Source organism: Microcoleus sp. CAWBG640, from assembly GCF_020883015.1.
In the GTDB taxonomy this organism is placed as follows: Bacteria; Cyanobacteriota; Cyanobacteriia; order Cyanobacteriales; family Microcoleaceae; genus Microcoleus; species Microcoleus anatoxicus.
This window is the reverse complement of record NZ_JAHRFC010000012.1, coordinates 81,054-125,329: the sequence shown is the minus strand read 5'-3', so window position 1 is coordinate 125,329 and position 44,276 is coordinate 81,054. Positions and strand designations below refer to the sequence as shown.

48 protein-coding genes are annotated in these 44,276 nt (G+C 43.9%); 26 read left to right on the top strand and 22 right to left on the bottom strand.

Annotation, left to right across the window (positions count from 1 at the left end; genetic code table 11):
- Positions 1–538: 538 nt before the first annotated feature.
- Together AAFP11_RS09205 and AAFP11_RS09200 are read right to left on the bottom strand one after the other, a co-directional pair.
- Positions 539–847 (bottom strand): hypothetical protein, encoded by a 309-nt coding sequence (locus tag AAFP11_RS09205; RefSeq protein WP_341736770.1) that lies wholly within the window; start codon positions 845–847, stop codon positions 539–541.
- A gap of 51 nt (positions 848–898) precedes the next feature.
- Positions 899–1,723, bottom strand: a complete 825-nt coding sequence (locus tag AAFP11_RS09200; RefSeq protein ID WP_341736769.1) for a DUF2993 domain-containing protein — start codon at positions 1,721–1,723, stop codon at positions 899–901.
- A 755-nt stretch (positions 1,724–2,478) separates the two neighbouring features.
- Here AAFP11_RS09200 and AAFP11_RS09195 point away from each other — a divergent pair.
- Together AAFP11_RS09195 and AAFP11_RS09190 are read left to right on the top strand one after the other, a co-directional pair.
- The gene (locus AAFP11_RS09195; protein WP_341736768.1) at positions 2,479–3,273 is read left to right on the top strand and encodes a pseudouridine synthase; all 795 of its coding nucleotides are present in this window, start codon (positions 2,479–2,481) and stop codon (positions 3,271–3,273) included.
- The gene (locus tag AAFP11_RS09190) at positions 3,270–4,145 is read left to right on the top strand and encodes a RodZ domain-containing protein (RefSeq protein WP_341736767.1); all 876 of its coding nucleotides are present in this window, start codon (positions 3,270–3,272) and stop codon (positions 4,143–4,145) included. Before AAFP11_RS09195 ends, AAFP11_RS09190 begins: the two co-directional genes overlap by 4 nt.
- A gap of 221 nt (positions 4,146–4,366) precedes the next feature.
- On the opposite strand, the gene malQ is transcribed toward AAFP11_RS09190, so the two are convergent.
- The 4 genes from malQ to AAFP11_RS09170 form a co-directional block, all read right to left on the bottom strand.
- The gene (malQ, locus tag AAFP11_RS09185; protein WP_341736766.1) at positions 4,367–5,875 is read right to left on the bottom strand and encodes a 4-alpha-glucanotransferase; all 1,509 of its coding nucleotides are present in this window, start codon (positions 5,873–5,875) and stop codon (positions 4,367–4,369) included.
- 330 nt (positions 5,876–6,205) lie between these two features.
- Positions 6,206–6,331 carry a photosystem II protein Y gene (locus AAFP11_RS09180; protein ID WP_341733143.1) on the bottom strand — a complete coding sequence of 42 codons (126 nt, stop codon included), beginning with the start codon at positions 6,329–6,331 and terminating at the stop codon, positions 6,206–6,208.
- A gap of 578 nt (positions 6,332–6,909) precedes the next feature.
- Positions 6,910–7,668, bottom strand: a complete 759-nt coding sequence (locus AAFP11_RS09175; protein WP_340517561.1) for a MinD/ParA family protein — start codon at positions 7,666–7,668, stop codon at positions 6,910–6,912.
- A gap of 112 nt (positions 7,669–7,780) precedes the next feature.
- Entirely contained in the window at positions 7,781–9,640 is a 1,860-nt protein-coding gene (locus tag AAFP11_RS09170) for a CHASE2 domain-containing protein (protein WP_341736765.1), read from the bottom strand.
- Positions 9,641–9,973: 333 nt separating this feature from the next.
- Here AAFP11_RS09170 and AAFP11_RS09165 point away from each other — a divergent pair, with 333 nt between their 5' ends.
- The 5 genes from AAFP11_RS09165 to AAFP11_RS09145 all read left to right on the top strand — a co-directional run bounded on the left by AAFP11_RS09165 (position 9,974) and on the right by AAFP11_RS09145 (position 14,034).
- The gene (locus AAFP11_RS09165) at positions 9,974–10,711 is read left to right on the top strand and encodes a DUF928 domain-containing protein (RefSeq protein WP_341736764.1); all 738 of its coding nucleotides are present in this window, start codon (positions 9,974–9,976) and stop codon (positions 10,709–10,711) included.
- A gap of 112 nt (positions 10,712–10,823) precedes the next feature.
- Complete coding sequence (locus tag AAFP11_RS09160; RefSeq protein ID WP_341736763.1) at positions 10,824–11,573, top strand: DUF928 domain-containing protein; 750 nt, start codon at positions 10,824–10,826, stop codon at positions 11,571–11,573.
- A 37-nt stretch (positions 11,574–11,610) separates the two neighbouring features.
- Entirely contained in the window at positions 11,611–12,405 is a 795-nt protein-coding gene (locus tag AAFP11_RS09155) for an HAD family hydrolase (protein ID WP_341736762.1), read from the top strand.
- Between the two features lie 126 nt (positions 12,406–12,531).
- The gene (locus tag AAFP11_RS09150) at positions 12,532–13,749 is read left to right on the top strand and encodes a DNA double-strand break repair nuclease NurA (RefSeq protein WP_341736761.1); all 1,218 of its coding nucleotides are present in this window, start codon (positions 12,532–12,534) and stop codon (positions 13,747–13,749) included.
- A 66-nt stretch (positions 13,750–13,815) separates the two neighbouring features.
- Positions 13,816–14,034, top strand: a complete 219-nt coding sequence (locus AAFP11_RS09145; RefSeq protein WP_341736760.1) for a hypothetical protein — start codon at positions 13,816–13,818, stop codon at positions 14,032–14,034.
- Positions 14,035–14,144: 110 nt separating this feature from the next.
- Here the strand turns inward: AAFP11_RS09145 and AAFP11_RS09140 are convergent, their stop codons facing one another.
- Positions 14,145–16,184, bottom strand: coding sequence for an ABC transporter ATP-binding protein (locus tag AAFP11_RS09140; protein ID WP_341736759.1), 2,040 nt, complete (start codon positions 16,182–16,184; stop codon positions 14,145–14,147).
- Positions 16,185–16,426: 242 nt separating this feature from the next.
- On the opposite strand from AAFP11_RS09140, the gene AAFP11_RS09135 reads away from it, so the two are divergent.
- The gene (locus AAFP11_RS09135) at positions 16,427–18,520 is read left to right on the top strand and encodes a von Willebrand factor type A domain-containing protein (protein ID WP_341736758.1); all 2,094 of its coding nucleotides are present in this window, start codon (positions 16,427–16,429) and stop codon (positions 18,518–18,520) included.
- 2 nt (positions 18,521–18,522) lie between these two features.
- Here AAFP11_RS09135 and AAFP11_RS09130 read toward each other — a convergent pair whose 3' ends face one another.
- The 5 genes from AAFP11_RS09130 to AAFP11_RS09110 all read right to left on the bottom strand — a co-directional run bounded on the left by AAFP11_RS09130 (position 18,523) and on the right by AAFP11_RS09110 (position 23,820).
- On the bottom strand, positions 18,523–19,323 hold the full coding sequence (locus tag AAFP11_RS09130; protein ID WP_340517576.1) for a class I SAM-dependent methyltransferase: 801 nt from the start codon (positions 19,321–19,323) through the stop codon (positions 18,523–18,525).
- Positions 19,324–19,541: 218 nt separating this feature from the next.
- On the bottom strand, positions 19,542–21,164 hold the full coding sequence (locus AAFP11_RS09125; RefSeq protein ID WP_341736757.1) for a 2-isopropylmalate synthase: 1,623 nt from the start codon (positions 21,162–21,164) through the stop codon (positions 19,542–19,544).
- Between the two features lie 137 nt (positions 21,165–21,301).
- Positions 21,302–21,823, bottom strand: coding sequence for an NYN domain-containing protein (locus AAFP11_RS09120; protein ID WP_006633075.1), 522 nt, complete (start codon positions 21,821–21,823; stop codon positions 21,302–21,304).
- A 367-nt stretch (positions 21,824–22,190) separates the two neighbouring features.
- Complete coding sequence (locus AAFP11_RS09115) at positions 22,191–22,841, bottom strand: response regulator transcription factor (RefSeq protein ID WP_340517580.1); 651 nt, start codon at positions 22,839–22,841, stop codon at positions 22,191–22,193.
- Between the two features lie 547 nt (positions 22,842–23,388).
- Positions 23,389–23,820, bottom strand: a complete 432-nt coding sequence (locus AAFP11_RS09110) for a ferredoxin (protein WP_341736756.1) — start codon at positions 23,818–23,820, stop codon at positions 23,389–23,391.
- Positions 23,821–24,092: 272 nt separating this feature from the next.
- Between AAFP11_RS09110 and groES the strand changes: the two genes are divergently transcribed.
- From groES to AAFP11_RS09095, 3 genes are all read left to right on the top strand, one after another.
- Positions 24,093–24,404, top strand: coding sequence for a co-chaperone GroES (groES, locus tag AAFP11_RS09105; RefSeq protein WP_096828723.1), 312 nt, complete (start codon positions 24,093–24,095; stop codon positions 24,402–24,404).
- A gap of 133 nt (positions 24,405–24,537) precedes the next feature.
- Positions 24,538–26,178, top strand: a complete 1,641-nt coding sequence (groL, locus tag AAFP11_RS09100) for a chaperonin GroEL (RefSeq protein WP_341736755.1) — start codon at positions 24,538–24,540, stop codon at positions 26,176–26,178.
- Between the two features lie 107 nt (positions 26,179–26,285).
- Complete coding sequence (locus AAFP11_RS09095; RefSeq protein ID WP_341736754.1) at positions 26,286–26,816, top strand: hypothetical protein; 531 nt, start codon at positions 26,286–26,288, stop codon at positions 26,814–26,816.
- Between the two features lie 36 nt (positions 26,817–26,852).
- On the opposite strand, the gene AAFP11_RS09090 is transcribed toward AAFP11_RS09095, so the two are convergent.
- The gene (locus AAFP11_RS09090; protein WP_341736753.1) at positions 26,853–27,329 is read right to left on the bottom strand and encodes a GNAT family N-acetyltransferase; all 477 of its coding nucleotides are present in this window, start codon (positions 27,327–27,329) and stop codon (positions 26,853–26,855) included.
- A 302-nt stretch (positions 27,330–27,631) separates the two neighbouring features.
- Here AAFP11_RS09090 and AAFP11_RS09085 point away from each other — a divergent pair, with 302 nt between their 5' ends.
- From AAFP11_RS09085 to AAFP11_RS09070, 4 genes are all read left to right on the top strand, one after another.
- A complete protein-coding gene (locus tag AAFP11_RS09085) occupies positions 27,632–27,892 on the top strand; it encodes a hypothetical protein (RefSeq protein ID WP_341736752.1) in 261 nt (86 codons plus the stop codon).
- Positions 27,893–27,961: 69 nt separating this feature from the next.
- The gene (locus AAFP11_RS09080) at positions 27,962–29,662 is read left to right on the top strand and encodes a DUF262 domain-containing HNH endonuclease family protein (RefSeq protein WP_341736751.1); all 1,701 of its coding nucleotides are present in this window, start codon (positions 27,962–27,964) and stop codon (positions 29,660–29,662) included.
- Between the two features lie 67 nt (positions 29,663–29,729).
- Positions 29,730–29,990 carry a glutathione S-transferase family protein gene (locus AAFP11_RS09075; protein WP_341736750.1) on the top strand — a complete coding sequence of 87 codons (261 nt, stop codon included), beginning with the start codon at positions 29,730–29,732 and terminating at the stop codon, positions 29,988–29,990.
- The gene (locus tag AAFP11_RS09070) at positions 29,990–30,418 is read left to right on the top strand and encodes a hypothetical protein (RefSeq protein ID WP_341736749.1); all 429 of its coding nucleotides are present in this window, start codon (positions 29,990–29,992) and stop codon (positions 30,416–30,418) included. The genes AAFP11_RS09075 and AAFP11_RS09070 overlap by 1 nt, the downstream gene beginning before the upstream one ends.
- Positions 30,419–30,519: 101 nt before the next feature.
- Here AAFP11_RS09070 and AAFP11_RS09065 read toward each other — a convergent pair whose 3' ends face one another.
- Positions 30,520–31,407 (bottom strand): ABC transporter permease, encoded by an 888-nt coding sequence (locus tag AAFP11_RS09065; protein ID WP_341736748.1) that lies wholly within the window; start codon positions 31,405–31,407, stop codon positions 30,520–30,522.
- A 127-nt stretch (positions 31,408–31,534) separates the two neighbouring features.
- On the opposite strand from AAFP11_RS09065, the gene AAFP11_RS09060 reads away from it, so the two are divergent.
- From AAFP11_RS09060 to AAFP11_RS09035, 6 genes are all read left to right on the top strand, one after another.
- On the top strand, positions 31,535–31,894 hold the full coding sequence (locus AAFP11_RS09060) for a hypothetical protein (protein WP_341736747.1): 360 nt from the start codon (positions 31,535–31,537) through the stop codon (positions 31,892–31,894).
- A complete protein-coding gene (locus AAFP11_RS09055; protein ID WP_341736746.1) occupies positions 31,857–32,114 on the top strand; it encodes a hypothetical protein in 258 nt (85 codons plus the stop codon). The genes AAFP11_RS09060 and AAFP11_RS09055 overlap by 38 nt, the downstream gene beginning before the upstream one ends.
- 94 nt (positions 32,115–32,208) lie before the next feature.
- Positions 32,209–32,361: a hypothetical protein gene (locus tag AAFP11_RS09050; RefSeq protein WP_341736745.1), complete on the top strand. Its 153-nt coding sequence runs from the start codon at positions 32,209–32,211 to the stop codon at positions 32,359–32,361.
- Positions 32,351–32,551, top strand: a complete 201-nt coding sequence (locus AAFP11_RS09045) for a hypothetical protein (RefSeq protein WP_106148181.1) — start codon at positions 32,351–32,353, stop codon at positions 32,549–32,551. The genes AAFP11_RS09050 and AAFP11_RS09045 overlap by 11 nt, the downstream gene beginning before the upstream one ends.
- The gene (locus tag AAFP11_RS09040) at positions 32,542–32,952 is read left to right on the top strand and encodes a type II toxin-antitoxin system VapC family toxin (protein ID WP_341736744.1); all 411 of its coding nucleotides are present in this window, start codon (positions 32,542–32,544) and stop codon (positions 32,950–32,952) included. Before AAFP11_RS09045 ends, AAFP11_RS09040 begins: the two co-directional genes overlap by 10 nt.
- On the top strand, positions 32,949–33,101 hold the full coding sequence (locus tag AAFP11_RS09035) for a hypothetical protein (RefSeq protein WP_341736743.1): 153 nt from the start codon (positions 32,949–32,951) through the stop codon (positions 33,099–33,101). The genes AAFP11_RS09040 and AAFP11_RS09035 overlap by 4 nt, the downstream gene beginning before the upstream one ends.
- On the opposite strand, the gene AAFP11_RS09030 is transcribed toward AAFP11_RS09035, so the two are convergent.
- The 4 genes from AAFP11_RS09030 to AAFP11_RS09015 are packed head-to-tail and all read right to left on the bottom strand — an operon-like array spanning position 33,098 to position 36,042.
- Positions 33,098–34,414, bottom strand: coding sequence for a ThiF family adenylyltransferase (locus AAFP11_RS09030; protein WP_341736742.1), 1,317 nt, complete (start codon positions 34,412–34,414; stop codon positions 33,098–33,100). The genes AAFP11_RS09035 and AAFP11_RS09030 overlap by 4 nt on opposite strands.
- 2 nt (positions 34,415–34,416) lie before the next feature.
- On the bottom strand, positions 34,417–34,608 hold the full coding sequence (locus AAFP11_RS09025) for a hypothetical protein (protein WP_341736741.1): 192 nt from the start codon (positions 34,606–34,608) through the stop codon (positions 34,417–34,419).
- Positions 34,609–34,639: 31 nt separating this feature from the next.
- Complete coding sequence (locus AAFP11_RS09020) at positions 34,640–35,086, bottom strand: hypothetical protein (RefSeq protein WP_341736740.1); 447 nt, start codon at positions 35,084–35,086, stop codon at positions 34,640–34,642.
- Positions 35,087–35,094: 8 nt separating this feature from the next.
- Positions 35,095–36,042, bottom strand: a complete 948-nt coding sequence (locus AAFP11_RS09015; protein WP_341736739.1) for a hypothetical protein — start codon at positions 36,040–36,042, stop codon at positions 35,095–35,097.
- Between the two features lie 279 nt (positions 36,043–36,321).
- Between AAFP11_RS09015 and AAFP11_RS09010 the strand changes: the two genes are divergently transcribed.
- Together AAFP11_RS09010 and AAFP11_RS09005 are read left to right on the top strand one after the other, a co-directional pair.
- On the top strand, positions 36,322–37,158 hold the full coding sequence (locus AAFP11_RS09010; RefSeq protein WP_341736738.1) for an NB-ARC domain-containing protein: 837 nt from the start codon (positions 36,322–36,324) through the stop codon (positions 37,156–37,158).
- Entirely contained in the window at positions 37,124–37,798 is a 675-nt protein-coding gene (locus AAFP11_RS09005; RefSeq protein WP_341736737.1) for a hypothetical protein, read from the top strand. Before AAFP11_RS09010 ends, AAFP11_RS09005 begins: the two co-directional genes overlap by 35 nt.
- Before the next feature lie 107 nt (positions 37,799–37,905).
- Here the strand turns inward: AAFP11_RS09005 and radA are convergent, their stop codons facing one another.
- Entirely contained in the window at positions 37,906–39,456 is a 1,551-nt protein-coding gene (gene radA, locus AAFP11_RS09000; protein ID WP_341736736.1) for a DNA repair protein RadA, read from the bottom strand.
- A gap of 165 nt (positions 39,457–39,621) precedes the next feature.
- Between radA and AAFP11_RS08995 the strand changes: the two genes are divergently transcribed.
- The 3 genes from AAFP11_RS08995 to AAFP11_RS08985 all read left to right on the top strand — a co-directional run bounded on the left by AAFP11_RS08995 (position 39,622) and on the right by AAFP11_RS08985 (position 41,857).
- On the top strand, positions 39,622–40,353 hold the full coding sequence (locus AAFP11_RS08995; protein WP_340525754.1) for a response regulator transcription factor: 732 nt from the start codon (positions 39,622–39,624) through the stop codon (positions 40,351–40,353).
- 165 nt (positions 40,354–40,518) lie between these two features.
- Complete coding sequence (locus AAFP11_RS08990; protein ID WP_341736735.1) at positions 40,519–41,166, top strand: cofactor assembly of complex C subunit B; 648 nt, start codon at positions 40,519–40,521, stop codon at positions 41,164–41,166.
- A 61-nt stretch (positions 41,167–41,227) separates the two neighbouring features.
- Positions 41,228–41,857, top strand: a complete 630-nt coding sequence (locus AAFP11_RS08985) for a hypothetical protein (protein ID WP_341736734.1) — start codon at positions 41,228–41,230, stop codon at positions 41,855–41,857.
- A 139-nt stretch (positions 41,858–41,996) separates the two neighbouring features.
- On the opposite strand, the gene AAFP11_RS08980 is transcribed toward AAFP11_RS08985, so the two are convergent.
- The 3 genes from AAFP11_RS08980 to crtA all read right to left on the bottom strand — a co-directional run bounded on the left by AAFP11_RS08980 (position 41,997) and on the right by crtA (position 44,270).
- On the bottom strand, positions 41,997–42,674 hold the full coding sequence (locus tag AAFP11_RS08980) for an HpsJ family protein (protein WP_341736733.1): 678 nt from the start codon (positions 42,672–42,674) through the stop codon (positions 41,997–41,999).
- 97 nt (positions 42,675–42,771) lie between these two features.
- Positions 42,772–43,440, bottom strand: coding sequence for a cyanoexosortase A system-associated protein (locus tag AAFP11_RS08975; protein WP_341736732.1), 669 nt, complete (start codon positions 43,438–43,440; stop codon positions 42,772–42,774).
- On the bottom strand, positions 43,440–44,270 hold the full coding sequence (crtA, locus tag AAFP11_RS08970; RefSeq protein ID WP_341736775.1) for a cyanoexosortase A: 831 nt from the start codon (positions 44,268–44,270) through the stop codon (positions 43,440–43,442). The genes AAFP11_RS08975 and crtA overlap by 1 nt, the downstream gene beginning before the upstream one ends.
- Positions 44,271–44,276 lie beyond the last annotated feature (6 nt).

Below are 44,276 nucleotides of genomic sequence, written 5' to 3'. Positions count from 1 at the left end.
AGCTACTGCTTTTACTCTCTATCTCTAATTTTTTGACGAGGTTAATAGTGCTTTAAGCTTTCAAACTATTCTTTTTTCTAGGTTCGGTTTTTACCTTCCGGTTGTGGTTCAGTGAACCGCTTCCCTTTTGGCGCTTTTCAAGAATAGCCTAATAACCAGGGTGATGCGAGTAGAGGGAACCGAATCTTTTTGTAGTAATTTTTCTACTTTCTTATTTATCGCAAGTATGGTATAATCCGCAGATTTTGTTTGTATAGCCGTCAATACTCCTCCCATAAAGAAATCCCCAGAAGGGTGATAATCTGTTCCCATCCCAAGACAGAAGCTCTAATTTCTATATTTGTTATGGCAATGACCCGTGTTAGGACACAAAGGGTAAGACATCCTCGATCGCCAGAACGTAAGGAATCGAACTGATCGAGCTGTTTACGAATTCGACTACGCGAGCGGATAAGCGGATAAAGAGAGAGTGTCCAAAAACTGACAAGAACTGCAAAAGCTTGTGGCGCGGGTATCCCACCCGATCGCCCAATTAAATTTAAATATCTAACACATCAATATAATGGTGGCGATTATCATTGTATTTAATTGAGCCAGTCCGATCGCCCAAACGAGGAGAACTCGCACCACAAATCTGTATCGGTGGGTGGGAAGAACAGTGTTTCAACTTAGATTGACTCACCAGGAGACTTCTGAGGCGATCAGGATGACGCCGATTACGGTGAGGTGGCTGATCTGTGGCTGGGAGGAAGAGCGAATTATCGATCGCACTCGCCCTCAATACATTGTTGTCTGTAACATTGGATTTGTCTGGAAAAGGGATGACTGTGAAGTGTTTCTGAGTCATCAGCTAGCTGAGCAATAATTCTAGGGCTTGCGTTTAAAGCCATTTAACTAACTAAGGCAAAACTCTAATTCCACCCCGACAAACTATTTCCCCGGTATTCAAAATTAACTCCTCAATTTCGACTTCTGGCCCAAAATCAATTTTAAAACTATCTACAATATGCTTAGTGGATGATTGTGAAAATTCGATTTCTGGATTCTCTAACATCAATTCGTGACCCCTCAACATCCGCAAACCAGTCCGCAATACAAAGGGGATTTGCGTACCTTCAGGGCGCAAAATAACAGCAGAAAGCGTCAACAAACCTGCATTAATTACTATTTGCGAATTTTGTAATATCAGAGGCTGTTCCCGATCGCCTAGCGGCAGTATTGGCAGTAAAAAATCGCTCAAAGCATTAGCAAGCAAAGGTGCTTTCAGCGACGCATTTAAATCGGCTTGAATTAGCCGTAAAACGCCGAATACGGGAAAGGATTCTAAAAGGCGGAGTGGTTGACCTTTGATAACTTGACCGAGGTTAACGCGGATGCCAGCACCCTCTATGGCGATGGAAGTTAGATGCAGTCCCTGATAGATAGCACCGCGAGCTGTTGCCGTTACTTTGGGGATCGCACCACTGAAGATTTGTCGATCGCTCCCCTCTATTTTCACGCTCAACTCTGACACCTGCTGAACTTGCGATCGCAGCCACAACTGCACCGCCGGAGACAGCACTGCACTCGCGATTCGGCTGCCTTGACTCCTTGATGGTATCCCCGAACCCTGCTGCTTACCGAAATTAGCACCTCCCAGTTCCCCAGTAGGGTCAGATCCATTGTCAAATTCCCAAGAATTGCGATCGACTGTCATAAAAGATTTCAGAATTGGAACTTTCATATTCAAACACAAAAATTACACCATCCGGGCTGCTTGAGGTGCGGGGATTCTCGCTGACTCCCCATCGCCGAAAGTAGGGAAAATTGTCCCCGCTAGCTCCCTGGTTGCCAGCGTTGTCATGTATGGAAGCTCAGACTACCGCAAATTTAACTATAAACCTAGTATTTGTTTTAGTGTTAGTTTATAATTGTCTCGTCTAACCCCGCACCTTTGTAACCAGCAGTCGAGCGAAGGTGCAGGAATGGCGATCGAGAGTGAAAACCTAGAGTTTTCATACAATCTTCAGGGTTATTGCATCGGGACAATCTGCGGATGTGCCAACCTTTGTACGGTTTCGCCAACAGTATAATTTGTTCAAAATCAGGAAATGAAGTTTACAAAATTTCCGATTTGCGATGTCAGATTTACAACGTCAGATAGCGCCTAACACATACCACAGACACCGATTGCCTAATTGGTCGGGGCTAAATGTATCGAAAGCATCCAAAATAAAACTCTTCCTGTAACGTAACATTTGTACATAGTTTGTCTAAATCGTGTCAAGATTTAGCTGGACTGCCATCCAAGCAACAACTTTACGAAGCTGTCGGCCTAGGAGTCCGTAAACCCCCAATAAATTTAGGGGTATTGGAAGAGAAAGATTCACCAACTTTTAAATCCAAAGTCACACCAGTGTTGATGAGACACCGTTAATCAATTCAACCTGTCGTATTTCCTCCCCCAACTCAAGAGTTGGGCGTTTCCAAACTCCCGTCATGTCAGATGAAAGGCTACAAAAAATCCTCGCCCAGTGGGGCATCGCCTCTCGCCGTCAAGCTGAACAAATGATGATCGCTGGACGAGTGCGAGTCAATGGTCAGGTCGTGAATTTAGGACAAAAAGCTAATCCAGATATCGATCTGATCGAAGTCGATGGAGTGCCGGTCAAGGCGACAGAACGACCAGCGTCAGTCTATCTGTTACTTCACAAACCCCCTGGGGTAGTTTCGACTTGCAGCGACCCCAGGGCGCGATCGAAAGTTCTGGACTTGCTGCCTCCCAAACTACGTTCCGGTCAAGGCATTCACCCGGTAGGACGCTTAGATGCAGATTCTACGGGCGCACTGCTACTCACTAATGATGGTAAGCTGACATTTTGTTTGACTCATCCGCGTCATTCGATATCCAAAACTTATCAGGTTTGGGTGCAGGGGCATCCTCCCGAACCGGTACTGCAAGCGTGGCGTCAGGGGATCGTGTTGGCCGGCAGAAAGACTATGCCAGCTCAAGTTGAAGTCCTAGAGCGCACTCGCAACCAAACCATGTTGTCCGTTATTTTATCAGAAGGGAGAAATCGACAAATTCGGCGAACCGCCGAGCAGTTAGGATATCCCGTGCTGGGCCTACACCGCACAGCCATTGGCTCGATTCAATTGCAGCCACCTTCGGAGCCAATATTGCCAGTAGGCTGCTGCCGACCTCTTACAAATTCTGAAATTATTTTTTTATGGAGTCTAGTCAACCTAACCTCAACCAATGTGCCAGTCAACATCAGGAAGCACAGCCTATGACAAAGAATTTATTTTTTTTACTTTTCAAAACCCCTAAAAAAAAGCTGCCTTCCCAAGAGGCAGAACGCGCCCAAAAGCTAGCAGAAATTGGCGCAAAACTCCGCCAGTTCCGGGAAAAAGAGTCGATTTGCTTGGACAAAGTAGCTGTGGTGACGATGATTCGGCGGGATCTGCTACAGGCGATCGAGGATGGTCAACTAGATCGACTTCCCGAACCAGTCTACACTCAAGGTTTGATCAAGCGGTACGCCGAGGTCATGGGTTTGGACGGGGCTGAGTTTGCCGACTTTTTCCCGATCGAACCAGCACCTCGATCGGTACCCAAGTTATCCTGGCAAGAATGGCCTCAGTTGCGGCCGATGCACTTGTACCTGTTTTACACATTTCTAATTATCTTTTCGGTCAATAGCTTGTCTCAATTGATGGGTGGTTCCTTCCCAGGAAGAAACGAGCTGGTCAAAGAACAACTCGCACTTCAAGAACAACAAGCCCGTTTAGCAGTCGAGTCCGATCGCCTCGCCAAAAAGCAGAAAGTGGATACTTACACAACTCTACAAGCGGGAACAAAAGAGGGAAATTTAAATAAATCTAGCGATAAACCAGTAATGGTTAGCGTCACTTTCAAGGAAGAATCGTGGTTGCAAATTGAAATCGATGGCAAAACCGAGTTTGAGGGAACTTTGCCTTCTGGGACTCAGCGCACTTGGCAAGCTAAAGACAAATTAGTGGTGGTAGCGGGCAACGCCGGCGGGGTACTAATTGCCTTTAATAACGGACAAGCAGAGCAACTCGGAGACCCTGGAGTTGTCAAACAAGTTGTTTTCAAAGCTGACGAACTCAAACCTTCAGAAAAAGCCAAAAAGGAAGGGTAATTGGTAATTGGTAATGGGTAATAGTTAGTTGTTACTTGTTAGTAGTTAAGAGTTTTGGGAGCATCCCGATTTTGCATAGGCGAAGCATGACCGCAGACAATTTATTAGTGATAACCAGAGATTTACAGCGGTCATGCTTCGCCCCTACGAATATACTTGCCAAATAGAGATGCACCCAGAGTTTTTCTACTAACAAATAACAACTAATAAGTTACCCATTTTTAATTTCTCTTAGGGGAACGCCCACAGATGTAAGTCATGGTTTTGAGCCGATCGCGCACTTCCCAATTCAAAGCTTCTGCCCGATATCGCCAGCCCCAATTTCCCTCTGCTTTCCCTGGAAAATTCATCCTGGCATCTGCACCCAAACCCAACAAATCTTGAAACGGAACAACTGCCAAATTAGCAATCGAACCCCAAGCCATGCGGATTAAAGACCAATGAATCCCTTGGGGATCGAGGCAGCCCAAATAACGATAAACCTCTTCTCTTTCGTGGTGTTGCAGTTGATTGAACCATCCGACAGTCGTATCGTTGTCGTGAGTCCCAGTGTAGACTACACAGTTACGTTCGTAGTTAAAAGGCAAAAAAGGTTCATTGGGACCTGAGTTAAAAGCAAACTGCAAAATCTTCATTCCCGGAAACTCAAATCGATCGCGCAAAGCTTCCACTTCAGGAGTAATTAACCCTAAATCCTCAGCGATAATTGGCAGGTTGCCAAACTTCTCGTTAATTACCTCAAACAAAGCTGTTCCCGGCGCTTGAATCCACTCTCCCTCGATCGCATTTTTTTTGCCGCGCTTAACAGCCCAGTATGCCTCAAATCCTCTAAAGTGGTCTATTCGAGTCACGTCTACATAATCAAAAATCGCTTCAAAACGCTGCACCCACCACTGGAAATTATTTGCTTGCAACTCCTCCCAATTGTAGACAGGGTTGCCCCACAATTGACCTGTACTGCTGAAGTAATCAGGGGGAACTCCCGCCATTAAAGCTGGTTCTCCCGTGGGTTCATCCAAGCAGAATGTTTCGGGATGAGACCATACATCTGCGCTATCGTGAGCTACATAAATTGGAATGTCACCAATAATTTTAATGTCCCGCAGGTTAGCATAACGTTTCAACTCCGTCCACTGGCGAAAAAACTCAAACTGGACGTATTTGTAGTAATAAATCTCAGAATTTAGCTGCTGCCGCCACTTGTCTAGCGCATCGGGTTTTCGATGAGCAATATCTGATTCCCAATTGTTCCAGCTAACACCACCAAAGGATTCTTTGAGAGCCATAAACAAGGCATAATCTTCCAGCCATATCGCTTTGCTTTCACAAAAAGCCGAAAATTCTCTTTGCTGCACCGGCGATGCTTTCGCCTTAAAATTTTCGGAGGCTTTTTTGAGCAATGGCAATTTCAGAGCCACTGCGCGCTCGAACTCTACATAGTCGAGGGGAAATTCCGGCCAATTAGCCAAGTCTTCATCTGTTACCAATTGCTCGTCTCGCAATATTTCCGGGCTGATCAGCATCGGATTTCCTGCCATTGCTGAATAGCATGAATAAGGAGAATTGCCGTATCCTGTGGGGCCCAGTGGCAATATTTGCCAGTATTGCTGGTCGCTTTCTACTAAAAAGTCAATAAAGCGATAGGCTTCTATTCCCATGTCGCCTACGCCGAATCGACTGGGAAAGGATGTGGGGTGGACTAGAATACCGCTAGATCTGGGAAAAAGCATAATCTATCTCAAGATATAGGAGTTCAACGTTGACAATTTTACCGATCTTCCCTACAGGTTAAACTTCGGAGTTTTTCGGTTTTTTTTCAGTGCAATTACTTTTGTGATTGTCTCATATTTTGGTTAGAGTGTGTTTGACCAATAGTTTGATTTTCTTTAAGCGATCGCAGCCGATAGATTCATTTTCCGAGTTCATCAATGCTCTCTTGGTTTTTGAGAAATGATTCTAACTTTTCCCAAGGATTTTACAGTAAATAAACATGAATTAGCCGACTGTTTTTGTATCTTAAGAAACAGTCGGCTCGGAAAGTAGCTGTAAATAAGCTAAGTTTAAGTTTGCTTGTTCAACAATTTCTGAACTTGTGTCAGAGCAATAGCGCCGATGTTGTATACGGCCCAGCCGCCAGCCAACAAAACGGGCATCAATACTATTAGTATCCGCAGGTCAAAATCCATTGTTTCTCCTCCTAAAGTTTTTTCACAAATTCTGTTGACTCTCCCCAGTTAAGCTCACGCCGGGATTCTTAAGACTGGGCAGCCTTAATATCCCTATTGCTGGGGTTTCCGGGCGCAATCCTGTTGCCAAACATGGCGGTCTGCTATCCTAGTGTGGCCACTAGCTCCTCGGTCGTAACTTTCCCCCTGTCGGGGGGTAGGTTTTAATGTCTTGTACTGACAAGTCCTTGGAGACCTCTGCGTAAAAGCAAGTCTTGAACAGGCCGGATACCTATTCCACAATCATGATGACAGAGGTGTATTTGACTAGGCAAAAACACTGGGTTAACATGATTCGGCACGATCGGTAAATCAAGGCAGGATTTATCCTGCAACTACCTTCGATCCCTCGACTCAAGTCAAGCAGGTTTTCCGGCTATTCTTTATAATCTATTTTTATCTTATTGTGTCACCATTCTTCAGACTAAACAAGCTAATCTTTGCCACCGAAAGTTCGATCGCCCCCGCCATCTGGTCATCTCGCCCGGTGGGCGTGAGTTGAAATGGTCGATCGCCTCGCACAGCAGCACATCCCAGGATCAGGCCATAATTTGTCTAGCGATCCCTTCCACCACCGCAGTTAGGGGATCGTTGGGGTAATGCAAAGCAAAAACTCCCTTACTCGCCAGCAGCATCATTTTGTCACTGTGGGGCAGAACTCCTGCCACTGGGATCTTGTATATCGTCTCTACTTGCTGCTTCAAATCATCAAAGTCCAGGGATTCCGGGGCTTTATTGATAGTCATCAAGATCTTTGGCACTTCTAATTGTCGGGCCACATCTACCGTCACAGCCGTTCCTTGAAAGTCTTGCTGATCGGGACGCAGGATCAGCAGCAGAATATCGGAAATTGTAATACTGAGCAGAGTTTCTTCGTTGAGGCCAGGGTGAGTGTCGATAAATAGGTAATCTAAGTCCAGAACCTCGATCAGCTCTTCAAAACCATCCGTCAGCAATCCTACGTCGTAGCCTTCACGCAAAACTCGTGCGATTTCCCCTGCTTTAATGCTCGAAGGGATCAGGTAGAGTTCGCCCTTATTGGCTAATGGTGGCAATAGGGAAGTTACTTTGCAGGCTGTATCGGCGATCGGACATCGACCCCATAGGTAATCATTCAGACAGCGATCCATATTGTTTTCAGTGAAACCGAACAATACATGAATCCCAGGGGATTGAATATCGGTGTCTACAATAGCCACCCGATTTCCTTTGCTAGCGATGATAGATGCCAGGTTTGCTGTCGTGTTCGATTTGCCAGTTCCACCCCGGTAGGAGTGGACAGAGATGGTTTTGGACATGGTTTAGTTTGGAGTGTGAGATGAGGACGCAAATTACTACTTTCACATCCTCCGCTACCATTCGACCCTTTGACAAGCTATGGCAAAAGGAAGATGGAAGATGCCAGAAGCTCTAATAGTCCTGATTGGTTGGATTTTTGAGCCTGTTTTTTGCGGATTTGCGCTGTCGCATTTGTCGGGCTTTGGCTTGCAAATCGCTCAACTCCCCATCAGCTTGAGTTTCGATCGCCCCGTCAAGCAGTGTTTGCTCAACAGTCACAGGGGTTTGGGATGGCTGAGCTGACAAATCGCTCAACTCCTCATCGGTTTGAGTTTCGATCGCTCCGTCAAGCCCTTTTTCCTCAACAGTCACAGGGGTTTGGGATTCCTGTTCAGCTTCACTCCGTGCCCCGCGCTGCTTGTGTTTTTGAGATTTTTGCTTTAAGTGAGCTAAGTAATCCTGGGGCTGGCTTTCAGCGTTTTGAGGTGTCGTCGAAACAGCAGTTATTTTGGGTATTTCTGCGGGTGGAGAAGCAGAAGGAGCAGAGAGTTCTTTTTTGCTCGCTCTAAGTAGATCTTTTTTTTGCTGCAATTCTTTAAAGAACTGAGATTGCGTAATTTCTGCTACTTGCTCATCTTTTTGGGCTTGGTCTATTTCAATTTTGAAAACTTGTTTTACGCGATCGGTAATTGCTTTCCCGTAACCGGATTTATTAAATCTGTCGGCTAATACAATACTGCCACCAGTGACAACTAAAGCTAAGGCCGGTGTTGCCATCGGCACCCACCCTCCTAACCAAAAAATCCCAAAGCTGGTGATGCAACATACTCCCAGCATTCCCACAAAGGTGAGTATCAAGCGCGTAGGGTGAGTTATCCGCCAAGCCAAGGTTCCTCCCACAATGGACCATCCCGAAATCCAGAGAATTTCTAGCCATTCGGGCCAAAACCAAAATAAAGGTCGATCGTCTAAAACCGCACTCAAAATTTGGCTAACGACTTGTGCGTGAGTAACTATCCCCGGCATGAATTGGTTTTTGTCTTTTCCCGCACTGTAAGGAGTATAAAAAAAGTCTTTAACAGTTTCTGTGGTGTAACCGATGAGAACTATTTTATCCTTAACCAAGTTCGGGTTGATTTTACCTTCCAAGACATCTGTTAATTTGACTTGGTTTGCTACTTTACTTCTCGACCTATAGTTAATTAGTATTTGATATCCTCTGAGATCGACATTTGTATATTCTCCGTCATTGGGTTCCAATTTTTTAAACTGCTTTTGACCAAGCCATAGAGATTGGTCTTTCGCGAGTTTGGGGTAAATTTTTTGCGCTTGCAGGTAGCGCAATACTAGCTGGAGATTAAAGGAAAATAAAACTTGGGAATTGTCGTTACAAAGGTGTTTTTCGGTAGGATAGTTAGTCTCTATAGCCGGGGGTTTCATAAATAATAAAGCCCTGCGCACTATGCCACCGGAATCTACTCCGAAATCTGCAAATCCAATCCGGTCTTTTGGTATTCCGGGGGGAGGCGGAGTACCGGGACTATCCCCAGTACCATCGGTGACTAAACAAACTCCGATCGTGCGATCGCTTCTGCGCAAAAATTTAGTTAACTCGTCCCGCCCCGCTCCTTGGGGTACATCTCGCAGGACATCTAAACCGATGACTCGTGGCTGTAGTTTGTCTAGTTTTTGTAAGATTTCGGTTATTTTGCGATCGGATATGGGCCACTGTTTAAGCCTCTGAATGTCTGATTCGGTAATTCCGACAATTAACAAGCGCGAGTCTGGACTTTCGTCAGGACGCCACCTCACCATTTGGTCATAAGCCGCTAACTCTACTGATTCGAGTATTCCAAGCTGTCTAGCCCCAATTAAGGACAAGGTTACGGCTGCGCTAGCTATTAGTACAGACCTCGCAAATGTTACCGAAGGTTTATAAAACTTACTCAATGGGGTTGTTACCGATCGAATTTGGTTAAATATATTACTCATGGTCCCTGGATAAAGGTTTGAGTCGTTTGTGGAGCAGCAGTTTGTAGGCGCTGGCCTTAACCCTCGACTGTCTCTATCTTAGAACAGTCCGAAGATTCCGCAACTTTGTCAAAAATTTTTACCGTTTTTAGCTTTCAGTCTCCGTAATAATCCTTACGACTTGGACAACTTGATGTTTGGGCTGTTGAGAATACACTTGCCGATCGCATTAATTAATGCTATTGATATGTCAAGGTTAAAAATGTGTATCTACAGCGAGTCTAGTTGCTCGAAAAAATTTCTCGCAAACAGACAATTTCTATGTTTGCAATATTATACTCAAAGGTACAAAAAATGAAACGTTTTTTACATCTTGCTACGGTTTCGGTGGCTTTATCTGCGATCGCAGCCACTATCCCCACGATACCTACACCAGTGCGAGCCCAATCTCAACCAATTCTTCTGAGCCAGAGTCTTAACTTCCAGCCTCCCGACGTCACAGCCCCCGCCAACCGACAAGGGGGGACACATCGTGGTAATGGTGAATGTCCGGCTGGCTTATCCATTACTCCTTTAGTACCCATTAGTAATATTGGTTTAACACTCACAGATTCGCCTACATTTTTTGTGTATGTCCCTCAAACTGATGCCCAAATAGAATTCACATTGCTCACAGAAAAGGAAGACGAATTAGTCTACGAAAAAAGCTTCAAAGTTGACAAGCCAGGGATTGTAGGGGTCAATGTTCCACCCGGAGCAAAAGACAAGTCTGTGCAAGTAGGTAAGCGTTATGTCTGGTCATTTTCCATGATTTGTGATAATCAAGATCGATCGGCGGATTTAGTAGTAAAAGGCTGGGTAGAACGAGTAGAAAAAGAAGCCAATGTCCAGAACAGTTTAAAAAAAACCGACCCGATGACAAGAGTGAACTTTTACGCCCAAAATGGGATTTGGTATGAGACTGTCACAACTCTAGCCGAACTGCGCCGTCAGAAACCAGCAGATTCAGTTTTGACCGCAGAGTGGAATAAATTGTTGCACTCCCAAGGACTTGATTCCGTAGCCACTCAACCTCTGGTTGAATCTCTTTAATTTTTGCTCGATTGTGTCAAGATTGAGATGGTTGTAGTGTTAATCAGAAGTTTCAACTCCTGGTTAACCCTACAAAAATGCCATACCACACTTCTACAATTTAGTCAAAGCAATGAAAGGTTTTCTGCATCTTACTACTGTTTATACTAAGTATCTGGCTCTAGGGGCGATCTCAGCTATTATTTCTAGTCTACCAGCACCATTGCTAGCTGAGTCTACCCCAATGCAACTGAGCCAGAATATTAATTTCCAGCCCCCAGATGTGGAAGCTCCCAACAATCGCCAAGGTGGAACCCATCGAGGGGATGCGTGTCAAAAAGAATTATCGATTATTCCCTTAATCCCAGACAGCAATTTTGGTTTAACCCTAGCAGCCTCGCCAACATTTTTGGCTTACGTTTCTGGGCCTGGTACTGAAGTGGAGTTTACTTTGCAAACAGAAGATGAAAAAGCAACGGAAATTTACAAAACTACCTTCAAAGTTGACAAGCCAGGGATTGTTGAGGTAACTATTCCGACTACTGATAATCCTCAGAAAACTCTTCAGGTAGGTCAGCGATATCAGTGGTCCTTTGCGGTGATTTGCAACTCACAAGATAGAGCCGGAGATTATTTTGTCAACGGTTCTGTACAGCGGATTGAACCTCAGCCAAGCCTCAAAACCGATTTAGCGACTCCCGACCTGATCGCTAGACTGAGCGTTTACGCTAAGAATGGGATTTGGTACGAAACAGTAGCTAATCTCGCCCAATTACGCCGTCAGGCTCCTGATGATGCCAAGCTGACAGCAGAGTGGAGTCAATTATTGCAGTCTCAAAAACTAGATGCAGTGATGAGTCAACCCCTAGTTCAATCTTTCTAATAATCACTCCTGACAACACACAACTGACAGCTTACTAATGAATAATCAGTTTCCCACAATTCTAGCTCTGGATTTTGACGGCGTGATTTGCGACGGATTAATCGAATATTTTCAAACAGCTTGGCGCACCTACTGTCAAATCTGGAAGCCCGCTCAAACAGCCCCAGATCCCGATTTAGCTTCCAGTTTTTATAGAGTGCGTCCAGCCATTGAAACTGGTTGGGAAATGCCCCTGCTGATTCGCGCACTGCTGACAGGAATTACGGAACAGCAAATATTGCTAGATTGGCCAAACATTGTACCACAATTGATGTCAGAAAATGATTTAAAAGCAGCATCAGTTGGGGCTATGTTAGATGGATTGCGGGATAATTGGATTGCCGAAGATTTGCCTGGATGGCTTTCTTTGCACCGTTTTTATCCAGGAGTAGCCGAAAGTTTATGCAGATGGCAGGAGACTTCGGTCAAAGTGGCGATAGTTACGACAAAGGAAGGTCGCTTTGTGAGAGAACTTTTGCAGTTAGCCGGTGTCAAATTACCGTCAGAATTAATCTATGGCAAGGAATATAACAAGCCAAAACATCAAATTTTGCGGGAATTTTTGGCAGCATCTGGCGAAGATGCTACTATTTGGTTTGTGGAAGACAGGTTAAAAACTTTGCTCTCGGTGAAACAGCAGCCTGATTTATCAGATGTGAAGTTATTTTTAGCGGATTGGGGTTACAATACTTTGGCTGAACGGGAATCAGTAGCTGAAAATCCCCCAGTTCAATTGTTGTCTCTATCACAGTTTGCGGCCGATTTCTCCCATTGGCTCCCGGAGCAATCATGATGTTATGTAGTAATGAGTAAAAAAGCCACAAGTAACAAACAAACAACCAACAACCAACAACAAATAACAAATAACAAATAACAAATAACAAATAACAAATAACAAATAACAAATAACAAATAACAAATGTTAGATTTAACAAAAGCAGCAAAAGCAATGCAGGGAATGAGCCAACATTTAACCGTGGAGGCTGTGGCCGCTCGCCAGCGTTTGGAAGTCGCTCAGAATTTGTTACAAAAAGCCGCAGCGAGACAGGAAGAATTGGTAGAATTACAAGAGAGTTGGCGCGATCGCACTTTATTTAATTCTGCCACACCGATCGAGTCCTTGTCCGATCGCACTTATATCCCAGCTCCCCCCACAGCCCATACAGTCTTTGCCACAGACGGCTCACAAATTTCACCAAACCATCACGAAATAGCCTACTGCTACCTGCTCAACATCGGCACTGTCATGCTCCACTATGGGCAAAGTCGCCACCCAGTTTTAAACAGTGTACCAGAAGTTTTTTACAAACCAGAAGACTTGTATATTTCCCGACAGTGGGGAATTAGAACAGAAGAATGGATGGGATATCGGCGGGCAGTTTCCGAAGCAATCTTCTTAGCAGAAATGGGGGAAAATTGGGCGAAAGTTAATAACCATAAATTGCCAGCACCAGCTTTAGCAATGGTAGACGGTTCCCTGATTTATTGGTTTTTAGAACCCTTACCCACCGATGCCCGCGATTTAATTTTGCAGCCCATCTTAGCAGCATGGGACAAGTTGCGTTTAGCAGGAATTCCCCTATTAGGATATCTGAGTGCTTCTCGCAGCAGCGATAGCTTATCTTTTTTACGATTTCAAGCTTGCACCCACGAAGTACCCGACTGCATAACTAACTGCCCCAATGTCGGATTTGCAGCCACACTTTCCTACGCCGAAAAAGCACCTTGTCAAGTATTTGAACCCTTGCGAGATGTCATTTTATGGGCCACAATCTTGTCACCGGGAGAAAGAAGTCCTTTCTGGAAATCCCAAGCGAGAATTTTAGATTTGTACGGCTTGAATTCAGTCTATTTTTGTTACGTTCATGTAGGGACAGAAATTGCTAGAATAGAAGTGCCGGAATGGGTAGTAGAAGATTCAGCCCAGCTAGATTTAGCCTTGGGAATGATGCTCGCTCAGGTACGCAAAGGCGGTGGCTATCCAGTCACCTTAGCAGAAGCCCACAATCAAGCTGTGGTGAAAGGAGGAGATAGAGGTCGATTTTTCGCTTTATTGGAGCAAGAAATGATTAAAGCTGGTTTACAAAATGTCGGAATTTCTTACAAAGAAACACGGAAACGTGGCAGCATTGCTTGAAATATACAGATTGTTTTATAGCCTTAGCCATCACAACTATAATTAAATAAGAGTTAAAAATGTTATATGCCCCTAGAATTAATTATCTTAATTGCCTCATTACTTGTATCTTGGTTAGTATTTAATTGGGCAGTGAAAGTATTGAAGGCTAGCATCGGGACGGCGATTGCTTTGGCCGTAATTGTGCTGACAATGCAGTTAATGTTCGGCATCGGACCCAATCAGTTGTTTCAGTATGTAATTCACCTACCAGAAACACTTTGGAAAATGATTTCGGGTAAGTAAATTTAACGGTCTAAGTTGAAAAATCGGCGGTTTCAACCGCGACTATAAAAACTAAGTCCGCCTGGGCGGACTAAGAAATAAGGGAAGATTTTTGCTGTTTCCTTCCAATATTAACTTCCTAGCATTTGCAACTTATACAAACTAGCATACAACCCTTCTTGTTGCAACAATTCCTCATGGCTACCAGACTCTATTAATTGGCCGCGTTTAAGCACTAAAATGCGATCGACATTTCGGATAGTCGAGAGTCGGTGAGCAATAATTATCGCCGTTCTTTCCGCCATCAAACGCTCTAGAGCTTCTTGAATCAAAGATTCTGTACCCACATCCAAACTAGCAGTTGCTTCATCTAGAACTAAAATACTGGGATTGCGAATAGCCGCACGAGCAAAGGCTAATAACTGCTTTTGTCCCCCAGATAGATTTGTACCTCGCTCCCGCAATTGCGTGTCATAACCTTGGGGCAATTGTTCAATTAAACCGGCAACATTTGTCTTTTCTGCTGCTGCTTGGATTTCCTCGATCGAGTAATTTTCACCCAGACTAATATTGCTTTTCACATCCCCAGCAAATAAAAATCCATCTTGGATGATCACCCCTATGTGTCGCCGCAATTCTGCTTGAGGCAAATCCCGAATATCAACATGATTAATTAAAATACGTCCTTTAGTGGGCTCGTAAAGGCGACACAACAGACGGATAATCGAACTTTTCCCCGCACCTGTGGGCCCAACTAATGCTACTTTTTCCCCAGATTTGATTGTGAAATTCAGGTTTTGCAGCACATATTCGTCTTCTTTGTAAGCAAACCACACATTGTCAAATTGGATTTCTCCAGATTCACCATCCGGCGATTGAAGATTTTTTCTATTATCCTTTGTTAAGCCCAAATTGGGCGGGGTGACTTGGGAATTTTTAGACAATAGACGATATTCCGAAGTGGGCGGATTTTGATGATTATCATCGCTCAATTCTGGTGGGAATGGAGACAAATTATAACCAATTGCGTCTGGATGTCCCGTTATCAGCAGCGGTGAATAATATTCTGCTTTTCCTTCTTTGCTATTCCCTATTCCTACTTCTTGCTTCTGTTGGATACTTGGATCTTTAATTTCGATGGGTTCGTTGAGAATATCGCTAATCCGTTCAACCGCCGTAAATCCTGCTTGAATAGCGGTAAATTTTTCTGCAAATTGCCGCAGGGGATCGAAAAGACGCTGAGCAAACAAAATGAATGCAGAGAGAGTCCCAAAATTAATTGTACCTCCCAGAAGACTTTTACCGCCCATCCACAAAACTGCCGCTATCGCCACTAAAGCAATCCATTCTAATGTCGCAGATACGGCTGAGTCGTAAAAGATTGTTTCATCAATTGCCTTAATGTAGCGTTTATTAGTGACACGAAACAATTGTGAGTTGAATTTTTCACGACGAAATAGCTGTACTACACCAATACCAGTCAAGTTTTCTTGCAGTTGTGCATTGAGATCGGAAAGTTCTTCTCTAGTCTTGTAATTGGCTATCCGATATTTATACTGAAAATAAACTATGAGGGCGGTAATTGGAATCATCATTAACACCAACATTAAAGCTAATTGCCACTGCATGGTAAACATGAATACGGCAATTACTAATATTGAAAATAAATCGCTGATAATCCCGATCGCCCCGGAAGAAAAAACTTCCCCCAAAGCCTCTACATCACTGGTGAGACGAGTCATCAGTTTACCTACAGGAGTGCGATCGAAAAATCGGACGGCTAGGGAGGTGACATGGGCGAACAAATCATTTCTAATATCAGTAGTAATTATTTGCCCTACCTTCGTGACTAAATAGCCTTGAACTGATTGCAATACTAGCCGAAATGTGATAGTTAGCATCAGCATAACTGCCAGAAGATTTAATCCGGCAGACAAAGACATTCCCCGCAGAAATTCGTAGGTAGGTTCAGCTCGAATTAGCGAAATTGCCTGTCCGATCAAGACAGGTTGAACCGCGCCGGATACTGCTAGGGGTACTAATAGGACGATCGAAATAATTAACAAGCGTTTGCTGCGCCCTGCGTAAGTGGCCAACCTCATGAATAACCGCCAGTCTGTTTCGCGGCGGGGTTGGTTGTTGGTATCTGCTACTGGTGAGGAAACAGTCATTCGATTTTAGATTTTATAGGAAAAATTTGAGATGGCAGAAGCGATGCTACTACTATATGTTAGTATAGTAGCAAATACAATCATTTAAATTATCAATTTCTCTATTCATAGGAGTTATTCACCTCTCTTAACTGTCTCTCTGTGTTCTCTGCGTACTCTGTGGTTAAATAATTCCGAATTAGGAAACCGATGTAGTATATTATTCTAGAGGGCGATCGCAATATCTTCAGGAGTAAAAGTCGATGCGTAAACTTTTGTTGCAAATATTGGTATTAAGTCCAGTAATTTTAACTTTTTACTCCATCACTCCCCAAAGTACGATCGCCCAAGAAGTCGATCGCCAAACTGGCGCACCAACTCCCACCAATGTTTCTCAAGCAGCAGAAATTAAACCAAATAGCTGGGCTTTCCAAGCACTACTATCCTTAGCAAAACGCTACAGTTGCCCGATTGTCCCCTCACTTGGTACTACTTTAGGCGATCGACCTTTAAAACGCTCGGATTTTGCGCTAAGTTTAAATAGTTGTTTGGAAAAAGTTGATCGGGCGATCGCCACAGGTACACCCACAGTCAGCCCCGAAGATTTAGCCACAGTGCAACGTTTGCGATCGGAATTTGCCTCAGACTTAGCATCAATCAGTCCTTTACCAAAAGCAACACTTGATCCTAACCCCCAAAATCACCCACTTTCAAAGCCAGCTAGTGGAATTGTAGCGCCACCTTTTTCAGAAACAATTCCCCGCCGACAAGCAGCAATTCAAAATTCTACTCCTTTGTCTAACAATCGTCCTCCTGGCAATTTTACAGGCACTGATATATTAAGAAGTAGAAATTTTGAGGGCATGAATCCGCCACCACCTACAATATCATCTCCGGCAAATCTGCCTGCACCAGAATTCGATCGCGAAGGATACAACCGCATTTACGAAAACTCTTATCAGCGGGCTAGCAACAACCCACTGTCAACCTTTGGCATCGATGTCGATACAGCATCCTACAGCAATGTGCGACGCTTTATCAATAGCGGTGTGATGCCGCCAAAAGATGCAGTGCGTCTGGAAGAACTAATTAATTATTTTACCTACGACTATCCACAGCCAAAAGGCGATCGACCTTTTTCAATAAATACAGAAGTAGCCAATGCACCCTGGAATACCCAACACAAATTAGTCCACATTGGCTTACAAGGAAAAAGCATTTCTACCAAAGATTTACCGCCGAACAATCTCGTATTTCTGATCGATGTTTCCGGTTCCATGAATTCCCCAGACAAATTGCCGCTACTCAAAGCATCTTTAAAATATCTCGTCAGCGAATTGAGAGCCAAAGATAGCGTTACAATTGTAGTCTACGCCGGAGCCGCCGGATTAGTTTTGCCCCCAACACCAGGAAGCCAAAAAGAAAAGATCTTAGATTCCCTCGATAAGTTACAAGCAGGCGGCTCTACCGCAGGCGGGGCGGGCATTCAACTTGCCTACAAAGTTGCCAAAGAAAACTTTATCAAACAAGGAAACAACCGCGTTATTCTGGCAACAGACGGCGATTTTAATGTCGGCACTTCCAGCGATGGGGAACTGGTGCGCCTGATAGAAGAAAAGCGAGAGCAAGGAGTTTTTCTGAGTGTCTTGGGATTTGGCACAGGTAATTTGCAAGATGCCAAAATGGAACAACTAGCCGATAAAGGTAACGGCAATTATGCTTACATCGATAGTTTATTAGAAGCCAAAAAAGTGTTAGTCACTCAAATGGGAGGCACGCTATTTACCATCGCCAAAGATGTTAAAATTCAAGTAGAATTCAATCCAGCCAAGGTTCAAGCTTACCGTCTAGTTGGCTACGAAAATCGAGTTTTGCAAAATCAAGATTTTAATGACGACAAAAAAGATGCGGGTGAATTAGGTGCAGGACATTCGGTAACGGCAATTTACGAAATTATTCCGGTTGGTGTCGCCAGCGATGTCAAATTACCCGAAGTCGATCCATTAAAATATCAACCAAACCCAGCCACTCAGTCTGCATCTCAAACTGATGAATTGATGCAAGTCAAATTCCGTTATAAAAAACCTAACGAGACAGTCAGCCAGTTAATTACACAGTCAGTAATTGACAAACCTGTTAAATTGGAAAATACCTCTGCTAACTTCAGGTTTGCTGCTGCTGTAGCTGCTTTTGGGATGGTTTTGAGAGATTCTGAGTACAAGGGAACAGCCAATTTTGATGAAGTATTGAGGCTGGCAAATCAGGCGAAAGGTGAAGACAAGGAAGGCTACCGTGCAGATTTTCTCCGTTTAGTTGAAAGCTGCAAGACGCTAGCAGCAAAAAACGGTACTTCCTGAAATTACTTAGTTGCTACCACAGCCAAATTCCAAGCCAACCGTTTCATCAAAGGCAACTTCTTTAAAAAACCATCCAACCCTTCCAACCGAGAATATTCGGGTTTTAATCTCTCTTGTTCAATAATAATCTTCTTCCAATAACGCTCCTCATTGGGATGCACTTTTTCGATTAAATAAAAACGTAAAAAAATCCACAGCGATGTCAACCAAAATGTGTCGTAAGCTGTCTCGGAAAACAAAGACTTGACAAGTTTCACAATATTAATATCCAAAGGAGTTTCATCCTCAGTGCGCACTTCAGTCGCCATCCTGCGGTAAACATTAATGACTGGATTGTGCTTCATCGGGTCCCAAAAACAAGCTTTTCCACCCGGTTTCAGCACGCGGTGCATTTCCCGAATCGCCTTTTCGGGTTCCGGCAAATGGTGCAGTAAATTAGAAGCGTAAACAATATCAAAACTATTATCTGGGAAATCTAGCGCCATGGCATTTACAGTGCAACCTTCGATTTTGACGCCGTTTGTCTCTGCTAATTTCAGAGCAACTTCTACCATGCCCTGAGAATAGTCCGCCGCCGTACACAGCGCGCCTTTTTTTGCAAAATAAACGCTATTTTCTCCTGCACCACAGCCTAAATCTAGGAGGCGTTTGCCGGTGATATCCCCCATTTGCTGAACGATGAATCTATTTTCTGGGGCTGTACAAGCTTCAAAGTAATCGTTGACGCGGATGCCGTCAACGTCGATTGTGGATGCCCAAGCATCGTGGAATTGTCGCTCTTTTTGTAAGGTTTCTTCTTGCATATTATGGAATCTTAATTAGTTGCATGGGAATGATTTAACCGCAGAGAACACAGAGGACACAGAGGAAGAGAATAGAGAGATGAATAATTTAGATGCTACCGGATTTGATCTAACTCGCTGCCAACAACTTTTTAGCTGATTTTTGGGTAATTTTACAGCAGTAGGGCGAGCAATGCCCGCCCTACAAATTAACTGAAAATTGGTAAATAATTGCCAATTTATGACTGCGCGACTGTTACAACTTTCGATGTCTTACCAGCAGTAGATTCCTGCTGCAATACTCCGTAAAGGCGATTTAAAGCGCTGATGTAAGCTTCGGCGGAGGCTACAATAATGTCAGTATTAGCTGAGTGTCCAGAAAATACTTTGCCTTGGTGACGCAAGCGAATTGTGACTTCGCCGATCGCATCAATTCCCGCTGTCACCGATTGGACTGAAAACTCAATCAACTCATTTGGTAAATTTACCACTCGGTTAATTGCCCTGTAAACTGCATCTATCGGGCCAGTACCGATCGCCGCATCAGTCAATTCTTCCCCCGTCGGTGTCCGCACGGTGACTGTAGCTGTGGGACGAGATTTGTCGCCACAGGAAACCTGTACCAATTCTAACCGGAAAAGTTCGGGTGCTTGATGGACTTCGTTGTTGGCGATCGCCTCCAAGTCCCAATCCGTAATCTCTTTTTTCTTGTCAGCTAAATCCTTAAATTTGACAAAAGCCTTATTTAACTCATCATCACCCATTTCAAAACCCAACTCTTTCAAGCGACTGTGAAAAGCATGACGCCCCGACAATTTGCCCAACACAATTTGATTTTCGGTTAAGCCGATGGATTCAGCGTCCATAATCTCGTAGGTCCGCTTATTTTTCAGCACCCCATCTTGGTGAATTCCCGACTCGTGGGCGAAGGCATTTGCCCCTACAATCGCCTTATTTGGCTGCACCAACATCCCCGTCAAATTGGAAACTAAGCGAGATGTTTTGTAAATTTGGCGCGAGTCAATATTGGTCAGTGGCTCCTCAGATTCGGCTGGTCTACCCAAAAATGGATTAAAGTATTGACGGCGGACGTGCAAAGCCATCACTAACTCTTCCAGAGCGGCATTTCCGGCTCGTTCGCCAATGCCATTAATCGTGCATTCCAACTGTCTTGCACCATTTTTCACTGCTTCCAAAAAGTTAGCAACTGCTAGTCCTAAATCATTGTGACCGTGGACTGAAATAATTGCGCGATCGATATTGGGTACATTTTCTTTAATTCCCCTAATCAAAGCACCATACTCGCTGGGAGTTGTGTAGCCGACTGTATCGGGAATATTCACAGTTGTGGCTCCGGCTGCGATCGCCCGTTCCAGAACTTGATATAAAAACTCTGGTTCAGAACGGCAAGCATCTTCGGGGGAAAATTCCACATCTTCGACAAAAGATTTAGCATAAGCTACCATTTCTGGCACTATTTCCAGCACTTGGGCCCGCGTCTTTTTCAGTTTATATTCCAAGTGAATATCAGACGTAGCCAGAAACGTATGAATTCGCGCATTGGCGGCTGGCTTCAGAGCTTCGGCTGCTGTTTTGATGTCTGGCTTTCTTGCCCTGGCTAAGCCACAAATTGTCGGCCCATTTTCTGTGCCCACTGCTCTGGCTATTTTTTGAACTGCCTCAAAATCGCCTGGGCTGGTGAAAGGGAAACCTGCTTCGATGATGTCTACACCCAATCTGGCTAACTGACGGGCGATCGTCAGTTTTTCCTCCACGTTCAGAGATGCGCCGGGAGATTGTTCTCCGTCGCGCAAAGTCGTATCAAAAATCAGAATCCGGTCTTGATTTTGTTGAGTGTTCATATTTTTCAAAAATTGTCTCTTGAATTTTAGGTGTACACCGATTTTGGCAATTAGTCCTTCGTCACAATTCTCTTTTTTCTCCCTCCCGCCCCTAACTAATAACTACTAACTAATAACTACTAACTAATAACTACTAACTAATAATCCATTTTTTCGATATGTTCCCTAATTTCATTTAAGTCTATATACCTATCTGTGGCATTTCGGAGTTCTCTAGCAATCATGCCTTCGGTTGATACCACAGTAATATGAGTATTTTTCGAGCGCAGTAGCTCGATCGCTCGCTCAAAATCCCCATCCCCGCTAAACAGCACCACCTGGTCATATTGATCCACCGTATTAAACATATCAACCACAATTTCTATGTCTAAATTAGCCTTTTGAGAATATCGACCAGAAGCATCATCGTAATATTCCTTAAGAATTTTAGTGCGAACCGTGTAACCCAGACTAATCAAAGCATCTCGAAATCCCCTTTGATCTTGCGGGTCTTTTAGACCCGTATACCAGAAAGCATTAATCAAGATGACATTCGGCTGCGAAGTTTTGAAATATTCGAGCACCCTGCGAGGATCAAAAAACCAACCGTTCTTTTGTTGAGCGTAGAACATATTGTTCCCGTCCACAAAAATAGAAAGGCGGTTCATTAAGTTTGTCATAGAACTTAGACCTAATAATTGTAGAAAGAAATTAATCTAAATATCACATTTTAGCAATATGGAGCTAACTGAGGCAATAGATTAAACTTCAGAAAACTCTATCTCCCCAGTATTTCATATTTTAGGCTCTACCGCCAGAGGGCCTTTTTAAAAGCTCCCATAATTGAGCCATCCTTCCCAAAAACCAGACATCTATCAACTAAGCGGGCGGCTTCGGTGTCAAGGTTAATGGGGGTTCTAACGACTGACTACAGCCCGACCGCCTGCGTGGCATAGCGCAGCGCCTTGGCAACACCTTTTCCGTTACAAATGTTAGAAAAAGTCTTGCTGTTAATCAACCCCCTCATTTTATAGCAGCCCACCCAGCTTAAGCTTTTTTGCTTTCTAGTGCCCAGCGAGTTAACTCTGTCCGGTTGTGGAGACCGGTTTTGCCTAGCATATTGCTGACGTGGCTTTCAATAGTTCGCTGGCTGACATTCATCACCTCTGCGATTTGGCGGTTTGCCATTCCCTGCGCTAGCAACTGTACCACCTTTAACTCAGTGGGAGTCAATTCGACATTGCGTCGCGCTTTAATTTTGAGCCCGCTGTCAATACCTTCATTGCGGTGCCGAATCAAGCGGGATGCGGCTTTCAAAGAAGATTCTACTTGAGCTACCAGTTCTTCGGGTTCAAAAGGTTTAACTATATAAACATCAGCCCCCGTGCTCAAGCCTTTTACTCGGTCTGAGCTTTGACCTTTAGCAGATAAGAATAGAACAGGAATCCAGTTAGTGCGAGGGTCTTCTCTGATGTGCTTGACTAAAGTGTACCCATCCATTTCCGGCATCATCACATCGCAGATGATCAAGTCGGGAACTTCTTGTTCGAGTTTTTCCAGAGCGTGTCTGCCGTTTTCTGCTGTAATGACGTTATAACCCCGAAACTCTAAGTAATCCTTGACTAGCAAGATCAAGTTGGGGTCGTCGTCAACCAGCATCAGCCTTTTTTGCTCTCCTGAATTATTTTCCTTTGTCATGTTAATTCCCGCTAAAGTATTCCGCTGGCTTGCTTGTTTTCACTCCGGTGTTTTCTGGCCGTCCCCCCTTATCCCCTGCGGGGGTTTGGAGGACGGTGATGGGGTGAAGGCATTGCGGTGAGGGGAAAGCGGGGCGGGTATTACCGCTTCCGAACCTGTGGTTGATGCCCGTTTGTGAATGTCTTGCGACTAGGAACGGAGCCAAAACCTGTGATGGGCGATCCTGTAACGATCGACCTTAATTGATTGGAGACTGTCTGGGAGAGCCTTAGTTATATTTAATCTCGATCGGTTTAATTGCAGGTTGATGCCCCGGTTTTAAATGATACTTCTGATATAGAGAGATTTAAGCAGACTCCATACTTACGTGTTTAACTTTTTCTAGTGTAGTTTAGTAAACTGCCTAGTGGCTACCACTGAGAAACTTTTTAGGCAAATGCCACGCTTTTTTCAACTGTCACAGGTGCGATCGACCGGATACTGAAAGGTTTCAGATTCTCATCCTTAAATTTAACACTTTACATATAACCCTGTACTTTTAACAGCGTTATACCGAAAAATTGGGTTCCGTCAGAGTTGTTACTGGCAAAGGATGAGTCAAGAAAGCGTATTCTTGAACCACCTTTGAGTTTAAGAGATGTTCTTGAATAATTCTCTCAATGACCGGAGGCGTAACGTCGCGATACCAAACTCCGTCTGGATAGACTACCATGATTGGCCCTTGAGTACAAACTCGTAGGCAATTGGCTTTGGTACGAAAGATGCAGGTAGGCCGTGAGACACTGGGCCGATCCAATCCCAGTTCTTGCAAGCGTTTTTTGAGGTAGTTCCATGCTTCGAGACTGGCGGCGCGATCGCAGCACTTGGGCACGGTTTGGTCGGCACAGATAAAAATATGTCGCTCTATGTGAGCCAGTCCCAGGCTTTCCACACACACCCTCAAGTCTTGAGAGCAAGATTCATCCTGATTTTCTGACATCTGAATTCCTTGGTAAATAGATTTTAAATTTTACCTCACTCCCCCACTCTCCCCCTCTGGGACTCTCCCATTCTCCGCCACTTTCCGACTCTCCCACTCCTTCTGGGTTCGGGAACCCGTACAGACACGCAAGTTGCGATCGCCCCTGACTAAAGCTAAATTAGCACTCAGGAGTCGAGAGTGCTAATATGTCAGTGTAAGTATTCAGTCGTTGCTTTCATAGCGACCTCTGACCACTGACTAACGACAATCTGTAATCAGGAGATTTATTTATGGCAGCAGTATCACTGAGTGTTTCTACCGTTAAACCACTAGGCGAGCGCGTGTTCGTCAAAGTCAGCGCTAGCGAAGAAAAAACCGCCGGCGGCATCCTTCTGCCCGACACAGCCAAAGAAAAGCCCCAAGTAGGCGAAGTCGCGGCTGTGGGCCCCGGCAAGCGCAATGACGACGGTCAGCGCGTTGAAATGGAAGTCAAAGTCGGCGACAAAGTTCTCTACTCGAAGTATGCAGGCACCGACATCAAACTCGGCACCGACGAATACGTCTTGTTGGCAGAAAAAGATATTCTGGCGATCGTTAACTAATTAATCATTAGTCATTAGTCATTAGTCATCAGTCATTAGTTCGATCGCAAACAACGCAAACAAACTAATGACCAAGGACAAATGACCGCCATCCAAAAATCCCAAATCTTAAACCCAAAACCCCCAAAAAACTATGGCTAAGCGTATAATCTACAACGAAAATGCACGTCGCGCCCTCGAACGCGGTATGGACATTCTCGCCGAAGCAGTAGCAGTCACCCTCGGCCCCAAAGGCCGTAACGTAGTTCTCGAAAAGAAATTCGGAGCTCCTCAAATCGTCAATGACGGCGTTACTATCGCCAAAGAAATCGAACTAGAAGACCATGTAGAAAATACAGGCGTTGCTCTAATTCGTCAAGCCGCTTCCAAAACCAACGACGCAGCAGGCGACGGCACCACAACTGCTACCGTTCTCGCCCACGCAATGGTCAAAGAAGGCCTGCGGAACGTAGCTGCTGGTGCAAATGCGATCGCCCTCAAACGTGGTGTTGACAAAGCAACCACCTTTTTGGTAGAAAAGATTGCCGAACACGCCAAACAAGTAGAAGATTCTAAAGCCATCGCTCAAGTCGGCTCCATCTCCGCCGGCAACGACGACGAAGTTGGCCAAATGATTGCCAACGCCATGGACAAAGTGGGCAAAGAAGGCGTGATTTCCCTTGAAGAAGGCAAATCCATGACCACCGAACTCGAAATCACCGAAGGGATGCGCTTCGACAAAGGCTACATTTCGCCTTACTTCGTTACCGACACCGAACGGATGGAAGCGGTGCTTGACAACCCCTTCATCTTGCTGACAGACAAAAAAATCGGCATGGTACAAGACTTAGTACCAGTGCTCGAACAAGTAGCACGTTCTGGAAGCCCGCTGCTGATCATTGCAGAAGACATTGAGAAAGAAGCTCTAGCCACCCTCGTTGTCAACAAACTGCGCGGTGTGCTCAATGTAACTGCTGTCAAAGCACCTGGTTTTGGCGATCGACGCAAAGCCATGTTAGAAGATATCGCCGTATTGACCGGCGGTCAACTAATCACCGAAGATGCCGGTTTGAAACTGGAAAACACCAAGCTGGAAATGATCGGCAAAGCCCGCCGCGTCACCATCACCAAAGACAGCACCACAATTGTTGCCGAAGGTAATGAAGTCGCAGTCAAATCTCGCTGCGAACAAATTCGTCGTCAAATGGACGAAACCGAATCTTCCTACGACAAAGAAAAACTGCAAGAACGCTTGGCCAAATTGGCTGGTGGCGTTGCAGTCATCAAAGTCGGCGCTGCGACTGAAACCGAAATGAAGGATCGCAAACTGCGTTTAGAAGATGCGATCAACGCCACCAAAGCTGCTGTGGAAGAAGGCATCGTTCCTGGTGGCGGTACAACTTTGGCTCACCTAACTCCTCAATTGGAAGAGTGGGCTAATGCCAACCTGAAGGGCGAAGAATTGACCGGTGCATTGATTGTTGCCCGTGCTTTGGCTGCTCCTCTGAAGCGGATTGCTGAAAATGCTGGTTTGAATGGCGCTGTCATCGCTGAGCGCGTCAAAGAAAAGCCATTCAACGTTGGTTTCAACGCAGCGACAAATGAGTTTGTCGATATGTTTGAAGCTGGTATCGTTGACCCTGCGAAGGTGACTCGTTCTGCTCTGCAAAATGCCGCATCTATTGCTGGTATGGTGCTGACAACCGAGTGTATCGTCGTTGACAAGCCTGAGTCCAAGGAAGGCGCTAGCGCTGGTGCTGGCGGCGGCATGGGCGGCGGCGACTTCGATTATTAATCGATAGTTTGATGGGGCGGGCTTTAGGGCCCGCCTTTTTCGTATGACGTGTCTACTGGTAATGACAGCTAATTTTTTTTAGGGCCTGACTGATATACTAAGAATGAGTGAGTATCAGTAAAGCGATCGCATCGCAAGAGGTCAGGCCAATGTCAGCCACCATCACAATTAGCCCCAGCGAAATTCGGCAGATATTTCAGCCCCGCACGTCCAGCGCTTCAAGGTTTTGGGAATTGGCTCAAAAAGCAAACAATTTAGCTGTAATAATTGAATACGGTTGGGAAAAAATTCCTGGTGAAACGCAAGAATTACTCAAAATTTTTGCCTATGCTTTTATTGAACCGCCTCAAGGAATTAAAGAGAGGTTGCTTAAATTTGTGGGGATTTTTTATTTGGCTATCGCTTTACCTTGGATTCTGCTTAAAGGTGAATTCGATAGTTATGTAGCTTATAAGAATGCTTTTGACAGAATTGTTAATGCGATTTTGAGTGAAGTAGAACGGGAAGATATGGCTTATCAAAAAGCACTATCTGAAGCCCTGGAAGAGACTTTTACAGAGTGGGAAACTAGCTCGGCGATGACGGCCGAGGAGGCCTGTGAACGAATCAGAGCAATTTCAAATCAAGCTCTCGAATAACTTTGAGAGAATTCAGCAAAAACTGATAGAACATTCTTAATTGCCTAAATCGTTGTCTTCAGAGACTGCCAAATTTTTAGTCATCAGAAAACGGTTATGAGGTTGATAACCGACTCTGTGATAAAGACGCTGTGCATCGGGATTTTCAAAATCTACTTCCAGATGAAGAGCTTGGACTCCCAAAACTCGGCAGGTATCTTCTGCAAATGCTAAAGTCTGAGTTCCAATGCCTTGTCCGCGATACTTGGGTCGGATATAAAACTCGTCAATAAACGCATCTCGTCCTCGGTATTCCAAACTGTAACCCAGCGTCAAAATAATATAGCCGATTGCTTCATCTTCTTTCTGAATTAGCCACACTTGTCCCAAAGACGCATCAGCCAAAAGATTTGCTAGGACATCACGATCGACTTTTTCGTCGAATGCCAATTTTTCTATTTTATGAAACTCTTGCACGAGTTCTAAAAGCAGCGTCAGATCGGAAATCTCTGCAACTCGGTAGTTAATGGTCATAATACATCCTCAAAACTCGACAAGCGATCTACCGCTGCGTGCTGTACCAGTTTAGCAGCGTAAGTTATCAAATGCTATCCAGGCTCGATCGCACTACAGGTAATGATGTCCGATCGCACTAGAAGTACGATCGCCCTATGTGCGTGTAAAATTGACTAAAATCTAAATATTTACTCGTTACCAGGCTCTGCCTGGTAACGCATATCCGGAGGCTCTGCCTCCATTGTCGCAGCACATAGAGTAGGGTGCGTCAGTTGCGTAACTCCCACATCAAAAAAATCATCTCAAGTGTAGTAATAAATATGAATTTTCCCAGAATCTTTGCAGACTTTCATAATGCTGATGAACAAAGTCGCCTTCGTCTGAATTGTGTTGGTACAATTGAAGATTTAAGTCGCCAAAATATTAAATTTCAAAATGGTCAATTGCTCACCCTGTATAGCGAAGAATTAGAAGTGGATGGCGTGGTGCAATATTCTGAAGAGGAAAGTCTTTGGGTTGCAGCAATTGATTGGGAGCAAATTAGACAAGTAGAGGATATGCTTCTTCAAGCAATCGTCTAGTTATGGCTTGCTAAATATTTGATAAAATAAATCTAATGACAGCTAAACTAACTTGTATTATTCAGTCTTATGGCTCGTACTAATCTCTTAGAGACTCGGACTACTAGCTTCGGAGACTTAATCGGCAATGGCAAAATCTATCGAGTACCGCCATTCCAACGCGATTATTCTTGGACGGAGGAGAACTGGGAAGACCTCTGGCAAGATATTTTGATGCTGCACAATAACCTCAGTGTTAGCCATTACATGGGAGCAATTGTGCTACAAAGCTCGGCTACTGCTGACAAAGAATTTACAGTCATCGATGGTCAACAGCGATTAGCCACTCTCAGCATTATTGCCGTTGCTGTGATTGAAAAAATCCGACTGCTGGTAGAGCAAAATGTTCAGCCTGAAGCCAACCGAGAACGGCAAGAAATTCTCAAGCGTACCTATCTGGGCGATCGAGATCCGCGTTCTCTCCGTTACTCTAGCAAACTATTTTTAAATGAAAACAATGATGATTTTTATCAAAGCAATTTGGTCAATCTCAGAAAGCCGTTAAATATCCGATCGCTCTCGAAATCCAATCAACTACTATGGCAAGCTTTCGATTACTTTTCCCAAGAACTAGAAAAAATGCCTGACATATTTCAGGATGGAGAAAAGCTAACTGCTTTTCTTGGAGATACTGTTGCCCAGCGACTACTTTTTATCCAAATTAGCGTCGAAGATGAACTGAATGCTTACACTGTTTTCGAGACACTAAATGCTAGGGGATTAGAGCTAACTTCTACTGATTTGTTAAAAAATTATCTGTTTTCACTGTTTCAAGGCCCAGACGATTTAAAAGCAGCTCAGCGACAGTGGAAGCGCATTATCAATATGGTTCAGATGGAGGAGTTTCCCGCATTTTTGCGATACTATCTCAGTCTAAATTATTCCAGAGTGCGACGCGAGCGCTTATTTAAGTTAGTTCGAGAATCTGTCAAAAATGCTCAACAAGCTTTTGACTTGCTTGACAAACTTGAGAATTTTAGCAGCTTATTTGTAGCTCTTGGTAGTCCGAATGATGAATTTTGGCGCGATACTCCGCAGAATCAACCATATATTCGCGCGTTAAACTTGTTTCGGGTCAAGCAGGTATATCCAACCCTATTTGCTGCTTATCAGAGATTCTCGGCTGAAGATTTTACTCGCTTGCTAAAGCTTGTAGTTGCTATTTCCTTCCGCTACAGTATCGTTAGCAGCTTGAATCCCAATGAATTAGAATTGCTTTATAATAACGCTGCGCTCGACATTACTAGCGGCAAAATAACGGGTATGCGACAGGTGTTTGATGCACTGCGTCCGGGGTATGTTAAGGATGAAAAATTTCAGCAGGACTTTGCTTTGCTTTCTCTGTCTACAAAAGGTCAAAAGCGTAAGTTAGTTCGTTACATTTTTTGCAACCTAGAGGCAGATGAATCTGGCATTGAGGTAAATGAAGATAGTTTTTCTATAGAACACATTTTGCCGGAAGTACCAACAGATGACTGGCGACAAAATTTCACTGATGTCCAGATAGAGGAAATGGTTTACCGTCTTGGTAATTTAAGTCTTTTAGAACCTTCTTTTAATCGCGATATTGGACAAAAAAATTATCAGATAAAACGAGAAAAATATCAGCAGAGTGTTTATGCTTTGACAAAGAACATCTTGGCAGAAGATTGGACGCCAGATGCGATCGCAGCCCGTCAGAGGAATTTAGCACGGCGGGCAGTTCATATTTGGCAATCAGATTTTTCTTGATTTTTTAATCTGGTGACTTCACCATTGTCGAATCTCTGGCAATTCTTGACTATCTTGAGTCGAGACTGTGTTGACATTCTTTGAAGGTTTGTTGGACGATCGCCCTTTTTTCGGTAGCAACACTTTAACATATGCTGAATGTGTTGCTGGTACTGTCGTGCCTCTGCTACCCTGGGTTGATGTGTCCATAGACGGATATCCTAAAATTCAAGCTTGGTGCGATCGGCTAATCTCCCGTCCCTCATTCCAGCAAACCCAATTCACCAAAGCAGACTTGGCGGCTTTCGCATCAAGGAGACAAAAATTTCTCGAACAATCTCCAGCATAATGAATAAATTAATTGTCAAGGAATCGCTCTTTTTCCTAGCTGTTTTCACCTGCATCCAACTTCCGATTGTAGCAATGGCGCAGCCCGCAACTCGATCGAACTACGAATCAATTAACGTCAAACAGTTCCTGGGCGATCGCCAAATTACAGTTTCCACTCCCAAAGATATCGCAGCTAAACTCTTTAGCAGCGATCGAGAATCTGAAGGCAGAAAAAGCGATGCAATTTCGGTGGAATATCCCCTGCGAGAAACAGCAGTAATTGTACATACAGTTATTGGTTTAGCTGACGATTCTGTCGCTGGAATGCGCCACCGTATCGAACTTGCATTCAAGCAAAATAAGTGGGAAATTGTCTGGATAGGCAGACAATCAAAGTGTCAGCCAAATCGCGGGCATCAAAATTGGGCGGCGGGTCGTTGTAAGTAGGAAAAATGATAGATTTTAGCTCGCCAATCCCCCGATCTTCACCGTGGGAGCAATCTAAAATCTAACATCTAACATCGCACAACGATCGCAGAAAATTCTGGTTAAGCAAATCTCCGCCGCAACAGAGGTTGAATGCTCAACAATGCTACTGCATCAAAGGCTAGCAAGACTAACAACGCTCCTCCAAAACTAACATTACCCCAGGGAGCTTGCATGACGACACTTGCTAGGGACCAATCGCTGTGGAGGTACAAATAGCGGATCGGTTCGATCGCATAACTGAGAGGATTGAGAGTCACCACAACTTGCAACCACTCTGGCATAAAGGACAGCGGCGCGAGGGCTGTGCTGGCAAATAATAGTGGTAAGTTAGTAACAAAAATTACCGCAATTAATTCTACGTGACCGGGAAGAGCGAAGGCTAAACCGAGACTCAAACCCGTGACTCCCAAAACTAACAACAGGACTATGAGGGCGATCGCGCCTAGTCCGGCAATTCCCGGCAATCCAGCGCCCAAAAACGCTCCAGCCGTGACTATTGTGCCAGTTTGGATGAAACTGAGGGTGACGATAAAAATAGCTGAAGCTAGGACGATGGAGAATCGGGAAGCTAGGGGCGCGACTAATAGGCGGTTGAGAAATCCGAATTCGCGATCGAACATAATCGGTAAACCAGCATTCAGCGCCCCGGCAAAAGCTGTAAAAACAATCACACCAGCGCCGAGAAATTGTCCGTAATTCTCGCTTTCGCCGAACAAGCCAGCGGGAGCATTTTCAAACAGCGCGCCGAACAAAACCAACCACATCAGCGGCTGAATAATGCCTGCAACTAGCGTCGAGGGGCGACGCTGCAATTGAATAAACAGGCGCTTGGTTAAGGCGAGTGTTTCTTGGATGAAGTCGCCCAGCAGGGAACTCGAAGTGTCAGCGGATGGCGTGGCGAGTGGCCGCTGCTGGTTGAGGTTGGGGGATGTAACAGTACCGCTCATAATTGTTGATAAAATTTAACTATCTTTAGGGTAGCAAGTCTGGAGGGATTGGTGGTGTTGGGCGGGCGATCGGTCTTTGTGTAGAGTTTTGGTAAACTGAATATCATGTTACCTGTCTAATTAGTTGATGACTGGCATTAACCGCGAACTAACACCAGACGCTAGAAATAGTTTATTTAACAAACATCTTCCCGGTACGTCACAGGTGGAACGACTGCTAAGGAAAGAGGGAAAAGCTCATATTTTTAATGACAGAGCTACACTAGATGCAGTGGCGGAGGCTATTATTGAGAGAGGATATCTGACAGGGGTTGAGGATGAAACCGATGACTACGAACGTTATGGACTCTACTTTGATGATGCGATCGGCTATCAAGTTAGAGCAGATGGTAGTCGCATTCCCCTTTATTACGCTGAAATAAAAATTATCAAAGGAACAGATAAATATCATGTTATCCCACGCACCAGACCTCGCCGAACAAGTTAATGATTGGGAATTTATCGAATTGTGGGTAGATCCGATTGTTTTTCCGCCTCGAATTTTGATGTTAGTGAGTGGAAAGAAGGGAGAATTTTGTATTTATGACCCATCAGCAAACTATAAGTCTCTGTTTGTAAGTTCAAGCTATGATGAGACTCATTCATGGCTTTTGGAAGATGAATATGAGCGCTGCGATGGTCGGCTTTTGGCGGAGGAAATTGCTTGATTTTTGCAGAGGAGATATTGTGGTAAAATTTAGAATAAGTTCTCATTAACCCTACTGGATATGCTACATTGAGTAGGAAGAATTTGGCAAAAAAATGTCTTGTACTTTCACGGCAATTGTTTATTGGGAAGAGGATGTTTATGTAGCCGAGTGTCCTGAAGTGGGAACGGCTAGCCAAGGAGAAACGATCGCAGTAGCTCGATCGATTAACCAGCAACTATCGGAGTGTTTGATTTATGCTAATTGAGAAGATCGTTCAAGAACTACAAGACATTCCCGAAGACAAACTTGCAGAAATATATGACTTGATTCACTACTTTCGCCTCGGATTAGGACGAGAACAGCCACAGCCTCGCACGCCCGGTTTACTGACAGGAAAACTCGGTGATGCTTTTTTTGAACCCCTACCATTCGAGGAGCTCGAACAATGGGAATAAGCTATCTCATTGACACCCATATCCTGTTGTGGTGGCTCTTTGACGACCCCAAACTCAATGCCCAATGCCGCGACATCATTCGCAACCCAGATTTTAATATCATTGTCAGCACTGTTTCAGCCTGGGAAATAGCCACCAAATATCGCATCAGTAAACTTCCCGAAGCCAAACAGATTGTCGGGGAATATTCGCAAATCCTCCACCGATCGCAATTTATCGAACTAGCTATAACTTCAGCCCATGCCCTTCGCGCTGGCAGCCTGCCTATTCCCCACCGCGATCCGTTTGACCGGATGATTATGGCACAAGCTGAACTCGAAAATTTACCAGTTATTACCTACGATACAGCTTTTCATACGGGACTGATTGAAGTTATTCCCGCCGCCGAATCAAGAGCATGAGCATGGAAAGGGCGATTCCCTACGGGATAGCTCCGCTTCACGTACTTTTTAGCGATCGCAGACGAAAGAGAGTTAATGGGGATGGGATAAGGGCGATCGCACTTGGGTTAAGTAAGGGCGATCGCACTGCTATTGTTATAAGCTACTAGCTAGCAAAAATATTATCTTGCTCAGTCTCATCAATCAAAGGTTCATGTTGTTCCCCACAAACAGGGCATGATAAATTACGCTCCCAATTGGCTCCGTACCAACGCAGAATAGATGGTGAATTAAAATTATACTCCATCTTTGGCCAAGTGGCATAAGTATTCTCTCGACGATTACCCCAAATGTAAAAGTCTGCTACCAAATCTTCTTCTAATGAACTAATGCCACTTGCTTTACCTCGTGAAAGCTCTACCAAAGCCAATTTAACAATCATGTTAGAGATAGGCAGAATATCAGAAGCAAGACCAACCTGAATTGTAGCTTTTACTTCCTCATCGGGAACATAAGCAGGACTTTCAGAGCGAGATTGTCTAAACTGAGATATTTCCTCTTGGCGACTCTCCAAAAAATCCTTAGTGAAAACGCAGCCTAAGCAAGGGCCTTGATGAGGACGTACTCTCAAAACATCACCACCACAAGCACGAGTTAACGCTCTGCCAAAAATAGTGGTAATTTTGTACTCAAGAGCTATGCTATTGAGGTTAAAACGGCTTCTATCATTATCAGTTCCAGCAATAATTAAATCACAATCTTTCAGAAGAAGTTTAGTTTCCTCAAGCTTCTGATTGATGTCCAATTCAGCCGTTTGTACGTGGATATATGGGTTTTTTCCATACAACAAATCTCTGACAGCTTTAGTCTTGTAGCGACCTAAATCTCCAGTGCCACAAATATGCCTAGCAACATTTTCTAGCTCTAGGCGGTCAAAATCTATCAAGACAAAATTGCCCACGCCTGCTTTAGCAAGTTCTAGTGCTACAGTTGAGCCACCACTGCCTAATCCAACAACTCCTATTTTACAATTTTCAAGCACTGAAGTCTCTAACAAACCTTTACTGCGAGAGTAAAGTTCTGAACGTTCAGGAATAAATTTAACGATTCCTTCGTGAAATTCCCCTTCTGAGTTGCCAATAAAAACTCGATGGGGTAATACATTATCCTGAATAGCAAACAAGACAATTACAGAAGTATTAACAGGGCGACTGACTCGGTTGCCAAACATGGTATTGTAAATTTGAGTGGCAACAGCAAAGCCAGTTTCACCCTCTGGCATCGTAGTTAAAAAATGAATTGCTGAGGTACACGGATAACCAGAAAACTGCGTTTTAGGTCGAGATGTATAAACATGAAATACATCACCATCATCAAAACCAAATGCAACAGATTCAAACCTATCTACTTGAGATTGTAGAAAGTTACGAAAAAGAGTCTGCACTTGGTCTTCGTGCATATAAACTAATTGGAAATTCATCATAATTAACCTCGGAAGAAACCATCTTCTGCAATTTGACTGGCAACTACAGCATCGGGACTAGGAGCTCGCTCAGACGGTCTCTTCACTACCAACTGACCAGTTGTTGGATCGAACATAAGCTGTTGATCTGAAGGGGTTCCTCCTTCTTGAACGGTTCTTTCTAGGTGGCGGGTTACATCTTGAGAGTTGGTCATGAGTTTTATACCTGTTTATGGTTTGATGAGTTTATTGCATATGAGGAAGAAAACTATCTATAGCTTGCCCTGTTCTTCTGTGTCCTTCCAGTGCTTCGAGCCAGATTCTACCTTTCAGCACAACTAAGTACACAGTTAAATTAGGCAACCACTCTCTGTAATGACAAATCTTGACATATCCATCTCTTGGATCTAAGGTGTGCATAGTTCCACTTAGTCCATATTCTTTTAAGTCTTTTCCACGATATCCCCTACAAGGATAGGGTGATGTCACGACCATATCAGGTCGAGAGTTGGGAAAATCGGACGGTACATAAACTCGAAGAGTGTATACGTTACCAGCATTAGTGCAAACATTACCTTCAACTCGTGTATTGTTAGAATCTCCTGGATTAATCCAACTAAAGCTGGGAAAATACTTTTTAAGTATTTGCCGTTCTACTTGTAAGCGTTGTTGTTGCAATTGAGTCCATGTCATAGTAATCCTTACCTTCTATTATAGTAACGATTAATGCAATCTTCAACTTGCTCGAAATGAGGGGGATTACCATGCCAATCTTGCACAGCAAATGTTTCATTATTAACCTTAAGCTTAGGTGAAGATTGCGGAAAATCTTCTGGAAAATCTGCACGCCAGCGATCTACATTCCCATTTTGAGCTTGGTACTCAAAGGTTAAATAAATTCGCTGTTCATTTGTTCGAGACATTTCGCATTGTTTAAATTTTCTCTGGATTTTGTCGAATATTTCTTTCAGTATGGCTTGACCTTGTTGACTGCTGTACCATAGTTTATCAGATACTTCTATCGGCTCTGTTGTTACCAAAGGTTCATGTTCAAGAGTTGTTTCGTCAACAGTCCAATTTTTTGAAGGACGAGAATTTATTCGGTTTAATTCATTTCTCCATTTCAAATTGGAGCGAATAGGACTTTCCCCAGGCAAAACTACCCATGCACCAGCTTGATAATTAGCTTGGTGGCTGGAATACAAAAAACAGCCAACATTGACATTCCATTTTTTCAGGATTCCTGAATTAGAACGTATGTTGGCAATGCAAAGCAGGAACCTTGGAAAATTGTATCTTTGTAATGCCCGAATCACGGTATTACTATCTCCTCCACTTGGTTCCGCTAATCCCATTTGGTGGTGAGAATGCCACTCACCAATATGTTGTAATCCATGCTTGTTCCTGAGAATCTCTCCAGCTTTAATCAAATGCTCTCTATCTTGATAAAAGCTCATCTCATTGTGTCGGCTACCTGGCCCTGGCCCAAGGACATACTGAACTACTGGTGCTCCTGAATGAGTCCAAAATCCAAACAAGTCTCCACCTGTTTCTAAGTTAGGATACTCTTCAACCCATCCAGCAATCCGGTCTAGTTCTTCCTCGTAGATGAGGGTTTTAAATTGAGAGTGTGTTTTTGTTCCGTGCATTTTGCTTTTCGGCTAGTTGGTTATATTTATAGACGAAATATGCGTTGAGTCTGTGATTACCAAAAAAATTCACAGATTTGCTTTATAGGTATCTATCATAAGCACTATTTTTTTGATTGTCTAGTCATAAAATATCAGAAAATATCCTGAATATTTGCGATAATTTTTATCATAAAATATCATTTTTTATCACAAATATCATAAAACATCATCAAAGTCTGATATGATACCGAGATCATACGCACCTAATTGACTATGGACATTAAGGAAGTCTTGAGATTGGCTGAAGACCTGGTTTTAGCCAAAACCGGCAAACACTTAGACAATCTCCAACACGCAGTATTGCTCGCTACTTGGCAAGGTAAAAGATACTCCCAGATTGCTAAAGAATATTACTGTACTGAAAGTCATGTTGCTAATGTCGCTTCAAAATTATGGCAACTTATGTCAAAGAAATTAGATAAAACTGTAAATAAATCAAACTTTCGATCGACAATGGAGAGGTATGAATTTTCTAAAGTTTCAAATTTTGGTGATTTTAATTTTATACAAAACAAAGGTAACATCAACGTTTGCACAGAAACTTTACACCATAAACAAGACTCACCCCCCACACAAAACCCAAATGAAGACGATACCCAACAAAAACCCCGACTCGATTTAAGAGATGCACCGGAGATCAAAACCTTCTACAACTACCCCAACTCACCCCTCACCGCCCTCGAAAATACGATCGCACACCAAAACTGCCGCCTCCTCACCATCACAGGCATGGCAGGCACCGGCAAAAGCGCGATCGCCCGTAACCTCATCCCCCAAATTCAAACTCAGTTCGATCGCATCATCTGGCGCAGTCTCCGCACCTCCCCACCCCTAGAAACCACCCTCAAAAATATTATTCAATTCCTCTCAAATCAAAACCCCCCCAACCCCCCCTTACCAAGGGGGGGCGAAGAGCGACAAACCCCCCTCTTACCAAAGGGGGGCGAAGAGCGACAAACCCCCCTCTTACCAAGGGGGGGCGAAGGGGGGGGTTTTCCCCGCCAACACCGACGATCAATTATCAATCCTAATAGAAACATTGCGCGAAAATCGCTGTCTGATCGTACTCGATGACGTGCAACAAATTCTCAGCAGCGGGCAACTTGCAGGACATTACAAACCCGGATATGAAAATTACGGAACCCTATTTAAACTCATCGGCGAAATTCCCCACAATAGCTGCTTAATCCTCAATAGTTGGGAAACTCCCTCAGACATCCTCACATTCACCGACGATAATTCAGCAGTATGTTTATTGCAGTTAACTGGTTTAGGTGAAGCAGCAACCGAAATTCTTAGAGAAAAAGGTTTATTAGATGAAGAACAATGGCCAGAATTGATTGAGCTTTATCAAGGTAATCCCCTTTGGTTAAAATTAGTCGCTCAAACTATTAACAACTTATTTAGCGGTAGAGTATCTCAATATTTAAGTTATCAACCCGTATTTTTAGGTGACGAATTGACACCGATATTCCAGCAGCACTATCAGCGGTTGTCGGAAATAGAAAAACAGGCGATCGCCCTAATCAGCCATGAAAATGAACCTGTTTCCTTTACCCTATTGATGTCAAAATGTCAAGGTTCGCAGGTCGAATTATTTAAAGCAATTCAATCTTTAGACAGACGGGGCATCATTGCAAAATTGAGCTGTGAATCTGAAACGATTTTCACGATTCCACCTGTGTTAAAACAATATGTTAAGATGATTTTTTGATCTTATACCATTTTCATAAAGTCCTACTACAGATGTAGTTCAAAGCCCCCCCTTGGCAAGGGGGGGTTGGGGGGGTAGATATGTAGCGCTACTTTATGAAATTGATATTACTCCATTTCTGCCATTTCCTCGACTTCAATGGACTGCAATTGACTTGGAGTTGCGGGAATAGCTGCAATGATTGCATCAATTACTTTGGCGACTGGCAGAATCTGCATCCCCAAATCTGGCACTGGTTGATTCTTGGGAATAATTGCTCTTTTAAAACCTAGTTTCGCGGCTTCTCTCAACCTTAATTCTAATTGAGAAACAGGGCGAACTTGTCCCCCTAAACCGACTTCTCCTAGTAACACTGTCCTGGCATCAACTATGCGATCGCGAAAACTGGCTACAACAGCGATCGCCACTGCCAAATCCGCCGCCGGTTCTTCTACCTTCAACCCTCCCACGGATGCTACAATTGTATCTAATTTCGACAGGGGAATCCCAACTCTTTTTTCCAAAACTGCTAAAATTTGCTGCAATCTACTATTATCCACTCCGGTGGTAGAACGGCGGGGGGAACCAAAACTTGCAGGGCTGACTAAGGCTTGAATTTCTACTAAAATTGGTCTCGTTCCTTCGCAAGTCACTGTCGTTGATGTACCGGGGGAAAACTCGTCCCGATTTCCTAAAAATAACTCCGATGGATTGTCTACTTCTCGCAATCCCTCGGCTACCATTTCAAAGACTCCGATTTCATGAGTTGCACCGAAACGGTTTTTCATCGATCGCAACAGTCGATGGGAAGCAAAGCGATCGCCCTCAAAATATAGTACAGTATCTACTAAATGTTCCAAGACCCTCGGCCCGGCTAAACCTCCATCTTTGGTAACGTGACCTACAATAAATAACGTAATATTTTCTCTTTTTGCCACCTGCATCAAAGCCGAGGTACATTCCCGCACCTGAGCCACCGATCCTGGTGCTGATGTTAAACTAGCAAAATAAATAGTCTGGATACTGTCAATAACTGCTACATTCGGTTTTAGGGCTTCCAACTCCCGCAACACAACTTCTAAATCCGTCTCTGGAAGTAAGTAGAAATTATCGGCTGAATGATCCTCAGAATCAGTTGGATCAGCCCCGTTATTAGCGTGTCCGTTACTGTCAGATAAATCAGAGTTCTTACTTGACAAATCAACCGGATTAGCGACTCCCAAACGTTGCGATCGCAATTTCACCTGCTGGCCAGACTCCTCGGCACTTACATACAGTATGCGATCCTTGCGCGCCAACTGATTTGCCACCTGCAACAACAGCGTCGATTTCCCAATCCCCGGTTCCCCCCCAATCAATACCAGGGAACCGGGAACAATACCACCTCCCAACACGCGATCGAACTCAGCATAGCCCGAAGGCCAGCGAGATTGAGTTTGGTCAGCAATCTGCGATAATCTAAAAGATACCCTGGGTTGACCCTTGGATTTATCAGGAGGTGCACCGCCTGCTGCCTTAGTCGTTACCCCAGTCAAACCAGCCCGTGGTACGGCAATGGTAGATTGTTCTACCTGCTCGTCGAAAGAATCCCACTTCTGACAGCTAGGACATCTGCCAAAATATTGTGGCGACTCATACCCACATTCCCGACAAATATATTGTATTCGAGGTTTTGGCATTGTTTACTATGATAAATAATTGCCGAACACATTCTTTCCAAGTCTGAACTAAAGCAATCATAAAGCTTTCAGAGCGATCGCCACAGGCGGATCAGTTTGTGTCTTAATAATAGAGTACAAAAAATAAACATTATCTCGAATTTAACTTAAGGAGTGTTGAGTAACTTGGAAAACCATAAAGAAAAAATTCTGGTAGTCGATGACGAAGCCAGCATCCGGCGGATTCTGGAAACTCGCCTTTCCATGATTGGCTATGATGTTGTCACCGCAGCCGACGGTGAAGAAGCTCTCGATATATTTCGCAACACCGAACCAGATTTAGTGGTTTTGGACGTGATGATGCCAAAGCTGGATGGCTATGGGGTTTGTCAGGAGTTGCGGAAGGAATCTGATGTGCCTATTATCATGCTAACTGCTTTGGGAGATGTAGCCGATCGCATCACTGGTTTAGAATTAGGCGCAGACGATTACGTCGTCAAACCTTTTTCTCCCAAGGAACTAGAAGCTCGCATCCGTTCGGTACTGCGCAGAGTTGACAAAAACGGCGCTTCGGGAATTCCCAGTTCGGGAGTCATCCAGGTAACGAATATTCGGATTGACACCAACAAACGCCAAGTTTATAAAGGTGACGAACGGATTCGGCTCACTGGTATGGAATTCAGCTTGTTAGAGCTGCTTGTCAGCCGTTCTGGAGAGCCTTTTTCGCGATCGGAAATTTTGCAGGAAGTTTGGGGATATACGCCTGAGCGCCACGTAGACACCCGTGTAGTGGACGTTCACATCTCTCGCTTGAGAGCCAAGTTAGAGGATGACCCCAGCAATCCTGAATTAATTCTCACCGCCCGTGGCACCGGCTATCTGTTCCAGCGCATTGTCGAACCTGGGGAAGTTGGTTAAAGTTTAGTCAGTTGTCAGTAGTCATTAGTCAGTAGCTAGTTGGCAGCAGTCAGCGGTTATTGGTTATTGGTTATCAGAAAAACCACAACTGTCAACTGCCAACTGTCAACTGCCAACTGTCAACTGCCAACTGCCAACTGCCAACTGCCAACTGCCAATTGACAAATGACAAAATCTGACCCAAATAGAGTTTTGCGGCAATTGCCCTTAGTTGCAGGAGGATTAGCCGGTACGCTGCTGATGGTCAATCGCTTGCTGACTGAGCAACTCACCGATTCTCAAGCTCGCTCCGATGCTCTGGGGGTAATTATCAGTGCTGTACTGATTTTAACAGGTTTGCTGTGGCAGCAGGTGCAAGCGCGATCGCCCGATTCAGTCCAACTCATTGGCGAAGAAGGTTTTGAATTTGCGCCGGATTTGCCGGATGTGGTGAAAATAGAATTGGCTTGGGCCTCCCGTTTGCTATTGACAAATACGGCCACAAGGGCGATCGTTATTTTATATCAAGGAAAAGTTCTATTGCGACGCGGCATTTTAGGAGTCAATCCCGAAGTTAAACCAGGCCCAATCTTGCAGCGAGTATTCGATAAAAACAAACCAGTTTATTTAGTAAATTTGAATATTTATCCCGGCAAAATTGAATTTGACTATTTACCTGAAAATACTCAAGGAGTTATCTGTCAGCCCATCGGCAATCAAGGCGTTTTAATTTTAGGTGCTAACGCGCCCCGCAGCTATACAAAACAAGATGAAAATTGGGTTGAAGGCATTGCCGACAAACTAGAACATACTCTTGGTCAGCATCTAAATTAGTAGTAAATACCAATATAGAGCCAACCGTATAATCTACTAAAATCAAGTGTAAAAAACAGAAATGTTACAAAAAAATCGCTGGAAAAATTGGAAAATGTTGCTTGGTATTGGTGTTCTGGTACTGGCAGTGTTGATTAGCATATCTGGGTTTTTAGGAGGGGAACCAGCTAATTTGCAAGGCGATTTGGAAAATGATAGACCAATCGACAAAATCACTGTTTTTTACTGGGCAGTGCTTTTTTACAATCATGGAGGTATGCCACTGACTGGCATAATTTTGCTGGTGGTGTTGGTGCTCATGGTTGTTCCATTGTATGAAGCAACGAAGAAGACAAATTCCTCTACTACCTGGGCTGCAATTGGGTTGTCTGTGCTAGCTTTGGCGATCGCGGTTTTCAGTCTTTTTTCACAGTTGTTTGTCGGCTACGATCACCTAGCCAGTGCTGAGTTTGACGGCTATAGATACAACTTAGGCTTGAGAACGGCAATTGACGGCGATAATTTTTATATCATTGGCAAATGCGATCGTTTCGGTATCCGCTGTGATTGCTACGCAGTTAGCCCTTTCGAGCCTAGTGACAATTCAGACGATTCTTACGAAAATTCGAGAACTCTCAGCCTTGAACGAGATGCTAAAACAAAAATTATTTATATTAAAACTGAAAATCGGAAGATTCCAATTTCAAAGTAGCGCGTTAAACTATACTAACTTGTTTTTCTTTCTGCTATTTAACCTTTAAACCAAGTTACTATGACTAACCCTATTTATCAGCTCGTCAGGTGCGCATTGCGCACCTGATATTTAACTCAAAACTTACAACTCAACACTACTATCGAGCCCAATCAGTACCGCGCCACAGCATAAAAAACAAAACGCTAGAAATCAGCGCCCCCAACAGCCACTTAATCGCATTTTTGAATAGCCCCAAGCGCTGATTTGACTGCACCACTGCGCTTTGGGCCTGCAAACGTTCCTTCGCCGGAGTAATTCTCGAAAGAATTTTAGTTTTCAATTCCTGGGGGTTTTGCGTATCCGCTGCTACTCCCAGGCGATTTAGTTCAGTTCCCAAATTCTTTAAGTCTTCGGGACTACCCTTATTCAGCCTTTCTTCCACTTGCTGCAACTGAGCTAATTGTTGGTTTGCTTGATTGGTAATCTGTTTATTGTTTTGATTGTTCACATAAATAGTGCCAAAAATCCCCAAGGGTAGCATTAACAGAAATACCAGGGCCAGTAACAGACAAATCCAAGACAAAAACTTCAAAAAGATGTCTTCCAAGCTTCTGCGATCGTAACCTTCTCCAAAAAATATGAGAGTCATGGCCAACAGAGGAACTGGTACTCGTTCTACCACAGCCCCAATCGTCTGCAATTCCCACACACGATTGCCAAAATTGGCTGGTATCAGAACAGCTATCGTATCTAATAATGACAAAATTAATAGACCGTAGCCAATCCAACGCAGCCTGTATATAGAAAAACCTTGCTCGCCTTGTATGTCATTCATAAAAAAAGTCCGGTAAGTGGGAAACTCAGCGTTTTTAGACCTGAGTTACTGACAAAATAATACGCCTGTTGTTAAGAACAATCTCTGTTGACTTGACTTAAGGTTCGGGAAATCTGGGCTGCCACCACCCATACCAAGAAACCCAAGCATTCTCTAGAATTTTCTTGGCATCTTCAGGCTTTGTTTGGTTCAAAGGTATAGACATTTGGGTCCACAAACAGCGCTGATCTTGAATATTTCCCTTACCCAATAGCCAAAACAAAATACGGTTGAAATTCCAGTCACGAGTATTTCGATTGTATCTAAACTGTTCGGCTGTCACTGTAGCACGGCCGCGGGGATTTATGCAGGAACTCAGGTATAGTCGATTTTGCTGGGGCAAAATTCCGTAAAAACCCACACCTTGAGTTTCTGCCAATGCTAGTTTACCAGGAGACGACTGGAGAATAGTATGTCCCTTCATCATATTTTCAACATCTCCGCTGGTTCCAACCACATAACGCATCTCTATTTCTAGAGTAGTGTTATTTTTTTGATATTCATACTTTCGCCCAACTTTGATTTGAGAAGTATCGCTAATTTTCAGAGGTGTACTCTCCTGCATTTGCCAATCAGTTAGAGGTACGGACTCTGGAAAATCAAAGGGGGTCAGGAAAAAATTATCGGTCGATGGAGATAGTGTCAATCTTCCTATAACTAATAAAACCCCTGTAAAAGTAACCGCTAAAATTGAAATTCTCGCTGTTTTCCAATAGGTAATAGCCATTAGTGATTAGTTGTTTTTTGATGGGGCGTGTCTTGCAAGATTGCCAACCAACAGAATAACCCGAACAGGAAGACTGCAATCATTGAAAAAATTACCGATCCATTTCCTTCATGCCAGTATTTAAATGCTTCCGGTTGAGATAGTGATACCAGTACAGCCATGAGAGCAACTCTGGCTGCATTGACTACAAATCCAATAAGGACTGCAATGATGGGAACTACAATTTTTTGTCCGTTGGTTGTAGGAAACATTAGTAAAAACACCAGGGATAGTCCTAATAATTGTAAGATTGCATTCACTCCCGAACAGCCATGATATACCTCCACACTGCCTTTTTCTAGAATGAGAAATACTCCTTGACGAACAACTTCAAATCCTAAATAGTGGAGGATGAAAGCTGAAAATTTAGCGGTTAATAGGGCAACATTAATAAATACTCCGATGAGACCGGGAGGAATACCTGTATAGGCGAGAATCAGAAGTTCTTGCCAATATTGTTTCAGTCCTTTGGTTCCAGAAGCTAGCAAAGCCAGACTGATGCCAGATAAGAAAGGTGTGATCCTGATAAAAAAGTCGTAGCCATATATGGACGAACTTTTGAGCAATATGAAAGCAATTAATGATGCTGCAAAGCAACTGCTAAAAATTCCGCTTTCTAAAGTTAAGGTTTCGTGTCTTTCCCAGATGAGAAATGCTACGACTCCCCAGAAGAGTAACATTGTGCCGAATAGGTCTGTACTGTCTGTTCTAGCAGTGAGAGTCAGGTGTATGACAATCAAACCGGAGGCTATGCCTAACAGCCAGTATTTAGGTTCCAGGAGGCGATCGATCCATTT

What these genes read in the sequence shown, in the direction of transcription:
- AAFP11_RS09205 (WP_341736770.1), bottom strand. Translation starts at nt 847, where the DNA reads ATGACTCAGAAACACTTCACAGTCATCCCTTTTCCAGACAAATCCAAT.
- AAFP11_RS09200 (WP_341736769.1), bottom strand. Translation starts at nt 1,723, where the DNA reads ATGAAAGTTCCAATTCTGAAATCTTTTATGACAGTCGATCGCAATTCT.
- AAFP11_RS09195 (WP_341736768.1), top strand. Translation starts at nt 2,479, where the DNA reads ATGTCAGATGAAAGGCTACAAAAAATCCTCGCCCAGTGGGGCATCGCC.
- AAFP11_RS09190 (WP_341736767.1), top strand. Translation starts at nt 3,270, where the DNA reads ATGACAAAGAATTTATTTTTTTTACTTTTCAAAACCCCTAAAAAAAAG.
- malQ (WP_341736766.1), bottom strand. Translation starts at nt 5,875, where the DNA reads ATGCTTTTTCCCAGATCTAGCGGTATTCTAGTCCACCCCACATCCTTT.
- AAFP11_RS09180 (WP_341733143.1), bottom strand. Translation starts at nt 6,331, where the DNA reads ATGGATTTTGACCTGCGGATACTAATAGTATTGATGCCCGTTTTGTTG.
- AAFP11_RS09175 (WP_340517561.1), bottom strand. Translation starts at nt 7,668, where the DNA reads ATGTCCAAAACCATCTCTGTCCACTCCTACCGGGGTGGAACTGGCAAA.
- AAFP11_RS09170 (WP_341736765.1), bottom strand. Translation starts at nt 9,640, where the DNA reads ATGAGTAATATATTTAACCAAATTCGATCGGTAACAACCCCATTGAGT.
- AAFP11_RS09165 (WP_341736764.1), top strand. Translation starts at nt 9,974, where the DNA reads ATGAAACGTTTTTTACATCTTGCTACGGTTTCGGTGGCTTTATCTGCG.
- AAFP11_RS09160 (WP_341736763.1), top strand. Translation starts at nt 10,824, where the DNA reads ATGAAAGGTTTTCTGCATCTTACTACTGTTTATACTAAGTATCTGGCT.
- AAFP11_RS09155 (WP_341736762.1), top strand. Translation starts at nt 11,611, where the DNA reads ATGAATAATCAGTTTCCCACAATTCTAGCTCTGGATTTTGACGGCGTG.
- AAFP11_RS09150 (WP_341736761.1), top strand. Translation starts at nt 12,532, where the DNA reads ATGTTAGATTTAACAAAAGCAGCAAAAGCAATGCAGGGAATGAGCCAA.
- AAFP11_RS09145 (WP_341736760.1), top strand. Translation starts at nt 13,816, where the DNA reads ATGCCCCTAGAATTAATTATCTTAATTGCCTCATTACTTGTATCTTGG.
- AAFP11_RS09140 (WP_341736759.1), bottom strand. Translation starts at nt 16,184, where the DNA reads ATGACTGTTTCCTCACCAGTAGCAGATACCAACAACCAACCCCGCCGC.
- AAFP11_RS09135 (WP_341736758.1), top strand. Translation starts at nt 16,427, where the DNA reads ATGCGTAAACTTTTGTTGCAAATATTGGTATTAAGTCCAGTAATTTTA.
- AAFP11_RS09130 (WP_340517576.1), bottom strand. Translation starts at nt 19,323, where the DNA reads ATGCAAGAAGAAACCTTACAAAAAGAGCGACAATTCCACGATGCTTGG.
- AAFP11_RS09125 (WP_341736757.1), bottom strand. Translation starts at nt 21,164, where the DNA reads ATGAACACTCAACAAAATCAAGACCGGATTCTGATTTTTGATACGACT.
- AAFP11_RS09120 (WP_006633075.1), bottom strand. Translation starts at nt 21,823, where the DNA reads ATGACAAACTTAATGAACCGCCTTTCTATTTTTGTGGACGGGAACAAT.
- AAFP11_RS09115 (WP_340517580.1), bottom strand. Translation starts at nt 22,841, where the DNA reads ATGACAAAGGAAAATAATTCAGGAGAGCAAAAAAGGCTGATGCTGGTT.
- AAFP11_RS09110 (WP_341736756.1), bottom strand. Translation starts at nt 23,820, where the DNA reads ATGTCAGAAAATCAGGATGAATCTTGCTCTCAAGACTTGAGGGTGTGT.
- groES (WP_096828723.1), top strand. Translation starts at nt 24,093, where the DNA reads ATGGCAGCAGTATCACTGAGTGTTTCTACCGTTAAACCACTAGGCGAG.
- groL (WP_341736755.1), top strand. Translation starts at nt 24,538, where the DNA reads ATGGCTAAGCGTATAATCTACAACGAAAATGCACGTCGCGCCCTCGAA.
- AAFP11_RS09090 (WP_341736753.1), bottom strand. Translation starts at nt 27,329, where the DNA reads ATGACCATTAACTACCGAGTTGCAGAGATTTCCGATCTGACGCTGCTT.
- AAFP11_RS09085 (WP_341736752.1), top strand. Translation starts at nt 27,632, where the DNA reads ATGAATTTTCCCAGAATCTTTGCAGACTTTCATAATGCTGATGAACAA.
- AAFP11_RS09080 (WP_341736751.1), top strand. Translation starts at nt 27,962, where the DNA reads ATGGCTCGTACTAATCTCTTAGAGACTCGGACTACTAGCTTCGGAGAC.
- AAFP11_RS09070 (WP_341736749.1), top strand. Translation starts at nt 29,990, where the DNA reads ATGAATAAATTAATTGTCAAGGAATCGCTCTTTTTCCTAGCTGTTTTC.
- AAFP11_RS09065 (WP_341736748.1), bottom strand. Translation starts at nt 31,407, where the DNA reads ATGAGCGGTACTGTTACATCCCCCAACCTCAACCAGCAGCGGCCACTC.
- AAFP11_RS09060 (WP_341736747.1), top strand. Translation starts at nt 31,535, where the DNA reads ATGACTGGCATTAACCGCGAACTAACACCAGACGCTAGAAATAGTTTA.
- AAFP11_RS09055 (WP_341736746.1), top strand. Translation starts at nt 31,857, where the DNA reads ATGTTATCCCACGCACCAGACCTCGCCGAACAAGTTAATGATTGGGAA.
- AAFP11_RS09050 (WP_341736745.1), top strand. Translation starts at nt 32,209, where the DNA reads ATGTCTTGTACTTTCACGGCAATTGTTTATTGGGAAGAGGATGTTTAT.
- AAFP11_RS09045 (WP_106148181.1), top strand. Translation starts at nt 32,351, where the DNA reads ATGCTAATTGAGAAGATCGTTCAAGAACTACAAGACATTCCCGAAGAC.
- AAFP11_RS09040 (WP_341736744.1), top strand. Translation starts at nt 32,542, where the DNA reads ATGGGAATAAGCTATCTCATTGACACCCATATCCTGTTGTGGTGGCTC.
- AAFP11_RS09035 (WP_341736743.1), top strand. Translation starts at nt 32,949, where the DNA reads ATGAGCATGGAAAGGGCGATTCCCTACGGGATAGCTCCGCTTCACGTA.
- AAFP11_RS09030 (WP_341736742.1), bottom strand. Translation starts at nt 34,414, where the DNA reads ATGATGAATTTCCAATTAGTTTATATGCACGAAGACCAAGTGCAGACT.
- AAFP11_RS09025 (WP_341736741.1), bottom strand. Translation starts at nt 34,608, where the DNA reads ATGACCAACTCTCAAGATGTAACCCGCCACCTAGAAAGAACCGTTCAA.
- AAFP11_RS09020 (WP_341736740.1), bottom strand. Translation starts at nt 35,086, where the DNA reads ATGACATGGACTCAATTGCAACAACAACGCTTACAAGTAGAACGGCAA.
- AAFP11_RS09015 (WP_341736739.1), bottom strand. Translation starts at nt 36,042, where the DNA reads ATGCACGGAACAAAAACACACTCTCAATTTAAAACCCTCATCTACGAG.
- radA (WP_341736736.1), bottom strand. Translation starts at nt 39,456, where the DNA reads ATGCCAAAACCTCGAATACAATATATTTGTCGGGAATGTGGGTATGAG.
- AAFP11_RS08990 (WP_341736735.1), top strand. Translation starts at nt 40,519, where the DNA reads ATGACAAAATCTGACCCAAATAGAGTTTTGCGGCAATTGCCCTTAGTT.
- AAFP11_RS08985 (WP_341736734.1), top strand. Translation starts at nt 41,228, where the DNA reads ATGTTACAAAAAAATCGCTGGAAAAATTGGAAAATGTTGCTTGGTATT.
- AAFP11_RS08980 (WP_341736733.1), bottom strand. Translation starts at nt 42,674, where the DNA reads ATGAATGACATACAAGGCGAGCAAGGTTTTTCTATATACAGGCTGCGT.
- AAFP11_RS08975 (WP_341736732.1), bottom strand. Translation starts at nt 43,440, where the DNA reads ATGGCTATTACCTATTGGAAAACAGCGAGAATTTCAATTTTAGCGGTT.